48 protein-coding genes, 4 tRNA genes and 2 rRNA genes are annotated in these 55,114 nt (G+C 38.8%); 30 read left to right on the top strand and 24 right to left on the bottom strand.

Annotated features, from left to right (window positions below; genetic code table 11):
• Positions 1-180: 180 nt before the first annotated feature.
• From AC5YDM_RS14515 to AC5YDM_RS14505, 3 genes are all read right to left on the bottom strand, one after another.
• Positions 181-256 (bottom strand) — tRNA-Ala (locus AC5YDM_RS14515).
• 36 nt (positions 257-292) lie between these two features.
• Positions 293-369, bottom strand: a tRNA-Ile gene (locus AC5YDM_RS14510).
• Between the two features lie 61 nt (positions 370-430).
• Positions 431-1,968 (bottom strand): 16S ribosomal RNA (locus AC5YDM_RS14505).
• Between the two features lie 664 nt (positions 1,969-2,632).
• Here AC5YDM_RS14505 and AC5YDM_RS14500 point away from each other — a divergent pair.
• Positions 2,633-3,547: a matrixin family metalloprotease gene (locus tag AC5YDM_RS14500; RefSeq protein WP_496152783.1), complete on the top strand. Its 915-nt coding sequence runs from the start codon at positions 2,633-2,635 to the stop codon at positions 3,545-3,547.
• A 69-nt stretch (positions 3,548-3,616) separates the two neighbouring features.
• A complete protein-coding gene (locus AC5YDM_RS14495) occupies positions 3,617-4,036 on the top strand; it encodes a hypothetical protein (protein ID WP_496152782.1) in 420 nt (139 codons plus the stop codon).
• 118 nt (positions 4,037-4,154) lie between these two features.
• On the opposite strand, the gene AC5YDM_RS14490 is transcribed toward AC5YDM_RS14495, so the two are convergent.
• The 4 genes from AC5YDM_RS14490 to AC5YDM_RS14475 form a co-directional block, all read right to left on the bottom strand.
• Positions 4,155-5,471: a lytic murein transglycosylase gene (locus AC5YDM_RS14490; protein ID WP_496152781.1), complete on the bottom strand. Its 1,317-nt coding sequence runs from the start codon at positions 5,469-5,471 to the stop codon at positions 4,155-4,157.
• 691 nt (positions 5,472-6,162) lie between these two features.
• A complete protein-coding gene (locus AC5YDM_RS14485) occupies positions 6,163-7,284 on the bottom strand; it encodes a 5-(carboxyamino)imidazole ribonucleotide synthase (protein ID WP_496152780.1) in 1,122 nt (373 codons plus the stop codon).
• Between the two features lie 27 nt (positions 7,285-7,311).
• The gene (gene purE, locus AC5YDM_RS14480; RefSeq protein WP_496126620.1) at positions 7,312-7,824 is read right to left on the bottom strand and encodes a 5-(carboxyamino)imidazole ribonucleotide mutase; all 513 of its coding nucleotides are present in this window, start codon (positions 7,822-7,824) and stop codon (positions 7,312-7,314) included.
• Between the two features lie 193 nt (positions 7,825-8,017).
• Positions 8,018-8,362, bottom strand: coding sequence for a DMT family protein (locus AC5YDM_RS14475; RefSeq protein ID WP_496152779.1), 345 nt, complete (start codon positions 8,360-8,362; stop codon positions 8,018-8,020).
• Positions 8,363-8,631: 269 nt separating this feature from the next.
• Between AC5YDM_RS14475 and mpl the strand changes: the two genes are divergently transcribed.
• On the top strand, positions 8,632-9,996 hold the full coding sequence (mpl, locus tag AC5YDM_RS14470) for a UDP-N-acetylmuramate:L-alanyl-gamma-D-glutamyl-meso-diaminopimelate ligase (protein WP_496152778.1): 1,365 nt from the start codon (positions 8,632-8,634) through the stop codon (positions 9,994-9,996).
• Positions 9,997-10,032: 36 nt separating this feature from the next.
• Here the strand turns inward: mpl and AC5YDM_RS14465 are convergent, their stop codons facing one another.
• The 3 genes from AC5YDM_RS14465 to AC5YDM_RS14455 are packed head-to-tail and all read right to left on the bottom strand — an operon-like array spanning position 10,033 to position 11,077.
• Complete coding sequence (locus tag AC5YDM_RS14465) at positions 10,033-10,419, bottom strand: hypothetical protein (RefSeq protein ID WP_496152777.1); 387 nt, start codon at positions 10,417-10,419, stop codon at positions 10,033-10,035.
• A gap of 50 nt (positions 10,420-10,469) precedes the next feature.
• Positions 10,470-10,754 (bottom strand): GNAT family N-acetyltransferase, encoded by a 285-nt coding sequence (locus AC5YDM_RS14460; RefSeq protein ID WP_496152776.1) that lies wholly within the window; start codon positions 10,752-10,754, stop codon positions 10,470-10,472.
• 35 nt (positions 10,755-10,789) lie between these two features.
• Positions 10,790-11,077, bottom strand: coding sequence for a GNAT family N-acetyltransferase (locus tag AC5YDM_RS14455; RefSeq protein ID WP_496152775.1), 288 nt, complete (start codon positions 11,075-11,077; stop codon positions 10,790-10,792).
• A 196-nt stretch (positions 11,078-11,273) separates the two neighbouring features.
• Between AC5YDM_RS14455 and AC5YDM_RS14450 the strand changes: the two genes are divergently transcribed.
• Positions 11,274-12,491, top strand: coding sequence for a sugar transporter (locus AC5YDM_RS14450; RefSeq protein WP_496152774.1), 1,218 nt, complete (start codon positions 11,274-11,276; stop codon positions 12,489-12,491).
• Positions 12,492-12,842: 351 nt separating this feature from the next.
• The gene (locus AC5YDM_RS14445; RefSeq protein WP_496152773.1) at positions 12,843-13,805 is read left to right on the top strand and encodes a TerC family protein; all 963 of its coding nucleotides are present in this window, start codon (positions 12,843-12,845) and stop codon (positions 13,803-13,805) included.
• 135 nt (positions 13,806-13,940) lie between these two features.
• Here the strand turns inward: AC5YDM_RS14445 and AC5YDM_RS14440 are convergent, their stop codons facing one another.
• Complete coding sequence (locus AC5YDM_RS14440) at positions 13,941-14,525, bottom strand: nucleotidyltransferase family protein (RefSeq protein WP_496152772.1); 585 nt, start codon at positions 14,523-14,525, stop codon at positions 13,941-13,943.
• A 177-nt stretch (positions 14,526-14,702) separates the two neighbouring features.
• On the opposite strand from AC5YDM_RS14440, the gene AC5YDM_RS14435 reads away from it, so the two are divergent.
• The 4 genes from AC5YDM_RS14435 to AC5YDM_RS14420 all read left to right on the top strand — a co-directional run bounded on the left by AC5YDM_RS14435 (position 14,703) and on the right by AC5YDM_RS14420 (position 18,987).
• Complete coding sequence (locus AC5YDM_RS14435; RefSeq protein WP_496152771.1) at positions 14,703-15,758, top strand: Rieske 2Fe-2S domain-containing protein; 1,056 nt, start codon at positions 14,703-14,705, stop codon at positions 15,756-15,758.
• Between the two features lie 90 nt (positions 15,759-15,848).
• Entirely contained in the window at positions 15,849-17,162 is a 1,314-nt protein-coding gene (gene guaD / locus AC5YDM_RS14430; RefSeq protein WP_496152770.1) for a guanine deaminase, read from the top strand.
• Positions 17,163-17,457: 295 nt separating this feature from the next.
• On the top strand, positions 17,458-17,823 hold the full coding sequence (locus AC5YDM_RS14425) for a hypothetical protein (protein ID WP_496152769.1): 366 nt from the start codon (positions 17,458-17,460) through the stop codon (positions 17,821-17,823).
• A 3-nt stretch (positions 17,824-17,826) separates the two neighbouring features.
• Positions 17,827-18,987: a glutathionylspermidine synthase family protein gene (locus AC5YDM_RS14420; protein WP_496152768.1), complete on the top strand. Its 1,161-nt coding sequence runs from the start codon at positions 17,827-17,829 to the stop codon at positions 18,985-18,987.
• A gap of 79 nt (positions 18,988-19,066) precedes the next feature.
• Here AC5YDM_RS14420 and AC5YDM_RS14415 read toward each other — a convergent pair whose 3' ends face one another.
• Entirely contained in the window at positions 19,067-19,540 is a 474-nt protein-coding gene (locus tag AC5YDM_RS14415) for a hypothetical protein (RefSeq protein ID WP_496152767.1), read from the bottom strand.
• Positions 19,541-20,026: 486 nt separating this feature from the next.
• Between AC5YDM_RS14415 and hpt the strand changes: the two genes are divergently transcribed.
• On the top strand, positions 20,027-20,554 hold the full coding sequence (hpt, locus tag AC5YDM_RS14410) for a hypoxanthine phosphoribosyltransferase (RefSeq protein WP_496152766.1): 528 nt from the start codon (positions 20,027-20,029) through the stop codon (positions 20,552-20,554).
• Positions 20,555-20,764: 210 nt separating this feature from the next.
• Positions 20,765-21,016, top strand: coding sequence for a GlsB/YeaQ/YmgE family stress response membrane protein (locus AC5YDM_RS14405; RefSeq protein WP_496152765.1), 252 nt, complete (start codon positions 20,765-20,767; stop codon positions 21,014-21,016).
• A gap of 159 nt (positions 21,017-21,175) precedes the next feature.
• On the opposite strand, the gene AC5YDM_RS14400 is transcribed toward AC5YDM_RS14405, so the two are convergent.
• Positions 21,176-21,871 (bottom strand): DsbC family protein, encoded by a 696-nt coding sequence (locus tag AC5YDM_RS14400; RefSeq protein WP_496152764.1) that lies wholly within the window; start codon positions 21,869-21,871, stop codon positions 21,176-21,178.
• 319 nt (positions 21,872-22,190) lie between these two features.
• Between AC5YDM_RS14400 and AC5YDM_RS14395 the strand changes: the two genes are divergently transcribed.
• Positions 22,191-23,390 carry an MFS transporter gene (locus tag AC5YDM_RS14395; RefSeq protein WP_496152763.1) on the top strand — a complete coding sequence of 400 codons (1,200 nt, stop codon included), beginning with the start codon at positions 22,191-22,193 and terminating at the stop codon, positions 23,388-23,390.
• 81 nt (positions 23,391-23,471) lie between these two features.
• On the opposite strand, the gene AC5YDM_RS14390 is transcribed toward AC5YDM_RS14395, so the two are convergent.
• From AC5YDM_RS14390 to rpmH, 6 genes are all read right to left on the bottom strand, one after another.
• Entirely contained in the window at positions 23,472-23,834 is a 363-nt protein-coding gene (locus tag AC5YDM_RS14390) for a NirD/YgiW/YdeI family stress tolerance protein (RefSeq protein ID WP_496152762.1), read from the bottom strand.
• A gap of 148 nt (positions 23,835-23,982) precedes the next feature.
• Entirely contained in the window at positions 23,983-25,341 is a 1,359-nt protein-coding gene (mnmE, locus tag AC5YDM_RS14385) for a tRNA uridine-5-carboxymethylaminomethyl(34) synthesis GTPase MnmE (RefSeq protein ID WP_496152784.1), read from the bottom strand.
• Positions 25,342-25,429: 88 nt separating this feature from the next.
• Positions 25,430-27,187: a membrane protein insertase YidC gene (yidC, locus tag AC5YDM_RS14380; protein WP_496152761.1), complete on the bottom strand. Its 1,758-nt coding sequence runs from the start codon at positions 27,185-27,187 to the stop codon at positions 25,430-25,432.
• Positions 27,188-27,192: 5 nt separating this feature from the next.
• Positions 27,193-27,513, bottom strand: a complete 321-nt coding sequence (gene yidD, locus AC5YDM_RS14375) for a membrane protein insertion efficiency factor YidD (RefSeq protein WP_496152760.1) — start codon at positions 27,511-27,513, stop codon at positions 27,193-27,195.
• Positions 27,514-27,522: 9 nt separating this feature from the next.
• Positions 27,523-27,915: a ribonuclease P protein component gene (gene rnpA / locus AC5YDM_RS14370; protein WP_496152759.1), complete on the bottom strand. Its 393-nt coding sequence runs from the start codon at positions 27,913-27,915 to the stop codon at positions 27,523-27,525.
• Positions 27,916-27,946: 31 nt separating this feature from the next.
• Entirely contained in the window at positions 27,947-28,081 is a 135-nt protein-coding gene (gene rpmH / locus AC5YDM_RS14365; RefSeq protein ID WP_000831329.1) for a 50S ribosomal protein L34, read from the bottom strand.
• A gap of 657 nt (positions 28,082-28,738) precedes the next feature.
• Here rpmH and dnaA point away from each other — a divergent pair.
• The 8 genes from dnaA (at position 28,739) to erpA (ending at position 39,222) form a co-directional block, all read left to right on the top strand.
• Positions 28,739-30,130 (top strand): chromosomal replication initiator protein DnaA, encoded by a 1,392-nt coding sequence (dnaA, locus tag AC5YDM_RS14360; RefSeq protein WP_496152758.1) that lies wholly within the window; start codon positions 28,739-28,741, stop codon positions 30,128-30,130.
• A gap of 104 nt (positions 30,131-30,234) precedes the next feature.
• Positions 30,235-31,383, top strand: a complete 1,149-nt coding sequence (gene dnaN / locus AC5YDM_RS14355; protein ID WP_496152757.1) for a DNA polymerase III subunit beta — start codon at positions 30,235-30,237, stop codon at positions 31,381-31,383.
• A gap of 25 nt (positions 31,384-31,408) precedes the next feature.
• Positions 31,409-32,491, top strand: a complete 1,083-nt coding sequence (gene recF / locus AC5YDM_RS14350) for a DNA replication/repair protein RecF (RefSeq protein WP_496152756.1) — start codon at positions 31,409-31,411, stop codon at positions 32,489-32,491.
• Between the two features lie 54 nt (positions 32,492-32,545).
• Positions 32,546-35,014 carry a DNA topoisomerase (ATP-hydrolyzing) subunit B gene (gene gyrB / locus AC5YDM_RS14345; RefSeq protein WP_496152755.1) on the top strand — a complete coding sequence of 823 codons (2,469 nt, stop codon included), beginning with the start codon at positions 32,546-32,548 and terminating at the stop codon, positions 35,012-35,014.
• A gap of 259 nt (positions 35,015-35,273) precedes the next feature.
• A complete protein-coding gene (locus AC5YDM_RS14340) occupies positions 35,274-36,281 on the top strand; it encodes a putative solute-binding protein (protein WP_496152754.1) in 1,008 nt (335 codons plus the stop codon).
• A 164-nt stretch (positions 36,282-36,445) separates the two neighbouring features.
• Positions 36,446-37,453 (top strand): putative solute-binding protein, encoded by a 1,008-nt coding sequence (locus tag AC5YDM_RS14335; RefSeq protein WP_496152753.1) that lies wholly within the window; start codon positions 36,446-36,448, stop codon positions 37,451-37,453.
• Between the two features lie 290 nt (positions 37,454-37,743).
• Positions 37,744-38,748 carry a putative solute-binding protein gene (locus AC5YDM_RS14330; RefSeq protein WP_496152752.1) on the top strand — a complete coding sequence of 335 codons (1,005 nt, stop codon included), beginning with the start codon at positions 37,744-37,746 and terminating at the stop codon, positions 38,746-38,748.
• Positions 38,749-38,886: 138 nt separating this feature from the next.
• Positions 38,887-39,222, top strand: coding sequence for an iron-sulfur cluster insertion protein ErpA (erpA, locus tag AC5YDM_RS14325; protein ID WP_496152751.1), 336 nt, complete (start codon positions 38,887-38,889; stop codon positions 39,220-39,222).
• A 59-nt stretch (positions 39,223-39,281) separates the two neighbouring features.
• On the opposite strand, the gene AC5YDM_RS14320 is transcribed toward erpA, so the two are convergent.
• Together AC5YDM_RS14320 and AC5YDM_RS14315 are read right to left on the bottom strand one after the other, a co-directional pair.
• Positions 39,282-40,133, bottom strand: coding sequence for an alpha/beta fold hydrolase (locus AC5YDM_RS14320; RefSeq protein ID WP_496152750.1), 852 nt, complete (start codon positions 40,131-40,133; stop codon positions 39,282-39,284).
• A gap of 145 nt (positions 40,134-40,278) precedes the next feature.
• Entirely contained in the window at positions 40,279-41,406 is a 1,128-nt protein-coding gene (locus AC5YDM_RS14315; protein ID WP_496152749.1) for an anhydro-N-acetylmuramic acid kinase, read from the bottom strand.
• Positions 41,407-41,487: 81 nt separating this feature from the next.
• Here AC5YDM_RS14315 and tyrS point away from each other — a divergent pair, with 81 nt between their 5' ends.
• From tyrS to AC5YDM_RS14295, 4 genes are all read left to right on the top strand, one after another.
• Positions 41,488-42,702, top strand: coding sequence for a tyrosine--tRNA ligase (gene tyrS, locus AC5YDM_RS14310; RefSeq protein WP_496152748.1), 1,215 nt, complete (start codon positions 41,488-41,490; stop codon positions 42,700-42,702).
• Positions 42,703-42,864: 162 nt separating this feature from the next.
• Complete coding sequence (locus AC5YDM_RS14305) at positions 42,865-44,802, top strand: ATP-binding cassette domain-containing protein (RefSeq protein ID WP_496152747.1); 1,938 nt, start codon at positions 42,865-42,867, stop codon at positions 44,800-44,802.
• A 131-nt stretch (positions 44,803-44,933) separates the two neighbouring features.
• Positions 44,934-45,365, top strand: a complete 432-nt coding sequence (locus AC5YDM_RS14300) for a hypothetical protein (protein WP_496152746.1) — start codon at positions 44,934-44,936, stop codon at positions 45,363-45,365.
• A gap of 36 nt (positions 45,366-45,401) precedes the next feature.
• Positions 45,402-45,872: a metal-dependent hydrolase gene (locus AC5YDM_RS14295; protein ID WP_496152745.1), complete on the top strand. Its 471-nt coding sequence runs from the start codon at positions 45,402-45,404 to the stop codon at positions 45,870-45,872.
• 118 nt (positions 45,873-45,990) lie between these two features.
• Here the strand turns inward: AC5YDM_RS14295 and dnaK are convergent, their stop codons facing one another.
• On the bottom strand, positions 45,991-47,934 hold the full coding sequence (gene dnaK / locus AC5YDM_RS14290; protein WP_496152744.1) for a molecular chaperone DnaK: 1,944 nt from the start codon (positions 47,932-47,934) through the stop codon (positions 45,991-45,993).
• Positions 47,935-48,056: 122 nt separating this feature from the next.
• Entirely contained in the window at positions 48,057-48,590 is a 534-nt protein-coding gene (gene grpE, locus AC5YDM_RS14285) for a nucleotide exchange factor GrpE (RefSeq protein WP_496152743.1), read from the bottom strand.
• A 784-nt stretch (positions 48,591-49,374) separates the two neighbouring features.
• On the opposite strand from grpE, the gene AC5YDM_RS14280 reads away from it, so the two are divergent.
• Positions 49,375-49,638, top strand: a complete 264-nt coding sequence (locus AC5YDM_RS14280; protein ID WP_496152742.1) for a molybdenum ABC transporter substrate-binding protein — start codon at positions 49,375-49,377, stop codon at positions 49,636-49,638.
• Positions 49,639-49,995: 357 nt separating this feature from the next.
• Here AC5YDM_RS14280 and AC5YDM_RS14275 read toward each other — a convergent pair whose 3' ends face one another.
• A complete protein-coding gene (locus AC5YDM_RS14275; protein ID WP_496152741.1) occupies positions 49,996-50,523 on the bottom strand; it encodes a hypothetical protein in 528 nt (175 codons plus the stop codon).
• A 195-nt stretch (positions 50,524-50,718) separates the two neighbouring features.
• Between AC5YDM_RS14275 and AC5YDM_RS14270 the strand changes: the two genes are divergently transcribed.
• The 5 genes from AC5YDM_RS14270 (at position 50,719) to AC5YDM_RS14250 (ending at position 54,934) form a co-directional block, all read left to right on the top strand.
• Positions 50,719-51,789 (top strand): alpha/beta hydrolase, encoded by a 1,071-nt coding sequence (locus AC5YDM_RS14270; RefSeq protein WP_496152740.1) that lies wholly within the window; start codon positions 50,719-50,721, stop codon positions 51,787-51,789.
• A 360-nt stretch (positions 51,790-52,149) separates the two neighbouring features.
• On the top strand, positions 52,150-52,716 hold the full coding sequence (locus AC5YDM_RS14265) for a peptidylprolyl isomerase (RefSeq protein WP_496152739.1): 567 nt from the start codon (positions 52,150-52,152) through the stop codon (positions 52,714-52,716).
• Positions 52,717-53,146: 430 nt separating this feature from the next.
• Positions 53,147-54,684: ribosomal RNA gene (locus AC5YDM_RS14260) — 16S ribosomal RNA — on the top strand.
• A gap of 61 nt (positions 54,685-54,745) precedes the next feature.
• Positions 54,746-54,822 (top strand) — tRNA-Ile (locus AC5YDM_RS14255).
• Positions 54,823-54,858: 36 nt separating this feature from the next.
• Positions 54,859-54,934 (top strand) — tRNA-Ala (locus tag AC5YDM_RS14250).
• The last annotated feature ends 180 nt before the right edge of the window (positions 54,935-55,114 follow it).

The following is a 55,114-nucleotide window of genomic DNA, read 5'->3' as shown; positions in this document are numbered from 1 at the left end:
CCTACTTGAAATGAGCCTTAAACAATTTATTTCAACTCAAATATATTCTGTTAATGATTAACTACGTCCTCATCGGATCGCAGGTAACTGTGATAAATCACAGAAATTAATAAACTTAAACTCAATCGTCTAATTTACTAAGTTCTATAATTTCTCAGCTTATACACTCCGAAGAATGTATGGTGGAGACTAGGAGAGTCGAACTCCTGACCTCCTGCGTGCAAAGCAGGCGCTCTACCAACTAAGCTAAGTCCCCAGCTTATCATTTATAGATTCGATGTATCTTAAGTCATGGTGGGTCTGACAAGACTTGAACTTGTGACCCCACGCTTATCAAGCGTGTGCTCTAACCAACTGAGCTACAGACCCTCAGATACATCTTCATGAAGAACAACTTGTTGTGGATTCTTACCGATCGTCAATCTTTCGTTAAGGAGGTGATCCAGCCGCAGGTTCCCCTACGGCTACCTTGTTACGACTTCACCCCAGTCATCGGCCACACCGTGGTAAGCGTCCTCCTTGCGGTTAGACTACCTACTTCTGGTGCAACAAACTCCCATGGTGTGACGGGCGGTGTGTACAAGGCCCGGGAACGTATTCACCGCGGCATTCTGATCCGCGATTACTAGCGATTCCGACTTCATGGAGTCGAGTTGCAGACTCCAATCCGGACTACGATCGGCTTTTTGAGATTAGCATCCTATCGCTAGGTAGCAACCCTTTGTACCGACCATTGTAGCACGTGTGTAGCCCTGGTCGTAAGGGCCATGATGACTTGACGTCGTCCCCGCCTTCCTCCAGTTTGTCACTGGCAGTATCCTTAAAGTTCCCGGCTTAACCCGCTGGCAAATAAGGAAAAGGGTTGCGCTCGTTGCGGGACTTAACCCAACATCTCACGACACGAGCTGACGACAGCCATGCAGCACCTGTATCAGAGTTCCCGAAGGCACCAATCCATCTCTGGAAAGTTCTCTGTATGTCAAGACCAGGTAAGGTTCTTCGCGTTGCATCGAATTAAACCACATGCTCCACCGCTTGTGCGGGCCCCCGTCAATTCATTTGAGTTTTAGTCTTGCGACCGTACTCCCCAGGCGGTCTACTTATCGCGTTAGCTGCGCCACTAAAGTCTCAAAGACCCCAACGGCTAGTAGACATCGTTTACGGCATGGACTACCAGGGTATCTAATCCTGTTTGCTCCCCATGCTTTCGTACCTCAGTGTCAGTATTAGGCCAGATGGCTGCCTTCGCCATCGGTATTCCTCCAGATCTCTACGCATTTCACCGCTACACCTGGAATTCTACCATCCTCTCCCATACTCTAGTCTCCCAGTATCGAATGCAATTCCTAAGTTAAGCTCAGGGATTTCACATCCGACTTAAAAGACCACCTACGCACGCTTTACGCCCAGTAAATCCGATTAACGCTCGCACCCTCTGTATTACCGCGGCTGCTGGCACAGAGTTAGCCGGTGCTTATTCTGCGAGTAACGTCCACTATCCAAGAGTATTAATCTCGGTAGCCTCCTCCTCGCTTAAAGTGCTTTACAACCAAAAGGCCTTCTTCACACACGCGGCATGGCTGGATCAGGGTTCCCCCCATTGTCCAATATTCCCCACTGCTGCCTCCCGTAGGAGTCTGGGCCGTGTCTCAGTCCCAGTGTGGCGGATCATCCTCTCAGACCCGCTACAGATCGTCGCCTTGGTAGGCCTTTACCCCACCAACTAGCTAATCCGACTTAGGCTCATCTATTAGCGCAAGGCCCGAAGGTCCCCTGCTTTCTCCCGTAGGACGTATGCGGTATTAGCATTCCTTTCGAAATGTTGTCCCCCACTAATAGGCAGATTCCTAAGCATTACTCACCCGTCCGCCGCTAAGTAAAGTAGCAAGCTACTCTTCCCCGCTCGACTTGCATGTGTTAAGCCTGCCGCCAGCGTTCAATCTGAGCCATGATCAAACTCTTCAGTTTAATATTGCTTAGTGCCTTAAAGGGCACCAATCTTGGCTCATCAATTTTCTGACAAATATTTCTCAAATAAACTTCGAGTAATTTCTACCATCAATCAATGAAAATAATTTCGATCAATCAATCAGTAAAAATCCACACAAGTTGTTCTTCATAATCTCTTAATGATCTTTCTAATACCTCGTCAGTATTAGAAGCTGGACTTCGATCACCTCAACAACTCAGCAATCTGCTTCGTTCGTTTCCGTGTATCTCGTCGGTATGGGGTGCATTCTAGAGGATTTAGAAATCATTGCAACCCCTATTTTCATTTAAAATTAACGTATGTATGTTTTTTCAACCAAATTGGATAAAAACTGGATTTTTCATTCATTTTTTAGTCGATTTTCTTATTTTATTTTCACTTATTGAGTTTTTTAGCTATTCCTTTTTCACTAAAAATCTTTTGGTAAGTTTAAGTTTTCAGTTAATTCGACTCGTACCAACTTATATTTTGACTTTCTTTTAGGTTTCATCGAATTGATCTTCTTAGATCTGATTTATTTTCCATCAGCATTTTTTTATTTACTTCATTGATAGGTATTAAATCTAAAGCCTGGCTAAATTATTGCCTAAATTATATTTTGCTATACATTATTTAAACAACAACCTTGTATTAGTCCCTTATATGCGAATCCTGATTCTTATAATTTCACTTATAGCTTTAGCTTTTTTTGCATCTCAACGGATTTTCAACCCTCAACTCAATCACAATTCGGTTTCAGATCGCTTACAGCATCCTTTTGATACTCGTCTACGCTATCGAATTGGAAATATCGACCCTCGTTTCAACATCAGTCACGATCAATTAAAAGAAATTACACAACAAGCAGCAGATATTTGGTTTTTAGGAACATCTACACAACTCTTTACTTATGACCCAAATACTCAACTCACCATTAACCTAATTTATGATCACCGCCAAGCTGATTCTGAAGCACGCCGCTCCGAACTTTCTCGACTAGAAGACACTCAACGGTCAAATGAAAATGAATTTCAAAAGTTAGGACAAATTGAATCTGATTTAAACTTTCAACAACGCCTGATTGAACAAACAAAGGTAGATTATCAATATCGTTTAGACCGCTATAACAATGAAGTCCAAAAATTCAATCAATCCACGCATCAAAACAATGTTATGCGTAACTATCTACAAGAACAAAAACAGAGGCTTGATGTTGAAGCACAACAATTACAACAACAGATTGATACCTTTAATGCAAATGTTCAGCAAACCAATCAACACGTCGATACAATCAATCAACTCAATCAGCAATTCAATCAATCCGTCGCACAATTCAATCAACGCTTCCAAGCGCGTCAATTTGATAAAGGTCAATTCAATGGTCGTGAGATCAATATTTATGAATTCCAAAACATGAATGACCTTAGACTTACCTTAGCGCATGAGCTCGGACATGGATTAGGCATATTACATACCGATGATCCTGAATCACTGATGTACCCGATTTTAGAAAAGCAAAATTTTGAGCAGTTCACCTTAAAAGCTGCTGACATAGCCCTATTAAACAGTCGCAATTAATCCATTAAGTTTGCATACTTATATTCCATATATTTCATAAGTATTTATATTCTTAACAGTCCGTTTAGCATGATTCATGCTATTGTATATGCTCATGAATTAGAGGAGAAAGCCGTGAGTTATTATCATATTATCTTGGAAGTAAATGATCATATCAGCACGATTGAACAGACTCGTGATATCGAAATTTTTGATATCGTTGAGCTTCAACCTTATCTCAACTCTATTTTATTACCATTCTATAATGAACAACTCATTGAACTCGATGATGAAAACATCAAGTTTGAAGATGTTTTACATCTAGAAATTAAACAAACACTACTCCCTGTTCAGCATCTGATTGAAGAAGAACAAAAACAGCTTCCAAGTGATACAGACATCACGATCACTGCTTATGAAATTTTTAATGACCGCGAACTCAGCCAAGATGTAACACACGTTATTTTTGATTTACTTGAAGCTGTGAAAATCGATCGCTCAGCACCTTAAATCAGCTATCGTTCTTACTATATAAACAGCTTGGACTAAGGTTCAACGCCATATATAGAAAATAAAGTAAAAAAGGTCTGCAATTATGCGGACCTTTTTATATACGAGAAATGAAAAATTAATTCATCATCAATTTGGCATTTTCATCTCTAAATGCACGTAAAATTTGTTGTCCCGCACGACCTGTCGGATTTAAGCCCAAACGATTCTGTTCCTGAATAATCGCTTTACGAGTTTTATCACCAATCAAACCATCCGCATCGCCAATGTCATAACCACGCTTAATCAAGAAATGTTGAATTTCACGACGTTCAGCGCGTGAGGTGCCTGCATCGGCTGTCGGCCAAGTTTTACTAAAAACAGGCTTACCCTGCAAACGATCCGACAAATGCGCAATAGCCAAGGCATAACTTTCCGCCGCATTATAACTATATATAGCATCGAAATTTCTAAACACTAAGAACATCGGGCCAGACGACCCTGCTGGTGACATTAAACCCGCTTGTGATGAACCCGATAAACCACCTTGAATAATTGGAGAACCATCAGCTCGTACTAAACCTCGATCCACCCATGAGCTTAATGATTTTTTGTTGCGACGACTTTCACCTGAAATAGACATATCAGCAGGAATAGTGACTTCAAATCCCCATGGTTGCCCTGTTTGCCAACCACGTTTTTTCAAGAAATTTGCTGTAGAAGCCAAGGCATCCGAGGTACTTGACACCAAATCTCGACGACCATCCCCATCAAAATCAACCGCTAACTCTTCATATGTCGTTGGCATAAATTGAGTATGCCCAAATGCACCCGCCCATGAACCTTTTAATTGCTCCTCTCTCAAATCCCCACGTTGCAAAATACGCATGGTCGCAAAAAATTCACCACGAAAATAACTCTGACGACGCCCTTCACAACTCAGAGTGCCTAAAGCTTGAAGCAAAGGATATTTACCTGAGATATCACCGAAATTACTCTCAACACCCCAAACAGCCACGATCGTTTCTACAGGTACACCATAAACAGCCGATGCACGGCTTAAAACATCATAGTGTTGTGCTAATTTTTGTTTACCTGCAGCAACACGCTCATCATCCACCAAGCCTGACAAATAATCCCAAATCGGTGTAGAAAATTCAGGTTGATAGTTTAATTTTTCAATGACCGAATAATCTGGGGTTAAATTTTGCGTATAACGATCATATGTTGTTGAAGATACACCAGCAGCAAGTGCACTGTTTTTAAGATTTGCAATACAACTTTGAAAGCCCGTTTGAGATGCGTAATTGGAATTATTCGAATTTGTATTATTTCCAGATATAGACGTTTGCACTGAAGAAGAAATCAACGCAGGTTGACCATTAATGAATAATTCAGCTTGAGCCTGAGTCATTGCTAAAAAAATAGAACCGAATACCACAGATAAACGACGCATAACCTTCCAATTTTTTTGAATTTAAATTATCAGTTCAACATAGCATTCTGAGGGAAAATTTAAAGAATCAAAACGTAAATTTAAATTCATTTTCTTTATTTTAAATTCATATTTTACATTTTAAATTCAAAAATACCGCAAATCTCAAAACTTTAAATTCAAAACACCTTATCCACAACCACACTTTAAATTCAAAACCCTAAAACTAGTTTAAATTTAAAAATAGTTTTTAAATTTAAAGATTATAGAAAAGTTATCAACAACTTATAAAAATCAAAAATAGGTTGCTAAGTACATTATTTATTGTTAAAAAACAAAGAGTATTGGAATTTTCACTTTCGACCTACACTTTAAATTTAAAGCTCGCCAATTTTAAATTCAAAACCCAATATTATAAATTTAAACTTTTTTGAATTCATTTTTTAGTTTTTGAATTTAAATTCATTATTATGAATTTATTTACACTATTTAAATTCAAAACAATTTCAATGTGCAAAAAAGTTATCAACATGTCTTGCGTAGAAAAAATCTATTTTTTATATTTATAAATCATTGGTCAATAAAAATACAATAGCGTTTTTTGTTGATCCGATAAGTGGGCATTTTTCAAAGAGGCGCAATCATGCCCGAATACTTCGCAATAAAAAAGCGACCACAGGTGTGATCGCTTTTTTTTGATACAAGCTTTGAGTTAGATGGTCATATCTTGTGTCAAAGCTAATGGGTTTGGAAGAATCTTGGCCAATTGACGACATAAGCCAGTTAATTCAATCGCATCATTTGGCATCAATGTGATGTGACCAATTTTACGACCTTCACGCTCAGTCTTGTTGTATAGATGCAAATGTGCACCTTCCAAAGCCAACACATCTTCAGACTTTGGATGCTGACCGATGATATTCACCATCACAGTTGGTCGTACCACAGCTGTTGAGCCTAAAGGTAAACCCGCGACAGCGCGAATGTGGTTCTCAAACTGCGAGCATACAGCGCCTTCAATCGACCAATGACCTGAGTTATGCACACGAGGTGCCATTTCATTGGCATACAAGCCTTTGTCTGTTACGAACAACTCTAAAGTCAAAACACCCACATAGTTCAAATGATTCAGTAGGCGAGTGATGTAGTCTTGTGCAACAGGTTGTAGGTCTGTGCTATTTGGCGCAGGAACAATTGAATGCGACAAAATGCCGTTGTGATGATGATTCTCAGCCAAAGGCCAAGTTTTGACATCACCATTTTGACCACGTACTGCAATGATCGACACTTCACGAGAGAATGTCACAAAACTTTCTGCAATCAAGCTACCTGCTGGACCAAGTTCAGCCCATGCTTGCTCAATTTGCTCTTCAGAACGAAGGACAAATTGACCTTTACCGTCATAACCGCCTGTAGCTGTTTTTAGAACAATGGGCAAACCTAAATCAGTCACCGCTTGCTTTAAACTTTCAAGTGAATCTACTGCGTTATACGGCGCAACTGGAATATCCAATTCATCAAACAAAGCTTTTTCAGACAAACGATGTTGCGCGATGGCTAGAGCTTGACGAGGCGGATGAATATCTTTGTTTTTGGTTAAAACATCAACATCTGCCAATGGCGTATTTTCAAATTCGAGGCTAAATACGTCTGCACTTTGAATAAAATCAGCCAAGCCATTTTCAGCTTTGTTTGAAAATACTTGACCTAATGCACTTGATGGGCAGTCTGTACTCGCTTCGAAGAAAGTACACTGAATATTTAGGGGAAGGGCAGCTTGTGCCATCATGCGACCTAACTGACCGCCACCAAAAATACCAATGGTTTTATCCATGAGGAATGTCCCGTATTAAGCTTGGCTTTAAATTTGACCTGGAATATTTTTGCTCGCAACTTTATCCGTTTGTGCATCACGGAAATCTGCCACATTTTTAGCAATGTCTGGACGAGTTAAACCTAAAATCTGTGCTGCCATAATCGCAGCATTGGTCGCACCAGCAGGACCAATTGCAAGTGTACCTACAGCAATACCCGCAGGCATTTGCACGATTGAAAGCAATGAATCAACGCCATTTAAAATCGAAGATTTCACAGGTACACCTAAAACTGGTAAATCAGTTTTCGCTGCGCACATACCCGGAAGATGCGCTGCACCGCCTGCACCCGCAATAATCACTTGGATACCACGACCACGTGCTTGTTCAGCATATTCGAATAAACGATCTGGCGTACGGTGCGCAGACACGACTTCAGCTTCAAAGGGTACGCCAAGTTGTTTCAACATATTGGCAGTGTGTTCGAGTGTTGCCCAGTCTGACTGAGAACCCATGATAATTCCAACGAGAGGTGTGTCTTGTGAAGCGGCCGCATTCATTGCAATGTTTCCAGAGATAATTAAGAGAGATAAATCTCGACTAGAGCCAAGCTTTAATAAGAGCCCTGTATTATAGACTGAAAATTCAACTTCATAAAATTTCAGTGCTTAAAACAAGGCTCGATTTTTATTATTTTTTTATAGGATTCAGAAAAAATGGCTTAAAAATTAAAATATCAAAAAATAATCACTGTTATGGGGTACGAAATACAAAATAAACACAGCCACATAAGCATAAAGCAGCCCAAATATAATCAAGCTTAAAGGGTTGTTTAAACATAAAAATCATAAAGGGAACAAAGACGAGTAGGGTGACAACTTCTTGCGTGATTTTCATTTGCCCGACAGCCCATCCATTTTGAGCCAACATACGAGTCGCAGGGATCATTAAGCCATATTCAAAAAGTGCAATCACCCAACTAAATAAAATGGCTTGCCAGAGTGGGGCATCATGCGGCAAAAATTTCAAATGACCGTACCACGCTAAGGTCATAAAACAGTTTGCTAAAATCAGAAGAAGAAGAGGCAAATAGACCATTGATGTCTCAGAAATTCATTTCCGCACCATTTTACGTTTTATTGAAAAAAACACATCTGATTTTGTCAAAAAAACTGTAATTAATTTGCACATCCATTGCCTGATAAATTCAATTTTTTTATTGCGTGGTTGATACAAGAAAAACTATCTTTTCATTCAGACCCTTGCTATCGTTGGCTTCAAATCGAATCACCTTTTAAATCAAATTTATAACGACAACAGCACAACAACAAAGTGATGTGTCTATAAAAGTAGTGGAGTTAGAACGCATGCATCTGCATATATTGGGTATTTGTGGCACCTTTATGGGTTCATTGGCGCTTTTAGCACGTGATCTAGGACATAAGGTGACGGGTTCAGATGCGAATGTTTATCCCCCAATGTCCACTCAACTTGAAAATGCAGGCATCACTTTAATACAAGGTTACGACCGTAGCCATTTGCAACCACATCCCGATTTGGTCATTGTTGGTAATGCCATGAAGCGTGGCATTGATGCAGTTGAATACATGCTCAATGAAGGTTTACCGTATATTTCAGGGCCACAATTTTTAGCTGATCATGTGTTACAAGGTAAGCATGTGCTAGGTGTGGCAGGTACACATGGTAAGACCACAACCACGACAATGTTGGCTTGGGTACTGGATCAGGCAGGATTAGAACCGGGTTTCTTAATCGGTGGTGTACCACTTGGTTTTAAAGAAAGTGCGCGTTTAGGTGCAGGTAAATACTTCTGTGTTGAAGCAGACGAATATGATTCAGCTTTCTTCGATAAGCGTTCTAAGTTTGTGCATTATCATCCGAAAACAGCTATTTTAAATAATCTTGAATTTGACCATGCTGACATCTTTGATGATTTGGCTGCGATTCAAAAACAGTTCCATCACTTGGTTCGTACCATTCCTTCAGAAGGTCGTATTATTGCGCCAATTACTGAAACCAATATTGATGAAGTCTTAGACATGGGTTGTTGGACACCTATGGTACGCACAGGTTTAGAAGCACATGAAAAAGCAGCTTTATCTGCTGAACAATTGGTTGCAGATGGTTCTCACTTTAAAGTGCTTGAACATGGTGTAGTTAAAGGTGAAGTGAATTGGAGCATGACAGGGCAACACTCAGTTGCAAACGCTTTGGCAACCATTGCCGCGGCTGAACATGTAGGTGTCTCAATAGAAGTCGCTTGTGAAGCGCTTTCAAACTTTGGTGGCGTAAAGCGTCGTATGGAATTGTTAGATACCGTGAAAGGCATTGAAGTTTTTGATGACTTTGCACATCATCCAACGGCGATTGATACCACGCTTGAAGGTGCTCGTAAGCGTTTAGGCGAACGTAAACTTTGGGCCATTATTGAACCTCGTTCAAATACCATGCGTATGGGTAGTCATAAAGATGGTTTAGCACATTCTGCACGTTTAGCGGATGAAGTCATTTGGTATCAACCTGAAGGTTTGGATTGGGATTTACAACCTGTCATTGATGCATCACCAAATAAAGCTAAAGTGGCTCGAACATTGGACGACATCATTCAGAATATTGTGGCTGAAGCAGGTGAGGGTGATGCTGTGGTGATTATGTCAAATGGTGGTTTTGGCGGTTTACATCAAAAACTGATTACAGCACTGAAAGCTTAATTGGATATGTAATGAAGCCCGCGAAGCGGGCTTTTTTTATTGGGTTAAAGGAGAACTTTTTCCAATATAATCAAACTCTCTTAATTGAATCCACCCTTCAACAATTTCACTTTCTAAATCTTGACGTTTACTGTAATAAATCACGTAAACCCATTCTTCCTGAGAGGCATCTTTATATAAATCATACGCCGTTACGCTATCACCACGAATAATAAAGAGATCTTTAAGTTTACATTCAGCCTTTGGAGCAGTATGAAAATAAACACGTTGTTTATGTTTTACATTCACCTGCAATCCCCAACGTGGAATAATATCCGTTGATTTCGCTTTAAATAGAACATTGGCTTGATCACAAGCCATGGCATAACCTGTAGAAGATAGACTACATAACAACAAAATTACTAAAAAATTATTTTTATTCATTTATTTTGATCATCACTAAAAGCTCAATTTACATTGAGCATTAGCTATAATCAAGCCACCACATCCGCCAAACTTTGATCACGTCTAAACATCACATCGACATAAGAACACGTTGCAACAATTTTTAAATGTTTCTCACGTGCAAATGCAACCAATACATCCAATAATTGACGCGCAACCCCTTGTCCACGCAAAGAATCATCAACCCAAGTATGATTGGCAATGATTTTCTGCTCACCGCTCCAAACATAGCTGATTTCTGCAATGCGTTGCCCTGACTCATTTACAGCAAAAAACTCACCTTGTTGACCATGATCAAGACGCTGAAACTGCATAAATCACCTATATTTAAACTTCAATAAATTAAATACTAACCAAATAATACATCACGAATAGATGAATCTTTATCAAATACGGATTTAGCAAAAGGACACAAAGGCAAAATTTTTACATTTTTTTGACGAGCTAATTCTACCGCACGATCAACCAACTGACGCCCTACTTTTTGACCACGAAGTGAGTCATCTACCCATGTATGATCTATAATAAATTTATCTGTTCCAGCCCATGAATAAGTCATTTCAGCCAAATGATGACCTTCTTCACCCACGTAAAACTCGCCCTTAGAACCTGTATCCTGATGCTTGATTTCTAACATTTTTATATTTCCAGTTTTTTAATCACCTTCAAAATTGCCATGTTTTAAATTTGAATACTGTTATTTTTTATTATCAAACTCATGATAACGAAGACCACTGATTTTATTTTTTAGATCTGATAATAGAACGTACGGATAACTTAACAATTCATTCATTAAGCCATACACTGGCCCAAATCTTCAAAAATCGACCTTCATGTCTGCTGTTATACAACCCAATAAAGAACCCCAAATCGAACCTCAATTGAATCCTACTCAACAATGGATCAGTGTCATCAGTTTAGCATTTGCAGCATTTATCTTTAATACTACTGAGTTTATTCCTGTTGCATTGCTCAGTGATATTGGACGAAGTTTTGATATGGCAGCAACTGATGTCGGTATCATGATTACGCTCTATGCATGGGTCGTTGCACCAATCTCTCTTCCTATCATGCTCTTAACTAAAAACATTGAGCGTCGCTTTTTATTGATTGCGTTATTTAGTGTCTTCATTGTCAGCCATGGACTTTCTTATTTTGCATGGAGTTTTGATGTTCTGCTGTTAAGTCGAATCGGCATCGCATTTTCACATGCGCTGTTTTGGGCAATCACTGCATCACTTGCTGTTCGAGTGGCACCCAAAGGAAAGGAATTTCAGGCATTAGGGCTACTCGCAACAGGAACGGCGTTGGCAATGGTATTGGGCATTCCATTTGGGCGCATGATCGGGGAGATGTATGGTTGGCGAAATACATTTGCGTTGATTGCGATATGTGCAGCAGTGGTTTGTTTAATCTTGGCTAAAAGTTTACCTAAGTTACCAAGTCTCAATTCAGGTTCGATCAGTAGTCTCAAAGATTTTGTGCAACGTCCAAGTTTGATGATTGTATTTGCCTTGACGATTATTGTGATTACCGCCCAATTTACCGCTTATAGTTATATTGAGCCTTTTACCTTAAACATTGCACAATTTACTTCAGCTCAAACCACGACTTTATTATTGTGCTTTGGTGGTGCAGGTTTATTGGGATCTTTCCTGTTTGGTAAATTTGGACAAAGATTTCCTAAACTATTTATTCCTCTCAGTTGCATGATCTTAGCCATTGCAATGCTACTCATTTTACCTTTGTCAGGTTCTGTTCTTTCATTAACGATGATCAGTTTATTTTGGGGCATGAGCATCATCATGTTCAGCTTGGCACTTCAAGCCAAGACTTTAAATTTGGCATCAGATGCAACTGATGTAGCCATGGCAATTTATTCAGGCTTATACAATGTCGGAATCGGTGGCGGTGCTTTACTCGGTGGTTATGTCAGTGTTCAGTATGGCTTAGATCACATCGGTATCTTTGGCGGTATTTTGGCTGTAATTGGGACACTTTTAACATTACTACTGGTGCAAAGACCTGACTTTATCCGTAAATCACCATAACAGTCAAAATTTGCACAACCGTAAAAAGTATGAGATCCTATTCTCACTTAGAAATATTCATTATTTCTTCAAAAATTCGTATTGAACAAGGGGAGTAGCCTCCTCACAGCATCATTTTCAAAGCACTTTTAAGAGATTATATTCTTTTAAGAAATACCTTTGAAAATGATGTGTCGGAATATCGTCATTACGCTTTGAAAAAAGTCGGTATCCGAGCATTTAATTTTACACTTATGTATTTTTAGATGTAGGCAAGACCTTGATCATGTTGTTTCAGATGTTTTTTAATTCATCTGGCGACTGGTCAAGGTTTTTTTATGCCTCTTCCATTTGCCAGAAAGGAAGAGTGATATGGAAAGCATAGGCAATCTATGGCTTTATTTGGCATTTTTCGGCATTGTGACCATCATGCTGCTCATCGACTTTTTAGGCTTTAAGCAAAAAGAAGGTCAAGAAGTCAAAGTTAAAACTGCTGCCTATTGGAGCGTTGCTTGGGTCACTGTTGCCAGTCTTTTTGGTGGTGGTTTGTGGCTTTACCTTGAGCAAACAGCGGGTGTGGCCGTTGCGAATACCAAAGTCATGGAGTACTTCGCGGGTTATTTACTTGAGAAGTCTCTAGCAATTGATAATGTCTTCGTTTGGTTGATGATCTTTGCAGCTTTTGCGATTCCACCTGCATTGCAACGTCAACTTTTACTCTACGGCGTACTTGGCGCGATTGTTCTCAGAACCATCTTTATTTTCATTGGTGCTTGGTTCGTCCAAGAGTTTTCTTGGATTCTCTATATCTTCGGTGCATTCCTTGTTTATACAGGTTTCAAGTTCCTGAAAGGGCAAGATGATGATCCAAATATCGAAGAAATGGCAATCCTAAAATGGTTACGTAAACACATGCGTATCACACCACAACTTGAAGGCAATAAATTCTTTGTTCGTCAAAATGGTATGTTATGGGCAACGCCTTTATTCTTAGTCCTAATTTTAGTTGAAGCATCGGATGTGATCTTTGCGGTTGATTCTATTCCTGCAATTTTCGCGGTGACCACTGACCCATTCATTGTTTTAACAGCAAACTTAATGGCGATCTTAGGTTTACGTGCCATGTTCTTCTTATTGTCTGGTGCAGCATCGAAAATGCATTACCTACCTTATGGCTTAGGTTTGATCTTAGTCTTCATTGGTTTCAAAATGTTGATGCTCGATGTATTCCATATGCCAATCTGGATTTCACTTGGTTTCATTGTCATCGTACTTGCAATCACGGCGATCTTGTCTATTCGTCATAGTAAAAAATATAACGAAACCACGCTGTAATTTGATGTAGATCCATCATAAAAAGCCTTCCAAATGGAAGGCTTTTTATATAGATGAGCTTTTTAAAAAATGATTCATTTCAACATATTCAAGCTATAGACATTCATTTGATTAACTTGATCATTAAATATGTTTTTAATTTACGATTTCTAATTGTGGCCAACGCTCTAAAAACCGTTTGGTTTTGACTCTTTGCTCAAAGACTCCACGTGAAACCAATCGTCCATTCCAACTAAGTTTTAGTTCAAATAAATCATTTAAACCCAAAGGAGCGATCATTTCGGTTTGATGTTGCTCATTCATTCGCACTGCAATCGCCGTTGCTGTTTCAGGCCAATAGGAAAGTGCTTCATTAATCGAGTGTAAGGGTAAAATAGAATCTCCATTTTCCGTTTTATACCAATGATGGACATGCGCTTGGTTGGTAATATCCCAAATTTGATCAGGATATTTCGCTTCTAAAAGCGATTTAAGTTTCAAGGTTCTTTGCTGATTGATCTCTTCAGCATCATAAAAAACCACATCAATTTCAGTCTGATGAAAGTCATAATTTTGACCATGTAAATGTGACCAAATCCAATTCCGTATCACACCTGCACTTAAATAAGCCAACGGTTCAAACATTTTTAAATCATGTAATAACTGACTTAAGAAAGCATTTTGTATGATTAGTTTTTTTATCTGTTGTTCAAAAATATATGATTTTTCTTGATTTTCCATTGCTTCAAAATACCTTCATTGATTTCAAACCAACCGTATTGAGCATCACGATTAAAGTTGGCAAAAAAATTGCATCCCTCATAAAAATATCTTAATCATCTTTTGTATCAGCAATTTTATATTTCCAATCAGTCTTTTCTCACTGCAATGGAAATTGGCTGATTTGGAGTAACGAACATGAATATGATTCCAACATTAAATCCCATCAGCGCACCTTGTAACAATAGTTTCGACTTGGATGATTGGGAAATTTTAGCGCAGTATTGGTATCCCGTTGCACGTGTGCAAGATGTTTCGAGTACACCGCAACAAGTCACGTTACTTGATCTAAAAATGGCACTTTATCAAACCGAAAGTGGTGTGATCAAATTAGTCCGTGACATCTGTCCGCATCGCGGTGTGCCTTTAACAAAAGGTTGGGTTGAAGGTGAAGAAATCGTATGTCGCTATCATGGTTTAAGATTCAATGCTGAAGGTAAATGCACCAAAATTCCAGCGCAGCCAGATTTAACCAAAATATCTGATCGATTTAGCTTAACCCATTTTCCAGTGATTCTGCGTTATGGTCTAGTCTGGACCAGCGTCCACGGGCGCGATTTTAAACATAATAATATCCCTGTTTTAGACACATGGGATGACGCCGAACATCAATCTATTTTGCCCCCTTTTTTGGATATTGCGGGTTCATCAGGACGTCAGTTGGAAGGATTTATTGATGTCGCTCATTTTGCATGGGTACACCACGAAGCGTTTGCAGACCGTGATAATCCAGTCGTTCCCAAATACCATACAGAGAAAACAGCGTATGGTCTGAAATCGACGTATATCAGTGGTGTAAGTAACTACCCACATGCCCTGAAACATTTAGAACCTGAAGGCTTTGAATGGAAACGCATATTTGAAATTTATCCACCATTTTCAGCGATTTTAACGGTCGATTTTCCTGAGAATGGCGTCCTTAAAATTCTGAATGCTTGCTGTCCTGTTTCAGTCAATCAAACTCGGTTATTTGTACCGCTCACTCGTAATTTTGATCAGACAGGTGACCTGCAAGCCGTTTATGATTTTAATGCGCAAATCTTTGCGGAAGATCAAGAGATTGTCGAATCTCAAAAACCTGAAGAGTTACCGCTTGATTTGATGATGGAAGCACATTTTGAGGCTGATCGTTCTTCAACAACTTATCGCCGTATTTTGGCAGACTGGGGCTTAAGTAAAAGATATACCGTTTAATGAAAATAAACAGTTTGAATCATTCACCGAGTCAAAGCATTGGGTTTGGGGTACAATCAATCGAAAAAATAAAATGTAGGATCAAACTTAATGTCTTCTGTAATTGCAACGACGGCGATACGCGGTCGCTTCCTCGATATTCAGAATACGGTTGCCCAAGCGCGTGAAATTCACGACCAAGTGCGATATGTAGAAGATGGTTTACTGATTACTGAACAAGGAAAAGTAACATGGTTTGGAACATGGCAAGAGGGTCAAGCTCGCATTACTAATGAAATGGAGTTTGCACATTATCCAGATCAATTGATCGTGCCTGGATTCATCGATACTCACATCCATTTTCCACAAACAGAAATGGTGGGTGCTTATGGTGAACAACTCTTAGAGTGGTTGAATACCTATACATTTCCTACAGAAATGCAGTTTAAAGATAAAAAATACGCAGATGAAATTGCGCACTTTTTTGTCAATGAATTACTGAAAAATGGTACAACAACGGCTTTGGTATTTTGTACCGTACATCCCCAATCTGTCGATGCTTTATTCGAAGCAGCAGAACGTCATCAAATGCGTTTAATCGCAGGTAAAGTGATGATGGATCGTCATGCACCTGAGGATCTCTGTGATACTGCTGAAACAGCCTATACTGAATCAAAAGCATTGATTGAAAAGTGGCATGCTAAAGGTCGTAACCTCTATGCCATCACACCTCGCTTTGCCCCTACGTCTACACCTGAGCAATTAGAAAAGGCAGGGCAACTGAAAGCTGAATATCCTGATGTCTATGTACATACTCATTTAAGTGAAAACAAAAACGAAATTGCTTGGGTAAAAGACCTCTTTCCTGAACAAAAAGGGTATTTGGACGTTTATCATCACTATGGTTTAACAGGGTCACAGTCTGTATTTGCACACTGTGTCCATTTAGAAGAAGCTGAATGGGATTGTATGCACGACACGGATTCAGCAATCGCATTTTGTCCAACCTCAAACTTGTTCTTAGGCAGTGGCTTATTTCCTTTGAAAAAAACCTGGGAAAAGAACGTCAAAGTGGGTTTAGGTACAGATATTGGTGCAGGGACATCATTTAGCCAGTTACAGACTCTGAATGAAGCCTATAAAGTTCAACAGCTTCAAGGTGATAAGCTTTCTGCATTTGAATCGCTTTACCATGCAACCTTAGGTGGCGCAAAAGCCTTAAATCTAGACGATAAGCTAGGTAACTTTAATCTCGGTAAAGAAGCTGATTTTGTTGTACTGAACCTCAATGCAACTGCCTTACAAACCCTGCGTCAGCAGCGTGCTAAAAATATTGAAGATGCTTTATTTGCGCTCTTTACCATGGGTGATGATCGAAATGTTCAAGCCACTTATGTCTATGGTCAAAAAGCCTTTGAGCAATAATCCAAAGCATCCATAAATCTTAAGATGCTTTAATCATTAAAAACTAAAGTCAGTAAAAATAGCGCTTCGGCGCTATTTTTATATCCCAAATGAATATTAGACCTTCATCAACGATCTTATTTTTAGACCATCAATAGGTCATGTCTTTTAGAAATCATCACTTCAATCGACGTATAGATCTTTAAAATAAAGTCATTCTCAGGTCTGTACTTTATTCAACTGACTAAATATCATTAGCCCACCTAAAAATTTCATTTTTATTTTTTATAAAACCAAACCGAAAAGGTTTTTATTAATGCGGACAAAAAAAATATCCTTAGTTGTTGTTCCACTTTTACTTACAGCGTGTAGCGGTTCAAAAACTTTACAGCAAGATGTCTATAGCAATCAGTACGACTGTTATCAAGATTGGGATTATCAACTGTGTGAACCTGAAGAAGAGTATCAATCTTCAAGCTCTGGTGGCGGTGGTTATGTTTCTCGATACATTGGTCCACAATATTATAAAAATAACCGTAAAGTTAAACGTGCAGGTCGTGTGATCACGGCTTATGGGAATCGTTCGATCTCTTCTAAAATTTCAAATCATGTACATACTCAAGCCAAATCTACACCTATACGCGGTGGCTTTGGTCGTGGCGGAAGCTCTTTTGGGGGATAATCGTTGAAACGAATCATTTACCCAGAAAGAGACAACTGGCAGCAACGTCATCTTGATATTGGTTTTGATTATTACAATCTCCCTTCGACAGATGGATCAATCTATTGGTCCGAAGGCGTGTCCTATGAATTCCACTTAAAGCAAATCGAAAAACTTGAAGATGCTGCCAATGAGTTGCATCAGATGTGTCTACAGGTTGCTGGTCGAATCATTCAATCGGGTGATTATCCTGATTATTTTCAAATTCCACAAACCGCAATTGCATCGATTGAACACTCATGGAAAGCCAAAGCACCTATGCTTTATGGACGTTTTGACTTTGCCTACGATGGTCAAAATATCAAAATGCTGGAATACAATGCAGACACACCTACGGGCTTGCTCGAAGCTTCTGTTGCTCAGTGGCATTGGATTGAAGAAGTTCAAAATGTTCCACATCGGGATCAATTCAATAGTATCCATGAAGATCTGATTGAACGTTGGAAACAGCTTTTTGCACCGAAAACCTTAGTTCATTTTGCCGCTTGCCAAGAAGCAGGCCGTGAAGATTGGGGCAATTTAGAATACTTGATGGATACAGCTTTCCAAGCAGGTTTGAATGTCAGCGAACTGTCTATGGAAAATTTGGGCTGGGATCAAACTCAGTTTGTCGATTTAAACGATCAAGCAATTCATCACCTGTTCAAATTGTATCCGTGGGAATGGATTTGGGAAGAGAACTTCTCTACATTTATCAAAGCTGATACGCAGTGGATTGAACCATGCTGGAAAATGTTACTGTCCAATAAAGCCATTTTAGTAGAGCTTTGGAAGCAATTTCCACATCATCCCTTATTGCTTGAAAGCCATGCTTTTAATCCAAATGACCGATTCAATGGCAAATGGGTTCGTAAGCCAACTTTAGCAAGGGAAGGGGCGAATATTCACATTATTCAGAACAATGTGGATTGCGGAGAGGCTTCAGGAAGCTTCCATTTCAAAGACTATGATAAGTATGGCTACATCATGCAAAAATGGGCACCAACGCCTTTACATGAAGGCATGTTACCTACACTCGGCTTATGGATGGTCGGAGATGAATGTTCAGGTTTATCCATCCGTGAAGATGTATATGACGTGATTGGAAATGATGCACATTTTGCAGCACATTATTTTGTTGAATAAAGACTAAGTCCTAATTATTTTCACATACTCATAAATAAAAAAGCGACTCAATCAGTCGCTTTTTTATCAGGTTTAAACATTAAATCGTATGTTCTTTTACACGTTTCATATAAGAAATTAAACGTGTGAAGAATAAAATTTGTAAAAAAATCGTAAATGCAGAAATCAACCACTCATACCATTGGTCAAATTTGGTTTGATCTACGTTTAAACCGTAATATGCAGCCAATAAAATTAAGCCAAATATCACTCCTGCAACAGTGGTCTGTACCAAAATAGGAAATGACAAAGCTGTAATACGACTTACAAAGTGTTCACCATCATCACCACCATTGGCTTTGTAAGCACTATGAATACCGATACCCATAATCATCAAAGTCACAATGCCTTCGAAGCCAATCACGCGTACATCATAATAAGGAGAGTACATGCCATAGTAATAAACAACAGTAACCAACAAGGCAGTCATTAAGTAATAATTTTTATAATGCTTTTTTTCAAGAGTATTGGCTGAGAGCTCATGTGCTAATGCTTTGGTATTCCAAAAATACATAAATGTTGTTATCTCATTTTAAGTTTGCACATACTTTACGCATTCACGTTTAAAAATTAAAGTCATTTTCAAGACAAATTCATCTGTTTAATTTTCCTTATCTCGAAATAAAACCACAGAATCCACGCGACTTTTATGTTAAAGATAATCATCACAGTGCTTTTCATGTTCGCCTAAATTTCCCAAAAAAACAGGAAATATCCAACTCAATACAGAGAATACAGAGCTAGCCTTATGAATAATTCCACTCAAAATGATCAAAAAAATAAAAAACCATCAAAGAAAAAGTATCTATTGATCGGAGGTTTATTTGTTTTATGTGCCTTTATTTTAAAGCGCGATGCACACTAGATCAGCAAAACTTACATATTCTATGAGTAAAAGTAATGCATCTGAATTCGATATGTTTTAAAATTAGTGCATATTACAGGTGTTGCAAGTCAACGCCTTTTTTAATTTTTGAATTGTCGTTTTAGGTATCTACCCATGACCGTTGAAATGAAAGTAATGATTTCTGCTGAAGAAATTCAAGCAAAAGTCTTAGAACTCGGTACACAGATTAATGCACATTATGAAACCAGTGACAAAGAATTGGTTCTGATTGGCTTACTTCGCGGTTCTGTTATTTTCATGGCAGATTTATGTCGTGCGATTAGCAAACCTCACGAGCTTGATTTCATGACAGTATCAAGCTACGGCGGTGGTACTACATCATCTCGTGATGTAAAAATTTTAAAAGATTTAGACGGTGAAATTCGCGGTAAAGACGTGCTTGTGATTGAAGATATTATTGACTCAGGGAATACCTTGAGCAAAGTATTAGAAATTTTAGAAACACGTGAACCAAACTCTATTCAACTGTGTACTTTGGTGAGCAAACCTTCACGCCGTGAAATTGAACTTGATGTGAAATTCCTCGGTTTTGAAGTAGAAGATAAATTCATCGTGGGTTATGGACTCGATTACGATCAAAAATATCGTCATATTCCATTCATTGGTGAAATTGGTCTGTAATCCAATCTACACATCTAAACCAATATATCTAAGCGACTTCGGTCGCTTTTTTTATTTTTCATAAAATGAGCCAAATAAAGTACTGAACAAAAAAACAACATTAATTATCAATCTGTCCCTATGCACTCCTCATGAAAAAAACGATGATGAAGTTACCAACTCCATTTCCTTTACACATTAAAATTTGAAGAATAATCAAGGAGAATGTTTATGTGGTCTCTCATTGTTACCATTGTTATCGGTTTTATTGCAGGTCTTATTGCTCGCGCTATCCATCCAGGTGAAGATAAAGCAGGTTTTATCGTGACCACACTACTAGGGATCGTCGGTGCACTGCTTGCAACTTATGGTGGTCGCTTACTTGGATTATATCCAGAAGGGTCATCCGCAGGTTTTATCGCCTCTGTCGTCGGTGCAATCATTGTTTTGTTTATTTATAACTTAGTGGTGAAGAAAACCTAGATTGTAAAATTTAGATTACACAAGCGAGATAAAAATAAAGCACCTCAAATAGGGTGCTTTATTTTTATGAAAAAGTATGCAAAGAGTGCTCAAATTTCTATTTTTATCTACCCAAAAATTTCTCCGACCTTTTTATTCAATAGATCACATTTCAAAATTTTATAAACCCAGCTCTTTCCAAATTTTTTCAATGTCTTTTGCTGGATAAGCACCTGTAACTTTAAAACCATTTGAAAAAATAATCACTGGAGTCCCTTGTAGCCCTAATCGTTTACCCAATGCTAAGTTACGTTCAATAGGATGATCACATTGCGTAGAAGAAGTCGGCTTAATTGATTTTTGAATCAAGTTTTGCCATGCCGATGCTCGATTAGTTGAACACCAAACTTGTTTTGACGGTGTCACCGATTGAGGTTTAATCGGATAAATAAAAGTATAAATCGTCACATCTGTCAGCTGACTCAAATGACTTTCAAGCGTCTTACAATATGGGCAATTTGGGTCAGAAAAGATGGCAAGCTGACGCTTACCATTCCCCCTTACCGTTTTTATGGCATCTTGAAGCGGGAGCTTTTGAAAGTCGACTGAGTTTTGAGTAAGCACCAATTCTTTGGTCAGATTTTTTTGATCTTTTAAACGAATCATTGAACCAATAAACAGATGTTGGGCATCTTCATTCAAATAAACCACTTGCTTATCATATTGCCCACTATAAAGACCATTCATTTCTGTCTTTTGAATATTTTCAATTTTTATATTGGGATAATTCTGAGCTAAATTTGTTTTGACCGTTTCAACATTGGCACTTGTCCATGTTGAAAGCAGGGTAGTGATGATGAACAAAGCCTTTTTCATTGCATGCTAAACTCATGTGAAATCGAATAAGATTTTACTGCTGAATGCTTAAAAGGGGCTGAAAATTTATAATTTAATCCCAAAATTTTACATAAGGCTTGATTAACAATTGTTTCACGTGAAACGTTTTCACATATCTTTTTTGTTATGTAAAGAAAATACAGTAATTCAGTGATGAATGATTTATGCTAAAAAAGATAAATACAGTGACTTAAAAACAATCTTAGACAATCGAACTTAGATTAATTTCGATAGACTTTATTTTAATATAGTATTAAAAATTAGTAGTTTATAACAACTCACATCTTGCGACCTACTCATGACAGATCAACAAACATGGCGACCCTTTATACTGGTGAGCTTCGCTTTATGTATTGGGACAATTGGTACGGCTTTAGCCAGCCCGCTCTATCCCATTTATCAGCATCTATGGAATTTGATGCCGAGCGATATTACGCTCATTTTTGTGTCGTACATGTTTGGTTGCTTGACCACACTCTTATTTTTAGGTCGTACCAGTAACACTATTGGCTATGTCAAAACCATGCAAATTGGATTGGTGTTCATCATTATTGGACTCATATTTTCAATTTATGCTCAAAATGCATTTTGGCTGTCCATCGGACGTTTTATTATTGGTATAGCATCTGGCTTAATGACCACCTCAGCATTGTTAGGGTTGATTCAAAATGTCCCAGACTCACATAAACATATTGCACCACAGTTAAGTTCGATCATCACGGCGATTGGTTTCGGATTAGGACCGCTCGTTGGTGGAAGTATCGCACAGTTTTCATCAATGCCTTTAGTCAGCCCTTATATTCCCATTGTGATTGGTTCGATTCTCAGTTTCTTCGGTCTATTTTTTCTTAAAGCACAGCCTTTTGAAGTTCAACCTTTTAGCTTTGCGCCTAAACTATTACAACCAAATAACGAATACCGTCCACAGTTTTGGATCATGAGTATTACTGCATTTTGTGTTTTTGCAGCATTTAGTTTATTTGCATCATTATCCCCCTCATTCGTAAAAGATATTTTACCTTGGCACGGACCTTTAGTGAGTGGTGTTGCCATCACCACGATTTTATTTATTTCCGCTTTTGTTCAATTTTTTGCACGGTCTCTTCGACCAGTAAAAAGCTTAAATTATGGGATTGTTGTCAGCATCATCAGCTTATTCACACTTGTTTTATGTATGTGGTTCAAACTGAGTTTTTTGTTCTTTGTCAGCGATATTTTATTTGGTATTGGACATGGACTCACACTTTTAGGAGCTTTTGGACTGATTCACCACATGACCACTCTTGAAAACCGCGCTGCTGTAATGTCGACCTACTTATTTGTCGCATATCTCGGCACGATTCTGCCTATTCTTGCTGTGGGCTATTTGGCAGATCATTTTGGACTAACCCCAGCAGTAATTATTTTTTGCATCAGTATTGGCTTATTGTTTTTGGTTTTATTTCTTCGACATAAAAGTATCGTAGTTCGCATGAAAGAAGGATCAGTGATGAGCTAAAGCTAAACACTGATCCTTCATAGACATTATTCAGTTGTTAATTTCAGACGTTGAAGAACGTAGCGATTATTTTAAAAAAGACTATTTTAAAATCTCAATTTTATATACTTCGATATCTGTAGCTTTTTCACGATGTGTATCCACTTCACCATATACTTTAACTTTGGTACCCGCTTTAAGCTGGCTGATTGAAGCAAGTTTGTCATCCACTTCCACATGGATAGAGCCCGTTGCATCTTTCAATTCAAAATGATCTTCTTGAATATGACGAATAATAGTCCCTGTTAGATTAACAGCTGTCTCATCTGCCAAAGTCGTTGCTTGTGCCACAGTCACGCTATTTTTAGCAGCTTGATCAATCACTTTTTGATCTGAACTTCCTGCCCAGACATTCGCAGTTAAAGCCATCAAAATAGCTGTGACAATGATTGGTGTTTTTTTCATTTTTCATTCTCTCGAAATTAAATTTTGATAACACCTTAAGCATAATTTTCCAACAAGTACATTCAGCTTAACAAAGCATAACGTGAAGCCTAAAAAAGCTGACATGAGTCAGCTTTTTCGTTGCAAAAATTACATTACGGATTCAGCTTTATTTACCAATACAAAATGATCCAAAGATTTTTCCAAGTAAATCATCCGCACTAAAGTCACCTGTGATTTCACCCAAAGCATTTTGAGCAAGGCGTAAAGATTCAGCAACCAATTCACCTGCATTATAAACCGTCAATTGTTCATGTGCTTCAGCAAGATAAACCTGTGTACGCTTCATTGCGTCTAAATGACGTGTTCTCGCAATAAAGGTATCTTCTTCAGGTTGGAAGCCAGCATGCGCTGTAATCGTCTCTATGAGCGCTTGAACACCCGTTTCTTGTTTAGCTGAGACCGTGATATGTCTAAAACCATTCAAATCGGACAATTCTGAAGTTTGGTTGGTCACATCACATTTATTACCAATCAGCATCAAACGCTTTGGTTCAATATGTTCTGCGAAATAATTATGCGCTAAGGCAAGTGGATCTTCACCTTGGCTTAAGTCATACACCAACAGTAATAAATCCGCATTTTCAATTTCTTTGATGGCGCGGCGAATCCCTTCTTTTTCGACTACATCACCGGTTTCACGTAGACCCGCTGTATCAGTCAATGTAATTGGCAAACCATTCAGCGTGATCTTTTCATGCAGCACATCACGTGTCGTTCCAGCAATGTCCGTTACGATAGCACGTTCAACACCAGCCAATGCATTCAACAAACTTGATTTACCCGCATTCGGTTTACCAGCAATTACGACTTGCAAGCCTTCACGAAGCAATTGACCTTGGCGTGCAGATTGTTGCACTTGAGACACCGAACTTTGAACATCTTCCAATAATGAAAGAATTTTACCATCAGCTAAGAAATCAATTTCTTCTTCTGGAAAATCAATCGCCGCTTCAACATGTAAGCGTAAATGAATTAATTTTTCTAAAACTGTATTCACTTTGCCTGAAAAAGCACCTTGGAGTGAACGCACTGCTGAGCGTGCAGCAGCTTGCGAGCTCGCATCGATCAGATCCGCAATCGCTTCAGCTTGCACCAAATCCATTTTGCCATTTTCAAAAGCACGCATTGAAAATTCACCTGCTTTCGCTGCAGTCGCACCTAATTCAAGTAAGCGTGCTAACAATGCATTTTGAATGACGGGACCACCATGTCCTTGCAACTCAACAACATCCTCACCTGTAAATGAATGCGGATTTGGAAAGCAAATAACCAGTCCTTCATCCATGATTTCATCCTGCTCATCATAAAAATGACGAAAGCCAGCAAAACGAGATTGAGGCAAACTCTTTTGAGTCAGTGCCTCAGCAATCGCATACGCTTTGGGTCCAGACAGACGAATCACCCCGACGCCACCGCGACCAGGCGGAGTTGCAATCGCAGCAATAGTGGTGAGGTGTTGGGGCATCGTCATGTAAATCTTCTCAAAATTTGGCAATAAAAAATCCGCTTAAGAATATCATCTTAAGCGGATTGATTCAGCTATTCAGTAAGGCTTAGCTTACTTCATTCGCTTTTTTTTCAGCACTTTGTTTTTCAACTGATTTGTTGATCATGCCTTGTTGCAAGATGGTAATACTGTTGTTGACAATCCAGTACAACACCAAGCCCGCAGGGAAGAACAACATAAATACAGTGAAAATGATCGGCATAAACTTGAACACTTTCGCTTGCATTGGATCAGCAGGTTGTGGGTTCAACATCTGTTGAACATACATCGTTACACCCATCAATAATGGAAGGATGAACCATGGATCCATTGCAGATAAATCTTGAATCCAAGCTAACCATGGGGCATGACGAAGTTCTACAGACTCCATAAGCACCCAGTACAATGCTAAGAAAATTGGCATTTGAAGAAGAAGCGGTAAACAACCAGACAATGGGTTCACTTGCTCACGTTTGTAAAGCGCCATCATTTCTTGAGAGAAACGCATACGGTCTTCACCAAACTCTTCTTTCATGCGTTGCATTTCAGGTGCAATCACACGCATTTTCGCCATTGAGCGATAGCTCTTAGATGACAATGGCCAAAGAATCAATTTCACTAAGATCGTCAATAGAATAATTGACCAACCCCAGTTGCCCACGATACCGTGGAAGAATTGCAAACCTAAGAACAATAATTTAGCAATTGGCCATAACCACCCATAATCTACAGTTTGGTTCAAACCAGCAGCCAAATCTTTCAATTCAGATTGAATTTTCGGACCTGAATAGAACGTTGCATCTACTGTCATGGTTTTGCCAGCAGGTACATTGATCGTTGGAGACGTAAAGCCAATGATATTCATACCATCTGCAGAGTTACGTGACTCCAATTTCGCTGAATAAGGCTGCGTACCAAAATGACCTGGAACCCATGCACTTACGAAATAATGTTGAACAACAGCAACCCAGCCGCCTTGAGCTTCAACATTCAATTTTTCTTCAGTGAAGTTATCAAATTTAAGTTTGTTGTATTGTTCTTCAGGTGTGCCCCAAGCACCACCTAAGAATGTGCCTAGCGTAAAGATCCCTTGATCAGTCTTACCTGGATCTTCAGAGTTATCACGCTTAAGCTGACCAAACATCTGACCTTGCCAGTTTTGTGCACTACGGTTCACAACTTGGTAGCTTACATTAACTGGGTATTCACCTTGTTTGAAAGTGAAGGTCTTAATAATTTCTACGCCATCTGCTGTTTTCAATACCATCGGTACTGAAAGTACTTTTTCTGCTTTACCATCTTTTTCAGTTAAAGCTTTTGCATCAGCAAGCGTATACGTGGTTTTTTCAAATTCGTATGTAGGACGACCGCTACGACTGCTGTCTGGTCCATTTAAACCAATCAAACCTGATTGAGCAACGTAAGTCCGTTTAGCATCATTTTCAAGCATGACAAAAGATTCATCGCTGTTTTTACTTTTATCATGATTCAGAAGCTCAATACGTACGATATCTCCACCTTTTGGACTAATCCAAAGGTGATAAAGATCAGTTTGTACTGAAATCAGTTGTTGGTTTACAGAAGCAGTAGGTGCAACTGTATTTTGTTGTTCAGCAGCAATATTTGCTTGCGGAATATCAGACGATGCGACCGCTGTTGCTTGACTATTTGGCAAGTCTGCAGATACATCATGAGCAACAACTGCAGCCGGTTTAGACTGTACAGCAGTTTCAGCATGACCGTAATCTTTTTGCCAAGCTAAAATAAGCAAATATGCGGTGACAAACATGGCCCCGAGAATTGCAAACCTGGCCCACTGTTGCATATCGATTACCCCAAATGGTTAGAGTGATTTTGGTTCAAAAAACGCTCACGCAAGGGTACATGAACATGAGTCATTTTAGAATCTATTTGCTGAAATGAAATAAAACGAATTGGTTTCTTCGGGACAGGATCATAACCACTTCCACCCCATGGGTGACAGCGACAGACACGCTTGGTAGCGAACCACACACCTCGAATAGAGCCATGCGTATGAATTGCTTCTAACGAGTATTGAGAACAAGTTGGGATATAACGACAACGTGGTCCAAGGAGCGGACTAATCGCAATTTGATAGAAACGAATCAACCAATGCAATAAACGAACCATTGGCCATCTCTAATTTTGAGGGGAAGGAACAGCTATTTTTTGATGTTTTTTGACTAGTCGTTGAAGTTTTTGCCAAGCGAATTCTAATTGCTTATGCAATTCAACATTGGCAATTGTATCTATACCTGATTTAGGCATAACCACAATATCCAATAAATCTAGATCGTGCTGATGTAAGCGGAAGCTTTCTCGAGCAATACGTTTTATTCGATTTCGTTCATGTGCTCTGCGCACTTTTTTCTTAGCAACAACAATTCCTAAACGGCTTTTAGGCTGTTTAGTACAAGTTGCTAAAAATAAGAAATGGGGTTGATGCACTTTAAAAAGCGCACCATCAAATACACATTTATAGTCAGCAGCACAGCGGATACGAACCTCTGGGCTAAAACTATAAGATGTCATAACACCCAATTCGTCGATCAAGTTAACTGAATTATACAGTTAAGCTATGACGACCTTTAGCACGGCGACGAGCTAAAACTTGACGACCAGCTTTAGTAGCCATGCGAGCGCGAAAACCATGAACACGTTTACGCTTTAATTCAGAAGGTTGAAAAGTACGTTTCATTTTGAAACTCCAAAATTGGTGTTCTATAAAGGTTCGCGATTGTATTGTGCATTGTTTGTGCTGTCAATCAATTGAAGAGAATGTTACATAAATTAGTTAATTCATACTTATAATTTTTGGTTTATTAAAATAAAAGAAGAAAATTAAATATTAAGAAATACACACAAGATAAGTATTTGAAAAATTTAATTTTAAAAACTTAACAACAGCTATACCCACATAGATATTCACAAGGTTATCCTTTTATCAAAGGATGTTTAAATAAATTTGAATTTAAATTCATTTAGTATGGATATCCACAAAAAGGTGCTTCGTTATTATATAAATTCAAATTTATAAATTTAAATTTATTATTATTAGGGGCTTTATTTTCTGTGGAAATCGCTATTTTTGCTTTTAAAAACGATAACTTAAACTGTTGACAACCTTGTTTTTATAAACAATATACTTTGGGGATAACTTAGCGGTTATTTTTATCCACAGGATGTGTAAAACCTTATCCACAGCTCAGTTTGAATTTAAATTTAATCGCATTTAGCATTAAATTATTGGGTTTCACATTAAATTATCATGACAGATGTGGATAACTTGGTTATGATGGCAACCCCTGATGTATCAGGGTGCTTTTTAAATTTAAAATGGAATAGGGGATTTCACATGCTATGGACGGACTGCTTAACTCGCTTGCGACAAGAGCTCTCTGATAATGTCTTTGCGATGTGGATTCGTCCTTTGGTCGCCGAAGAAGTTGACGGTATACTAAAACTCTATGCTCCTAATCCCTATTGGACGCGTTATATTCAAGAACATCATCTTGAGTTAATTACAATCTTGGCAGAACAGCTCTCTGAAGGCCGAGTGAGAAAAGTTGAAATTTTAGTCGACTCACGTCCAGGTGCAATTTTATCTGCGAGTGAGCAACCCGCAACGACAACTTCAGCATTAGAGTCGATGCCTGTCGTTAATGCGCCAATGAAAGTAAAAAAAGAAAAAGAAATTGATCCTGCGAATATCAAACATTCCAAAAAACGCTTATTGAATCCTTTGTTTAATTTTGCACTTTTTGTTGAAGGTCGCTCAAACCAAATGGCAGCAGAGACTTGCCGTAAAGTTTTAACTCAGTTGGGTGAATCACAACATAATCCGTTATTTTTGTATGGACCAACGGGTTTAGGTAAAACACATTTAATGCAAGCAGTTGGGAATGCCTTATTACAAGCAAAACCGAGTGCACGCGTTATGTATATGACTGCAGAAAGTTTTGTACAAGACTTTGTGAGCTCATTGCAGAAAGGTAAAGTTGAAGAGTTTAAAAAGAATTGTCGTTCTTTGGATCTATTGCTGGTAGATGACATCCATTTGTTGGCAGGAAAAGAAGCGAGTTTGGTTGAGTTTTTCTATACGTTTAACGCTTTATTAGATGAATCAAAGCAAATTATTTTAACTTCGGATCGTTATCCAAAAGAGTTAACAGAGCTTGATCCACGTTTGGTATCAAGATTCTCTTGGGGTTTATCTGTTGGCGTTGAGCCACCAGATATTGAAACTCGTATTGAGATTTTACTTAAAAAAGCGGAAAGCAATAATATTGATTTACCTCGTAATTGTGCTTTGTTTATTGCACAACAGGTTGTTGCCAATGTCCGTGAATTGGAAGGCGCACTGAACAAGGTTGTTGCAATCTCGCGTTTTAAAGGTACACAAATTGATTTAGAAGTGGTTAGAGAATCACTCAAAGATGTTTTGGCAATTCGCGCACGAACCATCAGTACAGAAAATATTCAGCGAGTTGTCAGTGAATATTTTAGGATTCCATTGAAGGAATTAGTGGGACCGAAACGTACACGAATTTTTGCACGTCCGCGTCAGTTAGCGATGGGTTTAGCCCGTGAGTTGACTGGAGATAGCTTCCCTGAAATTGGGATGGCATTTGGTGGACGTGACCATAGTACCGTGATGCATGCTTGCGAAAAAGTACAGAGTTTAAGAGCTGAAGATCCGATTTTTAATGAGGATTACAAGAATTTATTGCGCCTGCTTCAAAGTTAATTTTTGATTAAATTCTATTCTTGCAATGCGGCATGATCTGCCGCATAGTACATGACTAAAAAATATTTTTTATACCAAATATTCTGTTTTAGAGGAATTCCACTGTGCGTTTGAAAATCGCGAAAGAAAGCTTACTTAATGTTTTATCTCACGTTGTGGGTGCTGTAGAGCGTCGCCATACGTTAAACATTCTTTCAAACGTCAAAGTTCAAGTGACTCAACAAGCATTGACCATTACAGGTTCAGATTTAGAAGTTGAATTGGTTGCGAGTACCACCTTGGCTGAAGGTGCATGTTTAGAGGCAGGTGATACAACTGTTCCTGCACGTAAGTTGATGGACATTTGTAAGTCTTTACCAACAGCGGCATTGATTGATTTACAAATTACTGAAGATCAACGTTGTATCTTAAAGTCAGGCAATAGCCGATTCGTATTGGGGACTTTACCTGCTGAAGATTACCCATTATTGACCAACGAAAATACACAAGGTACGCAAGTTCAGGTGACTGAACGTGAGTTGAAACGTCTTTTTGAAAAAACATCATTCGCTATGGCAGTGCAAGATGTTCGTTTTTATTTAACGGGAACTTTGTTAGAGATTGATCAAAATCAATTGCGTTCAGTGACTACAGATGGTCACCGTTTAGCGCTCTGTGAAACCTTAGCTCAATCAAATGCGACACAATTGGTTCAAGCGATTGTTCCACGTAAAGCTGTGGGTGAGTTACAGCGTCTTTTAAGTATTGAAGATAAGCAACTGAGTTTGTTGATTGGACGTGAACTGTTAAATGTCACTCTTCAAACAGAAAGCCGTGATAAAGAACAAGCTGCAATTACTGTTCGAATTACCACAAAATTGATTGATGGGAAGTTCCCTGATTATCGTCGTGTGATTCCGCGTGGTGGTGATAAAACGGTAACGATTGCTCACGATGTATTTAAACAATCTTTACAGCGTGTTGCGATTTTAAGTAATGAAAAACTACGTGGTGTATTTTTAAATTTCAACGAAGACTCTTTGCAGTTACGTGCCAATAACCCTGAACAAGATGAAGCTGTTGAAGATATTGCGATTCAATACAATAATTCTTCAATGGAAATGTCATTCAATGCTCAATACATTTTAGACGTATTAAGTGTATTGGATGGTGATGATGTATTGATGACGATGACTGAAGCCAACCAATCGGTATTGGTACAAGATCCATCACATAAAGATCAGACTTATGTTGTGATGCCGATGCGTGTCTAGGCTGTAGACAGACTATTCATTCGCTATGCATATACAGCGTTTAAATATACAGCGAGTTCGAAATTTAAAAACGGTTGCACTCCATGAGTTGCAACCGTTTAATGTTTTTTATGGACAAAATGGTTCAGGTAAAACTTCGATATTAGAAGCGATTCATTTACTGGCTACAGGTCGCTCTTTTCGAACCCATATTCCCAAAAACTATATTCAAAATCATTGCAATGATGCTGTAGTTTTTGCCCAATCCTCTACTGAAAAAATTGGAATGCAGAAAATGCTTTCTGGTGAGCAGTTAATTAAAGTAAATGGGGATTCAGTGGCGACACAAGGGCAATTGGCTAAGATTCTTCCTTTACAACTGATTGATCCATTAAGCACAGATATTATTGATCATGGTGCGAAACCAAGACGTCAACTTTTGGATTGGTTGATGTTTCACGTGGAACCAGATTTTTATCATGCATGGCAATATTATTCTCGTGCTTTAAAGCAACGAAATAGTTTATTAAAGACCAAGCGAAATATAAGTCTCAATGATTTAGAGCCGTGGAACAAAATGCTGAGCGAATATGGTGAGATTCTACATTCGCAACGCGTTGAAATCGTTGAGCAGTGGAAAGTATTTTTGTATGAGGCTTTAACACAACTACTTCCTAATATCCCTATAGAATTAGACTATGTCGCGGGCTTTCATACTGACAATGGCTTGGCACATGATCTGATTCATCATCATCAAAAAGATGTTGATAGACGTTACACCGAGTATGGTCCACATCGTGCAGATTTACGTTTGAAAACGCCAACAGGGGATGCTGATGTGGTGTTATCACGTGGGCAAAAAAAGCTCCTGATTATGGCGCTAAAACTATCACAGATTGCAATGCTTCATTCTTGTAATAAGGAAACTGTGGTATTATTAGATGATGTGACAGCAGAATTAGATTTAACCGCACAGCAACGTTTAATTGAGCGATTGAGCCAACTTGGTAGTCAAGTTTTTATTACCACACTAGACCATGAATCAGTAAAAAAGCATTTACATGATTTGTCTATTTCCTACCAATTATTCAATGTTGATAACGGGCAAGTTCAAGTCGTTGTGCAATGATATTTTAAGTTTTTTACCCATATTTGGATAAACCTTTTTCGCTAGGGAGAAACCATGAGTTCAGAAGATCAAACTGCTTCTCAAACAGAACAAACCAATGAAAATACTTATGACTCCTCTAGTATCAAAGTATTACGTGGCTTAGATGCGGTTCGCAAACGCCCAGGTATGTATATTGGTGATACTGATGATGGTTCAGGTCTACATCATATGGTGTTTGAGGTTGTAGATAATGCAATTGATGAAGCACTTGCTGGTCACTGTGACGAAATATGTGTAACGATCCATGAAGATGAATCTGTTAGCGTATCTGACAATGGTCGTGGTATCCCTACTGATATTCACCCAGAAGAAGGCGTGTCTGCTGCCGAAGTCATTTTAACGATTCTTCATGCCGGTGGTAAGTTTGATGACAACAGCTATAAAGTATCAGGTGGTCTGCATGGCGTAGGCGTTTCTGTTGTAAACGCATTGTCTAAAAAATTAGAATTGACCATTCATCGTGCTGGCCAAATTCACCAACAAGAATATAAACATGGTGATCCAGTTTATCCGTTGAAAGTGGTTGGTGAAACCGCGACGACTGGTACGACTGTTCGTTTCTATCCAAGTGAATTGACCTTCTCTCAGACTATTTTTAATGTCGATATCTTGGCACGTCGTTTACGTGAGTTGTCATTCCTCAACGCAGGTGTACGTATTGTCCTACGTGATGAACGTATTGCTGCTGAGCACGTTTTTGACTATGAAGGTGGATTGTCTGAGTTTGTAAAATACATCAATGTGGGTAAAACTCACTTGAATGAAATTTTCCATTTTACTGTACAGTCAGATAACGGCATTGGTGTTGAAGTTGCGTTGCAATGGAATGATACCTACCAAGAAAACGTACGTTGCTTCACAAACAACATCCCTCAAAAAGATGGTGGTACACACTTAGCAGGTTTCCGTGCAGCATTGACCCGTGGTTTAAACAACTATATGGACAGCGAAAACATACTCAAAAAAGAGAAAGTTGTTGTTTCAGGTGATGATGCTCGTGAAGGCTTAACAGCGATTGTTTCTGTCAAAGTGCCAGATCCAAAATTCTCTTCGCAAACTAAGGAAAAATTGGTTTCAAGCGAAGTGAAGTCTGCAGTTGAGCAGGCAATGAATAAATCTTTTTCAGAATATTTACTTGAGAATCCGCAAGCAGCAAAAGCGATTGCAGGAAAAATCATTGATGCTGCTCGTGCACGTGATGCAGCGCGTAAAGCGCGTGAAATGACACGTCGTAAAAGTGCTTTAGATATCGCAGGTCTTCCAGGTAAGTTGGCAGATTGCCAAGAGAAAGATCCAGCATTGTCTGAACTGTATTTAGTCGAGGGTGACTCTGCGGGTGGTTCTGCGAAGCAAGGTCGTAACCGTAAGATGCAAGCCATTCTTCCGTTGAAAGGTAAAATCCTCAACGTGGAACGTGCGCGTTTCGACAAGATGATTTCCTCTCAAGAAGTGGGAACGCTGATTACGGCACTTGGCTGTGGTATTGGGCGTGAAGAATATAATCCAGATAAATTGCGTTATCACAAAATCATTATCATGACCGATGCCGACGTCGATGGTTCACACATTCGTACGTTACTGTTGACTTTCTTCTTCCGTCAAATGCCTGAACTGGTAGAACGTGGTTATATCTATATTGCACAACCACCATTGTATAAGTTGAAAAAAGGTAAGCAAGAACAGTACATCAAAGATAATGATGCGCTTGAGACTTACTTAATTTCAAATGCAATTGATGAGCTTGAATTGCATGTGAGTGCAGAAGCACCAGCCATTCGTGGTGAAGCTTTAGCAAAAGTCATTGCGGATTATCAAACTTCACAAAAGAGTTTACAGCGTTTAACTGTACGTTATCCTGCAAGTTTACTTGATGGTTTATTAGGCTTAGATGCATTTAAACTTGATCAAAATCATGATGAAGCTTATGTAGCAGAATGGTCTGAGAAACTACGTTTAGCGATTGAAAAAACGCAACCAAGTTTACGTCCAGAAATTAGCATTGAAGGCTTTGAAAAAGAGCATGCTGATGGTTCGAGAGTAACTCATTTCTGGCCACGTGTAACAGTGTATGTTCATAACTTACCACATCATTATTTACTTGATAATGGCTTGTTGGCATCGAATGAATATAAGCGTTTATTGCAGAACTCAAAAAGCTGGTTCACTTTACTTGAAGAGGGTGCTTACCTTCAAAAAGGTGACAAGAAAATTAATGTTGTGACTTTCCATGATGCATGGTCGCACATTTTGGCAGATTCACGTCGTGGCATGATGATCCAACGCTATAAAGGTTTGGGTGAGATGAATGCGGATCAGCTTTGGGAAACAACCATGGATCCTGAAAACCGTAATATGCTTCAAGTGACCATTCAAGATGCGATTGAAGCTGATCGCATGTTTGCATGTTTAATGGGTGATGACGTAGAACCTCGTCGTGCATTTATTGAAGAAAATGCTTTGAATGCAGATATTGATGCATAGGTTTTAAAGATAAAAAAAGCATCCTGCGGGATGCTTTTTTTATGCATACAAGAAATTAGACAGAGAACGTGTGAATCGTCACAAAAAAATAGACAAAATTTAAATTAAAAATTAATCTACTCTAAAGAATAGCAATAAATAAGTTTATTTATTTAATACACTTAAAATATATTTAATATTAACTTAATAATGTGTGTGGAAATATTCTCGTGTGAATTTTACTGCATAAATAAAAATAAATTTGATGGATTATCTCGCAATGAATGCCAAAAAAATATTATTCGCAGCGCTAACGACACTCTTAGTCTCGAATTCAGCAAAAGCAGATCAAACAGTATGTATCTTTGATTTATTAGGTCGAGCAGGAGAGTCTTACAAATTAATGGAAGAATGGGCGCTTGCTTCCAAAAATTGGGGCGCAGATGTCAAACTTGTTGCCTATCAAAAAGAAGAACAAGCAGATCGCGATTTTAAAAATGGTAAATGTGATGCTGTTGCAATGACCACCATGCGTTCGCGTGAATATAATAAATTTGCAGGTTCAATTGATGCACTCGGTGGAGTTCCTTCCAATGATATTGCACGTCGCGCAATTTCATATGCACTCGATCAAAGAAATGCAAAGCGTCTTGTCAGCACCATGAAGGGTGAAAAATATGAAGTTGCTGCCATTGCACCTTTAGGTATTGCTTACATTTTTGTACGTGATCGTTCGATGGATACGATTGAAAAAGGCATTGGTAAAAAGTTTGCCTATTTACACTATGATATCGCACAAAAAATAGCAATTGAGCGTGTAGGAGCAATAGGTGTGCCTTCCGATATATCAACTTTTGTCGGCAAATTTAACCGAGGAGAGGTAGATTCGATTGCAGCGCCTGCTTATGCATTTAAGCCTTTAGAAATTTATAAAGGGTTAGGTAAGAGTGGTGCAATGTTCACGTTTCCATTGATTAATGTCACAGGAAATCTAATTATTCGACAAAATAAATTTCCTGAGGGATTCGGACAAAACTCTCGTGCATGGTCACTTCGACAATTACCTAAAGCAATGAATACGATTCGTCGTTTAGAAGCTGAAATTCCTGCACGTTATAAATTAAATGTCACTGCGGAAGATAAGCTTCGATACCAAAAATTATTAAGAGATGGTCGCATAGAACTGACGCAGCGTGGAATTTATGATCCTGTCATGATGCGTGTATTAAAACGTGCACGATGTACCGTTGAAAGAACCAATTTTGAGTGTTCTCTAGGTGGAGAGTAATAATTATAAATTTATGATTAATAAGATAAAGTTTATAAATATTGAAATTATGAATATGAGAAACAAAAAAATAGAGTAATAACTCTATTTTTTAACAATAAATGTGATTAAAATACAAAAATGGAAGTGAAATCAATCCATAATAGAAAAATAAGGATCTAAGGATGAAAAAAATTACACTAGCAGTGATGGCAGCATCAACCGTTGGCTTTACCACTGCATCACAAGCAAAAGTTGATGTGTGTGTATTTGATTTACTTGGAAAATCAGGTGAATCATACCAAATGGCTCAAGAGTGGGCTTTGGCTGCAAAAGCATGGGGTGGAGATATTAATCTTGTACCTCGTCAAGATGAAGCTGTTGCAGATAATGATTTTAAAGCTGGAAAATGTGATGCTGTATTCATGACTGCGATGCGGGCACGTCAGTACAACAAATTTGTAGGCTCAATCGACTCTCTGGGTGGCGCGCCAAGTAATGAAATTGCAAAACGTGCGATTACTTTTGCATTAGATAAACGTAATGCTGCCAAAATGGTAACTAACTTAGGTGGTAAAAAATACGAAGTTGCAGGTGTTGCGCCATTAGGTTCTGCTTTTATTTTCGTGCGTGATAAAAAGATTGATTCAATTGAAAAAGCTGCAGGTAAAAAGTTTGCAGTATTAAGCTACGATGCAGCACAAAAAATTATGGTACAACGCGTAGGTGCTCAGGCTGTGCCGTCTGATATTTCTAACTTTGTTGCTAAATTCAACAATGGTCAGGTTGATATGGTAGGTGCACCAGCTTATGCATACAAACCTTTAGAAATTCAAAAAGGTTTAGGTTCAACAGGTGCAATGTTCAATTTCCCAGTATTGCAAATCACAGCAGATTTAGTTATCCGTCCAGATAAGTTTCCAGCAGGTTTCGGTCAAAAATCTCGTGACTTTTTCGTGAAGAATTTACCGAAGAGTTTCAGCATGATTAATCGTTTAGAAGCGAGTATTCCTGCAAAATACAAAATGAATTTGACGGCTGAAGATAAATTGAAATATCAAAAATTGCTACGTGAAGGTCGTATGGATCTAACCAAGCAAGGTATCTATGATCCATCAATGATGTCTGTGTTGAAGAAGGCACGTTGTTCTGTCGAAAAATCCAATTTTGAGTGTTCACTTGGCGGTGAATAACTTTGATTTCATTAAAAAAATCTTAGAATTTTTCTAAGATTTTTTTTTATATTTTGATGTCACATCTGCCATTGTAGATTTATAAAAAGAACGTATTCTTAATTAAAAATAAAGTGTGCTTGATGGATCAGCCAATAATAATCTTAAAAATATTCATTCAAATTTTTAAGAAAGTCATGTCTTATGCAACCTGCCCATACTTTAAAAGACTCAATGGATTTAACTCGAGCTGATCAATATAGTGACATATTGAAAAAACCAAGAAAAATGAATGAACAAGGAACAATAAAATGAATTTAACAAAAACATTATTAATGACAGCAGGTTTGATGACTGTTGTTTCTACAGCACAAGCAAAACAAGTGATGTGTGTGTTTGACTTGGTTGGTAAAAATGGTGATGTATTCGCATTGATGAAAGATTATCAACTTGCTGCAAAACAATGGGGTGCAGATATTGAGTTGAAAGTTGGACAAAATGAAGCCGTGATTGCCGAAGATTTCAAAGCTGGTAAATGTGATGCAGTCAGTATTACAGGTATGCGTGGCCGCCAATTTAATAACTTCACAGGTTCTTTGGATGCGATTGGTGCGATCCCAAATTTGAAGTTGGCTGTTCAAGTCATGCAAGGTTTAGCGAGTCCAACATTTGCAAAGCATATGAAAAAGGGTAATTACGAAGTTGCAGGTGTTGTACCCGTTGGTGATGCATATTTAATGGTACGTGATCGTAGTATTAACACTGTTGCTAAGGCGGCAGGTAAAAAAATTGCAGTACTCGATTATGACCAAGCACAAAAAATTATGGTTCAGCAAATTGGCGCACAAGCAGTTAACTCTGATGTTACCAATTTTGGTAGTAAATTTAACAATGGTCAGGTTGATATTATTGGTGCACCAGCAGCTGTATTTAGACCGCTTGAGCTACATAAAGGCTTAGGCACCAAAGGTGCCATTGTGAATTATCCAATTCTACAAGTGACTGGTAATGTAATTATTCGTGCTGACAAATTCCCAGCAGGTTACGGTCAAAAATCTCGTGATTGGATCAAAACGCAATTACCTCGTGCCAATCAAATTTTGGGTAAAATGAAAGCGGATATTCCAGCAAAATATTGGATGAATGTGCCTGCAGGAGATCAGCCAGGTTATCAAAAGCTGATGCGTGAATCACGTATTGCATTAACCAAACAAGGTGTTTATAACAAGCAAATGATGAAGTTGCTTTGGCAGTTCCGTTGTAAGAGCGCACCTACAAACTTCGAATGTAGTATGCAAGAAGAAAATTACAAATAAGTTTGAGCTTTAAAAATCAATCCTGATAAAAATACTCAGAATAAACTTTAAAGTTCGAGTTATGACCATATATTGAGTATGTTATACTTTCTATATGGTCTTTTTATTTTGAAGCCAATCTAATTTGAGGAAAACATCATGACTGCCCAAGCACTTGAGCTGACTGACAATGCAGCGAATAAAGTTCGCCAACTTCGTGACAGCGAAGGGAATCAGGATCTTATGTTACGTGTTTATGTTACTGGTGGCGGTTGTTCAGGTTTCTCTTACGGCTTTAACTTTGCTGAAAGCCAAAACGAAGATGATGCTGAATTTGTTAACGGTGATGTAAAGATGTTGGTTGACTCATTGAGCTATCAATATCTAGTTGGTTCTAAAGTTGATTATTTAGAAGGTTTGGAAGGTTCTCGTTTTGTTGTGCAGAACCCGAATGCAACGACAACTTGTGGTTGTGGTTCTTCTTTCTCTATCTAATTTAAGCTTCGAATATTGAAAAAGCCCGCATGATGCGGGCTTTTTTTATAGCTGAAAGTTTATGAAGGTTGTATCGATTGCAAAATATGATGGGTCAGTTGTTCAGCATTCTGAACAGGAATCCAATGTGTTGCATCCATTTGAATTTCTTTATAAGGTGCATCAATATATTGATGATTCAATTCCACGCTTTTTTCTACAATCGCTGAATCATGTTTACCCCAAATAAATAAAGTCGGTACTTTTACTTTTTTTAAGAGATTTCGATTACTACTAAATGGCAATCCACGATACCAATTTAACGAAGGTGCTAGACGTTTCTCAAGCAGCATTTCTTTTTTAAAGTCTTCTAATTGTTGAGGTGTCATACCTGAATCTTTCAGTAACGCTTCGCCAAGTTTTGGTATTTTATAAAATAAAAATTCAGGGACCCAAGGTAATTGAAACAAACCAATATAGTAAGATTTGATCAGTTGCGTACTGCTATAGAATGAGCGCATAAATGCCGCTTTATGAGGGACAGAAATTGCAGTTAGATGTTTTATTTTTTCTGGATACTGCAGTGCGACTTCCCAAGCCACAACAGCTCCCCAATCATGTCCGATCAATGATACAGGTTGATCGATCAAATCTAAAAGCTGATTAATATCAGCAACCAAATGTTGTGTTGCATATGCTTTGCGGCCTACAGGTTGTGCTTTTAAACTATAGCCACGTTGATTGACTGCATAAGTTCGAAAGCCTTGCTGATTTAAAATTTCACTGCTTTGTTTCCAAATATTCGCAGTTTCAGGAAAACCATGTAGCAACACAATCGGATGACCCTCTAAAGGTCCTGTATCAATGACATCAAAACTTAAATTGTCGCGTTGAAACTCAGTGATTCTTTCTGTTTTTGTTGTTTTGGTCATTTTATATAATTACTCAATATCCATGTATGATCTTTATATTCATATAGATTTCAAATTTTTATAATTGCTATTAAGGTCACTATTAAGTGAAAAAAGGTCGAAGATTGTTAAACAATTTCGACCTTTAGATTAATGATAATTTTATTTAAACAGCAGTAATCGTTCCTAAAATACGAGAGCCTTTTGCCCCGGTCACTTCAGGTAAATTACCTGTAAGTTGATTCATAAAGCGCATCGCTAACCATGCAAAAGCAGTACCCTCAACCCAAGTTGGTGATAAGCCAATCGCGGTTGTGGTCTGTACAGACCAATTGTGTTTTCGTAAGCGCCAACGCAGTTGTTCTAACAAATGTGAGTTATATGCACCGCCACCGCAGACGTAAACTTCACCTGTATCTAAAGGGGAGCGGTAAATGGCTTTTTTAATGGCACGGGTGGTGAGTTTTAATAAGGTTGCTTGCACATTTTCAGGCGTATCTTCGAGTTCATCATATTGATGATCATTACGCCAATCTGCAATTTGTTCATCAAGCCACTCTAGATTAAAGTCTTCACGACCTGTACTTTTCGGTGGTTCTTTAGAAAAAAAGTCATGTTCTTGCAGTCGATCGAGCAGTGATCGAATCGGCGTTCCATAGGCAGCCCAATTGCCATTTTCATCATAAGGCTGTCCTGTATAGCGTTCACACCATGCATCCATCAAGATGTTCGCAGGGCCAGTATCAAAACCATAAACGCCTTTTTCATCACCCGCAGGCAGCATGCTGACATTGGCAATACCACCGAGGTTTAAGATCACACGGTGAATGGTTGGATGTTGGAATAAAGCTTGATGAAAAGCTGGAACGAGTGGCGCACCTTGACCACCTGCTGCCATATCACGGCGGCGAAAATCGGAAATGACAGGAATCTGAGTGATTTCAGTGATGATATTGGGGTCACCAATTTGCAGAGTAAAACCATGTTCCGGGCGATGACGAATGGTTTGACCATGTGAGCCAATCGCTTTGATTTGTGTTTTATCTAAATGATTTTCAGCAATGAGTTGATTGATCCCATGACCAATCATTTGTGCAAGTGCAACATCGGCTTTACCCATACGATCAATTTCGTTGTCATCTGGCAAGGTAAGCGCCATGAGTTCATCACGTAAATCGGGATCGAAAGGACGTGTCAATGTGGCATGAATATGTAAAGGATCAAATGAAGCAGCAACAAAATCGACGCCGTCCATGCTGGTTCCAGTCATTACGCCAATATAGATTGATGTCATATAAGATACTTCGCCTGCATTGTGCTGAAAAAATGTTAGTATATCGCACAAATTGAATAACTGACGTATTTGGGTTTTGTGATGTCAAATTTCCTGCCAGCTGAAGAACAACTTGCCCTCATCCAACGAGGCACTCATGAAATTATTTCTGAAGAGGATCTGTTAAAGAAACTCAAGAAAAATCGTCCTCTCAAAATCAAAGCAGGTTTTGATCCTACAGCTCCAGATTTACACTTAGGTCATACTGTTTTAATTAATAAGTTAAAAGTATTCCAAGACTTAGGTCATGAAGTATTCTTCTTGATTGGTGACTACACTGCAATGATCGGTGACCCAACAGGTAAGAGTGCAACGCGTCCACCTTTGTCTCGTGAACAAGTGTTAGAAAATGCCAGAACGTATCAAGAACAAGTCTTTAAAATTCTTGATCCGAATAAAACTAAAGTGGTGTTCAACTCAGAATGGTTTGCACAAAAAACTGCAGCTGATTTGATTCAATTGGCTTCACAGCAAACTGTTGCACGTATGTTAGAACGTGATGATTTCACTAAGCGTTATAACAACCAACAACCGATTGCGATCCATGAATTCCTATATCCATTGGTTCAAGGCTATGACTCCGTTGCTCTAGAAGCAGACGTAGAGTTAGGTGGTACAGACCAAACTTTTAACTTGTTGATGGGGCGTACACTTCAAGGTCGTTATGACCAAGAAGCGCAAGTGTGTATTACTGTGCCAATTCTTGAAGGTTTAGACGGCGTAAACAAAATGTCTAAATCTTTACATAACTATATTGGTGTATTTGATGCACCAGGTGCGATGTACCAAAAAGTATTGTCTATGCCAGATAGTTTAATCGAACGTTATTTCGATTTATTAAGCTTCAAATCAATTGAAGAAATTCAACAGTTGTTAAAGGAAGTGGCTGAAGGACGTAACCCACAAGAAGTGAAGAAGATTCTTGCTTTAGAGTTGGTTGAACGTTTCCATAGTGCTGAGGCTGCTGCAAATGCACATAAAGGTGCAGGGAATATCATTACTGAAGGCGAGCTTCCAGAAGGGACTCCTGAAGTCACGATTTCACGTGCTGAATTTGGTGGCGAAATGTTTATTGCCTCTATCGTTCGTGCGGCAGGTTTAACATCAAATGCTGCTCAAGCCAAAGATGCTGTTTCACGTGGAGCCGTTAAAATTGATTGGCAAGTAGTCGATGCTTCATTCTCAATCAATGAAAACAAAACTGTGATTGTTCAAGCAGGTAAAAAAGCAATCGCTAAAGTGACATTCACAGATTAATTTCTAGAAGAGTCTCACCTCATTAAGATACTGAATTAGGTGAGTAAAGAGCTGTCAGAAATGATGGCTCTTTTTTATGCATGAAAGAATTTTTAAATTTTTGGTTGTTGACGACAGAATCATTTAAAATGCCGCATCCAATACTTATTTGTTTGAATATCTATGATTCAGTTAGACCAACTTACGATACGCCGCAGTGGACGTGTTTTATTTCAAAAAGCATCTATGCAATTGCATCCAGGTTGGAAGATTGGTCTAACAGGTGTCAACGGTGCAGGTAAATCGACACTGTTTTCTGCACTTTTAGGTGGTATGGAATCTGACGGTGGTTCATTGACGCGCCCTGCGGTATGGACTGTGGCGCATATGGCGCAAGAAATCAAAGCACTTGATATGAAAGCAATTGATTTCGTTCTTTCAGGTGATGAAGAGTATTGGGATATTCAAAATAAATTGGATCATCCAGATCAGTTGTCGAATGATGAATTAGCACATTTGTATGGTCGTTTTGATGAAATCAATGGCTATTCAGCAGCATCAAAAGCATCTCAATTGATGGCAGGTTTGGGCTTCTTCGAACATCAATCTGAACTGAGTGTTTCAAGCTTCTCGGGTGGATGGCGTATGCGTCTGAATTTGGCACGTACTTTGATGAGCCGTTCAGATTTATTACTCCTTGATGAACCGACTAACCATTTGGACTTAGATGCAATCCTTTGGTTAGAAGACTGGCTCAAGGCCTATGAAGGTACTTTGGTGTTAATTTCACATGACCGTGATTTCTTAGATGCCATTACCGATCATATTCTACATATTGAAAATCAAGAATTGATTCTTTACACAGGTAATTATTCAACCTTCGAGCGTACGCGTAGTGAACGTTTGGCACAGCAACAACAAGCCTATGAAAAGCAATTAGAAACACGTGCGCATTTGCAGAAATATATTGACCGTTTTAAAGCACAAGCAACTAAAGCAAAACAGGCACAGAGCCGTATTAAACAACTTGAACGTATGCAGGAACTTTCTGCTGCTCATGTTGATACGCCGTTTACATTTAGCTTCCGTGAACCAACCAAAATGAGTTCGCCGTTGCTGCAACTTGAGCATGCAGATATTGGTTATGGCGATAAACTCATTGTCACCAATGTGAACCTTCAAATTACTCCAACTAGCCGTATTGGTTTATTGGGTATGAATGGTGCAGGTAAATCAACATTGATCAAGTCTTTGGTCGGTGATCTAGAATTGCTTCAAGGTGAGCGTAAAGATTCTGAACTGCTGAATATTGGTTACTTTGCACAGCATCAAATGGATGCTTTGGATGGTAGCGCGAGTCCCATGTTGCAGTTGGCTCGTATTGCAGATCGTAAAATCAGTGAAGCAAGCTTGCGTTCTTTCTTAGGGAGTTTTGGTTTCTCAGGCGAACGTATGGATACGCCAAGTGAAAGCTTTTCTGGAGGTGAACGTGCGCGTTTAGCATTGGCACTCATCGTATGGCAACGTCCAAACGTATTGATTCTCGATGAGCCAACCAACCATTTGGACTTAGACATGCGCCATGCACTTACTATGGCACTTCAGGATTATGAAGGAGCAGTGGTGTTGGTTTCACATGAGCGTCAATTGGTGGCAAGTGTTTGTGATGAATTGATTTTAGTGCATGGTGGTGTGAGTCGTGAGTTTGAAGGTGACTTGGTTGCTTATGCAGATTGGTTACGTCAAGCACGTATTGATATGATGAAAAGTGGTCAACAACCTGCAGCGCCTGTAAAATCACAAGTCGTTGCAAAGCCTGTGGCATCTAAAGGGGATAAAGAAGCACAGCGTAAAGAAGCTGCACGTCGCCGTGAACTCAGTCGCCCTGTCCGTAAGAATATTGAAAAGTTAGAAGCAGAAATTGGCAAGATTCAACCGCGTTTAGGTAAAATCGAAGAGGCTTTGGCTGATACCGCTTTATACGATGCGAATCGTAAAGATGATTTGTTGAAGCTCATGAATGAACAAACTGAACTGAAAGGCAAGTTAGAACAAGCGGAAGAGAAAATGCTTGAACTAATGATGGAACTAGAAGAGTTAGAAAGTTCATTTGATGAGTAATGTCTAATTAAGAACAAAAAGCCCAATGTAGATTGGGCTTTTTCTTATTAAAATACTGAATATAATTTCAAACTTTTTAGTGATAATACTGATAAATAATCTAATAATAAAATGCCTATTGGATCTTTAATATGATAAGAGTTTTAGCTGCAATAAGTTTTGCTGTATCAGGATTTTTTGCAGCAACAATTGAAAAGTATAATCAGGGTTTATGTGTTTTTGAATATATTAAGCCTAATGCAGTGACTTATCTAAGGGATTTACACGGTGTTTCATCAGATGATTATGTGATGATTGGTATTTGCGGTTGGGTGGCTGTATTTTTTGGGATAGTGTTGTACTTTGTTAAGAATAAAATTTTATTTACTACGATCTTATTGTTCGCATTTGGGTTGGAGTTGATGTTGCTGAATATGATAGACACTGTTCCTTATAAAACAGTCTTATATGATTCGATTTTTCAATGTAATAATTGGTCAGTACTAGGATGGTTTTTAATGCAGGTGATTACTATGGTGTTAACAGTAATTTATTTAGCAAGAAATAATTACGCGGATTGGTAATCAGTGTTTATAGCTCATCTACCTTCGGGATATCTTTTGGCTCGTTATCTTTATAAGAGAATTCAGCCGTCCAATATAAGTAAGAAAATGTTCTATAGTGCCGTGCTGATAGGTGCAGTATTCTCAGATTTTGACTTATTTTATTTTTATTTAATTGATAATCGGGCCGTACATCATCATAAATACTTTATGCATTGGTTTTCATTTTGGATACCTATATTTTTGGTTGCAATAACTTGGTTGAAGATAAGTCAATTTAAATCAAAATGTGCCACTATACTCAGTTTATTTTCTGGGGCGGTATTGATGCATATATGTCTTGATACATTTGTTGGTGATGTTTGGCTATTTATGCCCTTTATTGATAAACCTTATGTTTTTTTTGAAGTTACTCCTCGTTATCAACCATGGTGGCTTAATTTTGTATTTCATTGGTCATTTGGCGTGGAATTAGTGATTTGTTTATATGCTTTATATCAATTTAAAGTAAGAAAGAGCATTAATTAACTGTTTATTATAAATTTCTAACAAGAACTGATGAAGTAGGGAAACGGGCAGTTTTAATAACAAAATTTTAAGTATAAAAAACCGCGCTTTCGCGCGGTTTTTTATTTAAAGCGACAAATTATTTTTTGTCATCTTTAACTTCAGTGAACTCAGCATCTACAACGCCGTCGTCCGCTTTTTGAGATTGACCAGCATCGCCACCTTGGAATGCATTTGGATCAAAACCTTCAGCGCCACCTTGACCTTGAGCAGCTTCATAAGCACGTTGGCTGATCGGCATGATGATGTTTTGAAGTGCTTCAGTTTTCGCTTTGATGTCATCTACATCGTTTTCTTTAGTCGCTGTTTCTAACTCAGCAACTGCAGTTTCGATTGCAGTTTTTTCATCAGCAGTGACTTGATCGCCAAGATCTTTGATCGCTTTTTGAGAAGACGAAACTAAAGCATCAGCTTCGTTACGTGCTTTTGCAAGCTCTTCAAATTTACGATCTTCTTCAGCATTCGCTTCAGCGTCTTTAATCATCGCTTCAATTTCAGCATCGCTCAAACCAGAGTTTGCTTTAATTTGAATTGATTGCTCTTTACCCGTGCTCTTATCTTTCGCAGATACTTTCAAGATACCATCAGCGTTGATGTCGAAAGATACTTCAATTTGTGGCACACCACGTGGAGCAGGTGGGATATCGCCTAATTGGAAGTTACCTAACAATTTGTTTTGCTGCGCCATTTTACGTTCACCTTGGAACACAGAAATGTCTACAGCAGGTTGGTTGTCAGCAGCAGTTGAGAACACTTGAGATTTCTTCGCAGGAATCGTTGTGTTTTTCTCGATGATCGCTGTTAACACGCCACCCATTGTTTCGATACCAAGTGTCAACGGAGTTACGTCAAGTAAAAGTACGTCAGTTTTGTCACCTGAAAGTACAGCACCTTGAATCGCAGCACCCATTGCTACAGCTTCGTCTGGGTTCACGTCTTTACGTGGCTCTTTACCGAAGAATTCTTGAACCTTCTGTTGAACCATTGGCATACGTGATTGACCACCCACCAAGATCACGTCAGAGATGTCAGAAGTCGAAAGACCAGCATCTTTAAGCGCAATACGGCAAGGCTCAATTGTACGAGCAACAAGATCAGCAACTAAACCTTCTAATTTCGCACGAGTAACGTTGATCACTAAGTGTTTAGGACCAGTCGCATCAGCAGTGATGTACGGAAGGTTGATTTCAGTTGCATTAGAAGAAGACAATTCAATCTTCGCTTTCTCAGCAGCTTCTTTCAAACGTTGCAACGCTAAAGGATCTTGCTTCAAGTTGAAGTTTTGTTCTTTTTTGAACTCTTCAACTAAGAACTCGATTAAAGCGTTATCAAAGTCTTCACCACCAAGGAATGTATCACCGTTTGTAGACAATACTTCGATTTGTTGGTCGCCATCAAGGTCAGCAATTTCAATGATTGAAACGTCGAATGTACCACCACCAAGATCGTATACAGCGATTTTACGGTCGCCTTCTTTCTTGTCCATACCGAATGCAAGTGCAGCAGCAGTTGGTTCGTTGATGATACGTTTAACTTCTAAACCAGCAATTTTACCTGCATCTTTAGTTGCTTGACGTTGAGCATCGTTGAAGTAAGCAGGAACTGTAATCACAGCTTCAGTTACTGTTTCGCCTAAGTAGTCTTCAGCTGTTTTCTTCATCTTTTTCAAGATTTCAGCAGAGATTTGTTGTGGCGCTAATTTTTTATCGTTTACATCAACCCAAGCATCACCATTGTCTGCTTTGATGATTTTGTACGGCACAAGACCGATGTCTTTTTGAACCGCTTGGTCTTGATACTTACGACCGATCAAACGTTTGATCGCATATAACGTATTTTTAGGATTCGTTACTGCTTGACGCTTTGCAGATTGACCTACAAGAATTTCACCATCTTTATACGCAATAATAGATGGAGTTGTACGCGCGCCTTCAGCGTTTTCGATTACTTTAACTTTGTCGCCTTCAAGTACTGCTACACAAGAGTTTGTAGTACCTAAGTCAATACCAATGATTTTAGCCATTTGGATGTTTCCTCAAAAATATTGTTGCAATTGTTTATGCTTGTTATCCGATATGAGAGCCAATGATTTTTTTTCAAGTAAAAATTTTAAAAAAAATCACAAACTCTCGAAATTCTTTGACCTTACTGACCAACCATAACCATTGCAGGGCGGAGTAAACGACCTGAAAGTGTGTAGCCTTTTTGAAGCACTACCCCAATTTCACCTGCTTTAGCATCTGGAGAAATACCCACAGCTTGGTGTAAATCAGCATTAAAACCTTGAGTAGTGTCGACAGCGACAACGCCGAATTTTTCAAGCGTGGTCAATAAAGATTTCAACGTCAGTTCAACACCTTCAGAAAGAGGGGTCTTTTCATCACCAACAGCTGTAATGGCACGTTCAAGGTTATCCACTGAATCAAGCAGCTCTTTCGCAAACTTTTCTAATGCAAATTTTTTCGCTGTATCTGCTTCACGCTCTAAGCGTTCTTTCGTTTTTTCAGCTTCATATTTTGCATTAGCAGCAACAGCTTTTTCATATTTTAAGCTTTCATTTAACGTTGCAACTTGAGCTTGTAAGTCTTCAACAGAAACTTCAGCTTGCTCTACTTCAACTTGCTGTTCAGTTTGTTCCGTTTGAACGTCCTGAGTTTGCTGGTTTTGCTCATTTGCCATGGAAGATCTCCGCTTAAATGGGTTTTTAAACATGTACAGTCCTTTGGCAGCAGAGTTAACTGCGTTAATCAGAACTGCCATGATTGTTTAATTCATCAATACTCAAGAAATGCGGGCTAGTCACAAAAATTCAAGTTAATAAGCTGTTTATTTAATAAAAATGAGTTTTTTAGCAGAATTGATGAGAAATATTGATTCAATAAAAGTGAACAACAAAAGAAATTAAAGTACATTTGTATGTAAATTAATCAATATTAAATTGTGACTTATGTCACAAAATGTGTTAATATTTCACTGTAACTCTTAGAAAAATATAAAAAAAGTATAAATAGATATAAAATAAGTCTTTCATTAATTTTTTTAATCTCTGTATTATCTTTAACCAGATTCTATCGCTGTAGTTTCTATTTATTTTTTAGCAGTTTTGCTTTTTCTAGCCCATTCAACCTCCTTGAATGGGCTTTTTTTTGTCCAAAGAAAACTTACAATGTTAATTTAAGGCTGATTCATATTACCAATGTTATTGAACATTGGATTTTTAGCTTAAATATTTAGTCTAATAATCACATAAAATCTTTTAAATAATAAATTGTTAAGTTTACTCAAATGTGACGATATGTTCTGTCTAGACCTTTTTACATATTTTTCAAAACTGCAACCCGATCATTTTAAAAGTCTAACCAAGAGTACACGCAAGAAATAAAAAAATTAGGAATGATAGGCACTCGAAGCAAATACCAAACTTCGATGTATTAAAAGCTGTTTTAAACAAAGGAATATATGTATGAATAAATTAGGTCTTTTTTCTCTTATTTTGGCTGGTGCAAGTTTAACAATGGTGGGCTGTGCTTCTAACTCAACGCCTGAAACTGCACAATCTTCACCTGCATCAGTTCAATCAGATGCGTCAATTGCTCAGTCTGCTACAACTGATATTGATGCTCAAAATGGTGTTGCAGTACAAGCTGATCCAACATTACAAAATGCAGAACCTATTCAAGCAACACCTTCAAGTGAATTACCTCAAGCTGAACAACCAGTTCAATAATTGAAACGGTTGCTGTTGAGCAACACAATAAATAGTGATCTAAACAGCTAATGAAGCATTTTAGTAATAACAGATTCTATTTATTAAATCATGAGAGAATAGACAGTAGGTCGGATGCCTCTACTGTCTATTTTTATAAGAAGTATGTATTTCTATTTATATGCATTTTTTAAGATTGTATTTATAGACTGTAAAAGTAGAACTTGGTTTTCATAATAATTTCTAACTATGGAAACAATGAAATAGTTCTAGATTCAAAATGAATGAAATAAGTGAATATTTTAACTAAAGAAAAGCCTAGATATTATTTCTAGGCTTTGATCTTTAAGGTAAGAGCGTGGAATGGTTAAGCTTGGTTCAATCATCCTTACGATCATTCTCTCGTTTACGACGCGGATCATTTTTCTGATCACGTTTTTGCTCCCAACGCTTTTGATTGTTATTAAAACTTGGGCGAGCCGGTGTCGAGCGGTTATTCCAGCGATTACGATCTTCAGCTCTTTGCTTTTGGATCTCACGCTGTCTTTGTTCCATTTGGTTACGACGATCCTGCTGATTTTTAGCTTGTTCACGACGATCTTTATCACGTTTAAACTGATCACGACGGTCTTGCTCGCGCTTTTGATTCAGCTCGCGTTGATGACGTTGACGGTCTAAGTCTCGGTCACGTCTTTCACGATCTAAGCGAGATTGATGCTCTCTTTGAGCACGTTCACGCTCCCACCGTGCTCGATCAATTTGATTACTACGATCACGGTCATAGCGATAATCGCGATCAGATCGGTCATAGCTACCATTATAGTAAGGACCATCATCAGGAAATGCGACACATCCGACGGCCATCACCGCTGTAGCAATAGAGATAAATACGACTTTAATCGTCATAGCGTTCACCTTTATATGAGATGATCAGGAATAACAAAAAAAACCTGATAAATAGATAAATAGTCAATGACAAGACTGCTATGGTCAGATTAGCGTATTGATGTTTTGAATTTGTATATGAATGAATAGACTTGTATAACAATATAGTCAGCTAAAACCTGATCATGTAGGAAATATGAAGAATGAGGATGGAACATGGGATCGTTAAATAATAAATTACAACAACTGATGGAAAATGGACAAGGTTCAGCAGGTCGTACATTGGATCGTTTACCAAGTGTTGTACAAGAGTCACTTGTTAAAGTCTTGGGCTATCCTTATCAATATCCTCAACTCGACAGTTTCACCAAATGTTTGATGGCTGCACAACTCAAACAAGGTAAGTCAGGTTTTATTGGGGATAATGTTGATTATTCACGAAAAACCTTTGAAACTCAGATTCAATCCATTACACATAAATCGACACATGTTCAGTTTGTCGACGATATTCGACTACCTCTACAGAGTGGCAGTATTTTCGCACGTCATTATCATCCAGCACCGAATAAAAAATTACCGATGGTGGTGTTTTATCATGGTGGTGGTTTTGTAGTAGGAAGTGTAAATACTCATGATGAAGTATGTAGACTGCTCGCGGTACATGCCAAAGTGCAAGTGATCAGCATTGATTATCCACTTGCACCAGAAACTTCACCCCAAGCGTTAATTCAATCTTGTGAAGATGCCTTAGCCTGGGTTTATCAAAACCGTCGTCAATTTAAAATTTTAAAAAATAGAATTGCAGTTGCAGGGGACAGTGCGGGCGGTAATATCAGTGCTGTTGTTTCACAACGTGCCGCAAATAGTAGTTATGCACCTCAAGCTCAGTTTTTGATTTATCCCGCTGTTGATTTTAAAAGTCGTCATCCTTCATTTTTTGCATATAACGACGGATTGATCCTGACCAGTAAAGATATTGATTATGTGACTGACTATTATGCGACTCAGCATGGTGTTGGCTTAGATGATCCTCTCATTTCACCCATCTTTGGCAGCTTTAAAAAGCTTGCTCCAGCTTTTGTGGTAACAGCAGGACATGATGTATTACATGATGAAGGAAAGATCTACGCACATAAACTTCGTCAAAATGGAACAAAGACTGAGTATCATGATTATGATGATCAAACGCATGGCTTTATTAATCTAACGTTGATTTCTCGAAAGTCTAAAAAGAATGTGATTGAAATGAGTAAAGCATTTCGTAAATTTTGGGATAAGGTGAGCTGATAACAACTCTTTTATATAGATGATGTGAAAATGTGATTACTCAATGATTTTGAGTAGCAACGTTTTAATGATTGATATGTGATCACCATAAGCATTTATATTCAATAAGCCTCAGTTGAATTCAATTGGGGCTTATTCATTTTCATATTTGAAAATTTAACTAAGATTCGGTCTAATCTTATTATGAGAACTAAAACGAAAATAGACTTAGTCTTGATCTAGACTGAAACATAATAAAATTTGAATTTGATAATTAATCCATCTATATAGAATAGATACGCAAGTCATTTATTATCGAACTAAAATATCATCCAGCTTAAACTTAATTATTCAGTTCAAAACTGAGAAGGTCTATCTAATATGTTAAATAAAATCGCCATGGGTGTTGCCATTCTTGCAACAAGCACAGTCGCTCTTGCAGCAAATACACAAATGCAGATCAAAACCTCTGCGGGGAATATAGATATTGAATTGTTTGATGATAAAGCACCTATCACGGTAAAGAACTTTAAAACTTATGCCCAATCTAATTTTTATAATGGCACGATTTTCCATCGCGTGATCCCAGGCTTCATGATTCAGGGGGGAGGTATGGACAGTCGTATGATTGAAAAGACCACTCGAGCGCCGATTCGCAACGAAGCAAATAATGGTTTAAAAAATACAGTAGGTACATTGGCAATGGCACGTACCAATAATCCTAATTCAGCAAGCACTCAGTTCTTTATTAATGTGGCTAATAATGATTTCTTGAATAAATCAGGCTCAAATGCAGGCTATGCGGTGTTTGGTAAAGTGGTTAATGGCATGGATGTCGTCAATAAAATCACTAAAGTACCGACTAGAAACTTTGGCATGCATCAAGATGTACCTAAAAATCCCATTAAAATTCTGAGTGTGACGATTAAAGCGCCAACAAAGAAATAATATTGCAAAATTAAAGCAGAAATATTTTATTCATATTTCTGCTTTATTATTAGAGGTTTATGTTTGATTTGGTATGTTAATGCATCAGCTTGGTGCATAAAAAAAGAACACACGATAAAACAAGCAGTTAAAAGCGCTTGCGTGTGTAGGAAATTGCCCTATAATGAGCTCATCCCGACGCGATACAGCAAACGAACTTAGCTGAACAGGTTAAGTTGTTAAGATTGTATTGTGTTGAACTTGTCTCTGACGAAGAGCAAGAAGATCATTAAGAGATTATGAAGAACAACTTGTGTGGATTTTTACTGATTGATTGATCGAAATTATTTTCATTGATTGATGGTAGAAATTACTCGAAGTTTATTTGAGAAATATTTGTCAGAAAATTGATGAGCCAAGATTGGTGCCCTTTAAGGCACTAAGCAATATTAAACTGAAGAGTTTGATCATGGCTCAGATTGAACGCTGGCGGCAGGCTTAACACATGCAAGTCGAGCGGGGAAGAGTAGCTTGCTACTTTACTTAGCGGCGGACGGGTGAGTAATGCTTAGGAATCTGCCTATTAGTGGGGGACAACATTTCGAAAGGAATGCTAATACCGCATACGTCCTACGGGAGAAAGCAGGGGACCTTCGGGCCTTGCGCTAATAGATGAGCCTAAGTCGGATTAGCTAGTTGGTGGGGTAAAGGCCTACCAAGGCGACGATCTGTAGCGGGTCTGAGAGGATGATCCGCCACACTGGGACTGAGACACGGCCCAGACTCCTACGGGAGGCAGCAGTGGGGAATATTGGACAATGGGGGGAACCCTGATCCAGCCATGCCGCGTGTGTGAAGAAGGCCTTTTGGTTGTAAAGCACTTTAAGCGAGGAGGAGGCTACCGAGATTAATACTCTTGGATAGTGGACGTTACTCGCAGAATAAGCACCGGCTAACTCTGTGCCAGCAGCCGCGGTAATACAGAGGGTGCGAGCGTTAATCGGATTTACTGGGCGTAAAGCGTGCGTAGGTGGTCTTTTAAGTCGGATGTGAAATCCCTGAGCTTAACTTAGGAATTGCATTCGATACTGGGAGACTAGAGTATGGGAGAGGATGGTAGAATTCCAGGTGTAGCGGTGAAATGCGTAGAGATCTGGAGGAATACCGATGGCGAAGGCAGCCATCTGGCCTAATACTGACACTGAGGTACGAAAGCATGGGGAGCAAACAGGATTAGATACCCTGGTAGTCCATGCCGTAAACGATGTCTACTAGCCGTTGGGGTCTTTGAGACTTTAGTGGCGCAGCTAACGCGATAAGTAGACCGCCTGGGGAGTACGGTCGCAAGACTAAAACTCAAATGAATTGACGGGGGCCCGCACAAGCGGTGGAGCATGTGGTTTAATTCGATGCAACGCGAAGAACCTTACCTGGTCTTGACATACAGAGAACTTTCCAGAGATGGATTGGTGCCTTCGGGAACTCTGATACAGGTGCTGCATGGCTGTCGTCAGCTCGTGTCGTGAGATGTTGGGTTAAGTCCCGCAACGAGCGCAACCCTTTTCCTTATTTGCCAGCGGGTTAAGCCGGGAACTTTAAGGATACTGCCAGTGACAAACTGGAGGAAGGCGGGGACGACGTCAAGTCATCATGGCCCTTACGACCAGGGCTACACACGTGCTACAATGGTCGGTACAAAGGGTTGCTACCTAGCGATAGGATGCTAATCTCAAAAAGCCGATCGTAGTCCGGATTGGAGTCTGCAACTCGACTCCATGAAGTCGGAATCGCTAGTAATCGCGGATCAGAATGCCGCGGTGAATACGTTCCCGGGCCTTGTACACACCGCCCGTCACACCATGGGAGTTTGTTGCACCAGAAGTAGGTAGTCTAACCGCAAGGAGGACGCTTACCACGGTGTGGCCGATGACTGGGGTGAAGTCGTAACAAGGTAGCCGTAGGGGAACCTGCGGCTGGATCACCTCCTTAACGAAAGATTGACGATCGGTAAGAATCCACAACAAGTTGTTCTTCATGAAGATGTATCTGAGGGTCTGTAGCTCAGTTGGTTAGAGCACACGCTTGATAAGCGTGGGGTCACAAGTTCAAGTCTTGTCAGACCCACCATGACTTAAGATACATCGAATCTATAAATGATAAGCTGGGGACTTAGCTTAGTTGGTAGAGCGCCTGCTTTGCACGCAGGAGGTCAGGAGTTCGACTCTCCTAGTCTCCACCATACATTCTTCGGAGTGTATAAGCTGAGAAATTATAGAACTTAGTAAATTAGACGATTGAGTTTAAGTTTATTAATTTCTGTGATTTATCACAGTTACCTGCGATCCGATGAGGACGTAGTTAATCATTAACAGAATATATTTGAGTTGAAATAAATTGTTTAAGGCTCATTTCAAGTAGG

It is taken from the genome of Acinetobacter sp. CY81 (assembly GCF_059515925.1).
The sequence above is the reverse complement of the archived record's forward strand: the minus strand, read 5'-3'. Positions and strand labels throughout refer to the sequence as shown.

Coding starts and splice junctions, on each gene's coding strand:
- AC5YDM_RS14495 (WP_496152782.1), top strand. CDS start 3,617: ATGATTCATGCTATTGTATATGCTCATGAATTAGAGGAGAAAGCCGTG.
- guaD (WP_496152770.1), top strand. CDS start 15,849: ATGTCTTCTGTAATTGCAACGACGGCGATACGCGGTCGCTTCCTCGAT.
- rpmH (WP_000831329.1), bottom strand. CDS start 28,081: ATGAAACGTACTTTTCAACCTTCTGAATTAAAGCGTAAACGTGTTCAT.
- grpE (WP_496152743.1), bottom strand. CDS start 48,590: ATGGCAAATGAGCAAAACCAGCAAACTCAGGACGTTCAAACGGAACAA.
- AC5YDM_RS14475 (WP_496152779.1), bottom strand. CDS start 8,362: ATGGTCTATTTGCCTCTTCTTCTTCTGATTTTAGCAAACTGTTTTATG.
- recF (WP_496152756.1), top strand. CDS start 31,409: ATGCATATACAGCGTTTAAATATACAGCGAGTTCGAAATTTAAAAACG.
- gyrB (WP_496152755.1), top strand. CDS start 32,546: ATGAGTTCAGAAGATCAAACTGCTTCTCAAACAGAACAAACCAATGAA.
- AC5YDM_RS14400 (WP_496152764.1), bottom strand. CDS start 21,871: ATGAAAAAGGCTTTGTTCATCATCACTACCCTGCTTTCAACATGGACA.
- AC5YDM_RS14335 (WP_496152753.1), top strand. CDS start 36,446: ATGAAAAAAATTACACTAGCAGTGATGGCAGCATCAACCGTTGGCTTT.
- AC5YDM_RS14395 (WP_496152763.1), top strand. CDS start 22,191: ATGACAGATCAACAAACATGGCGACCCTTTATACTGGTGAGCTTCGCT.
- AC5YDM_RS14270 (WP_496152740.1), top strand. CDS start 50,719: ATGGGATCGTTAAATAATAAATTACAACAACTGATGGAAAATGGACAA.
- AC5YDM_RS14390 (WP_496152762.1), bottom strand. CDS start 23,834: ATGAAAAAAACACCAATCATTGTCACAGCTATTTTGATGGCTTTAACT.
- AC5YDM_RS14450 (WP_496152774.1), top strand. CDS start 11,274: ATGTCTGCTGTTATACAACCCAATAAAGAACCCCAAATCGAACCTCAA.
- AC5YDM_RS14265 (WP_496152739.1), top strand. CDS start 52,150: ATGTTAAATAAAATCGCCATGGGTGTTGCCATTCTTGCAACAAGCACA.
- AC5YDM_RS14490 (WP_496152781.1), bottom strand. CDS start 5,471: ATGCGTCGTTTATCTGTGGTATTCGGTTCTATTTTTTTAGCAATGACT.
- hpt (WP_496152766.1), top strand. CDS start 20,027: ATGACCGTTGAAATGAAAGTAATGATTTCTGCTGAAGAAATTCAAGCA.
- dnaK (WP_496152744.1), bottom strand. CDS start 47,934: ATGGCTAAAATCATTGGTATTGACTTAGGTACTACAAACTCTTGTGTA.
- rnpA (WP_496152759.1), bottom strand. CDS start 27,915: ATGACATCTTATAGTTTTAGCCCAGAGGTTCGTATCCGCTGTGCTGCT.
- AC5YDM_RS14415 (WP_496152767.1), bottom strand. CDS start 19,540: ATGTATTTTTGGAATACCAAAGCATTAGCACATGAGCTCTCAGCCAAT.
- AC5YDM_RS14340 (WP_496152754.1), top strand. CDS start 35,274: ATGAATGCCAAAAAAATATTATTCGCAGCGCTAACGACACTCTTAGTC.
- AC5YDM_RS14280 (WP_496152742.1), top strand. CDS start 49,375: ATGAATAAATTAGGTCTTTTTTCTCTTATTTTGGCTGGTGCAAGTTTA.
- dnaA (WP_496152758.1), top strand. CDS start 28,739: ATGCTATGGACGGACTGCTTAACTCGCTTGCGACAAGAGCTCTCTGAT.
- purE (WP_496126620.1), bottom strand. CDS start 7,824: ATGAATGCGGCCGCTTCACAAGACACACCTCTCGTTGGAATTATCATG.
- AC5YDM_RS14315 (WP_496152749.1), bottom strand. CDS start 41,406: ATGACATCAATCTATATTGGCGTAATGACTGGAACCAGCATGGACGGC.
- AC5YDM_RS14320 (WP_496152750.1), bottom strand. CDS start 40,133: ATGACCAAAACAACAAAAACAGAAAGAATCACTGAGTTTCAACGCGAC.
- AC5YDM_RS14460 (WP_496152776.1), bottom strand. CDS start 10,754: ATGCAGTTTCAGCGTCTTGATCATGGTCAACAAGGTGAGTTTTTTGCT.
- AC5YDM_RS14275 (WP_496152741.1), bottom strand. CDS start 50,523: ATGACGATTAAAGTCGTATTTATCTCTATTGCTACAGCGGTGATGGCC.
- AC5YDM_RS14485 (WP_496152780.1), bottom strand. CDS start 7,284: ATGGATAAAACCATTGGTATTTTTGGTGGCGGTCAGTTAGGTCGCATG.
- AC5YDM_RS14330 (WP_496152752.1), top strand. CDS start 37,744: ATGAATTTAACAAAAACATTATTAATGACAGCAGGTTTGATGACTGTT.
- AC5YDM_RS14455 (WP_496152775.1), bottom strand. CDS start 11,077: ATGTTAGAAATCAAGCATCAGGATACAGGTTCTAAGGGCGAGTTTTAC.
- AC5YDM_RS14445 (WP_496152773.1), top strand. CDS start 12,843: ATGGAAAGCATAGGCAATCTATGGCTTTATTTGGCATTTTTCGGCATT.
- AC5YDM_RS14300 (WP_496152746.1), top strand. CDS start 44,934: ATGATAAGAGTTTTAGCTGCAATAAGTTTTGCTGTATCAGGATTTTTT.
- mpl (WP_496152778.1), top strand. CDS start 8,632: ATGCATCTGCATATATTGGGTATTTGTGGCACCTTTATGGGTTCATTG.
- AC5YDM_RS14435 (WP_496152771.1), top strand. CDS start 14,703: ATGAATATGATTCCAACATTAAATCCCATCAGCGCACCTTGTAACAAT.
- yidD (WP_496152760.1), bottom strand. CDS start 27,513: ATGGTTCGTTTATTGCATTGGTTGATTCGTTTCTATCAAATTGCGATT.
- AC5YDM_RS14465 (WP_496152777.1), bottom strand. CDS start 10,419: ATGAATAAAAATAATTTTTTAGTAATTTTGTTGTTATGTAGTCTATCT.
- mnmE (WP_496152784.1), bottom strand. CDS start 25,341: ATGCCCCAACACCTCACCACTATTGCTGCGATTGCAACTCCGCCTGGT.
- AC5YDM_RS14405 (WP_496152765.1), top strand. CDS start 20,765: ATGTGGTCTCTCATTGTTACCATTGTTATCGGTTTTATTGCAGGTCTT.
- tyrS (WP_496152748.1), top strand. CDS start 41,488: ATGTCAAATTTCCTGCCAGCTGAAGAACAACTTGCCCTCATCCAACGA.
- AC5YDM_RS14440 (WP_496152772.1), bottom strand. CDS start 14,525: ATGGAAAATCAAGAAAAATCATATATTTTTGAACAACAGATAAAAAAA.
- erpA (WP_496152751.1), top strand. CDS start 38,887: ATGACTGCCCAAGCACTTGAGCTGACTGACAATGCAGCGAATAAAGTT.
- AC5YDM_RS14425 (WP_496152769.1), top strand. CDS start 17,458: ATGCGGACAAAAAAAATATCCTTAGTTGTTGTTCCACTTTTACTTACA.
- AC5YDM_RS14500 (WP_496152783.1), top strand. CDS start 2,633: ATGCGAATCCTGATTCTTATAATTTCACTTATAGCTTTAGCTTTTTTT.
- AC5YDM_RS14305 (WP_496152747.1), top strand. CDS start 42,865: ATGATTCAGTTAGACCAACTTACGATACGCCGCAGTGGACGTGTTTTA.
- yidC (WP_496152761.1), bottom strand. CDS start 27,187: ATGCAACAGTGGGCCAGGTTTGCAATTCTCGGGGCCATGTTTGTCACC.